Genomic DNA, 56,266 nt, shown 5'->3' on the forward strand with positions numbered 1-56,266 from the left:
TCGCGGGTCAGCACGTTCAGGCTCAACTGACGCTCGCGTAGCCAGGTGTGCAGAAAGGTGTTGATCCGTTCCTGCCAGTCATCGCGAAACAGTGAGTCCGGTTGCGGGATCAGCTTGGTCGGCGACAGGAACAAATCCAGCGCCGCTTTCGCGTTCTCGAACAGCGAGATATTCAGGTTGATGCACAGCACTGCCAGCGGACGACCCTCGCTGTCGCGCAACACGCTGCTGAGGCTGCGAATCTTCTGGCCGTCCCAGTTGAGCTTTTCGTACGGCCCGATGTTTCGTTCGCTGACGTCTTCGCTGAGCATGTCTTCCAGCGACGAGTCATCGCCGATTTCCCGTTTGGACAGGTTGTTGGCGATGTAATCGACCTTTTGCGTGCGCAGGTCGTGCAGCACCACCTCGGCATGAGGGAAGAACAACGTGGCGATGGCATCGGCAATCGCGCGGAAGTTGTCCATGGACGTAGCGTCCAGGGCCGAGTCTTTTTCAGGTGCGTTCATACAGTGGAACTCCAGGCAGCGTCAGCGCCCCGTTAAAAAGGGGCACTGGAAGTTTGCCGCAATCGTGTGGACACGTCACCTGACGGGCAGGATCAGCTCAAGCGGGCGGGGGAGAGCATCTCGGCGTCCAGGCCGAAACGGGTGAGCTGCTCGGGCAAGGCTTCACCGCGTACCAGTGCAGCGCTGGCCTGGCCCATGGCTGGCGACGTCTGGATGCCGTAGCCGCCTTGCGCCGCGACCCAGAACAGCCCCGGCACCTGCTGATCGAAGCCGGACAGCAAATCCCCGTCGCGCACGAAACTACGCAGGCCGGCCCAGGTGCGGGTCGGGCGGCGAATGGTCAGGGTGGTGGCTTCTTCGATCTGGTAAATGCCCATGGCGATGTCCAGTTCTTCGGGCTGCACGTCGTGCGGTTCCACCGGGTCGGCGTTGGCCGGTGAGCCGAGGAACATGCCGGCGTCAGGCTTCATGTAGAAGGATTCATCGAGGCTGACCAGCATTGGCCAGTCATGGATATCCAGGCCCTCGGGGCCGGCAAAGATAAAAGCTGCGCGGCGCTTGGGTTGCAAACCCATTGGTTTGGCACCGGCCAGCTCGCCAATCTTGTCGGCCCAGGCACCGGCGGCGTTGATGATGATCGGGGCGCTGAAGGTCTGAGTGTTGGTTTGAACCTGCCACTGCCCTTCGACATCCCGGGTCAGGCTCAACACTTCGCTGTCGGTATGCACTTCACCTTTATTGCGCCGGATACCGCGCAGATAGCCCTGATGCAGAGCGTCGGTATCGATGTCGCTGGCGGTCGGGTCGTAGATCGCGCCATGGACTTTTTCCCGACGCAGGATCGGCAGGCGCGCACAGGCTTCGTCGGCGCTGAGCCATTGCATTTGCGGCACCGTGGCTTTGGCGCTCAGGTATTGATTGCTCAGCTCGGCCGGATCGCCGGTGAAGTCGACGGTCATCTCGCCGCGCGGGGTCAGCAGCGGGTGTTCGCAGAAACCGGGCGGCGGTGCGTCGAAGAAGTCGCGGCTGGCCTGGGTCAATGCCCGAACCTGCGGTGTGCCATAGGCAGCGGTGAACAGCGCCGCCGAGCGTCCGGTGGAGTGATAGGCCGGATGGGATTCGCGTTCGAGCACAATCACCCGCCCGTGCTGCGACAGCCAGAAACCGGTGGAAGCGCCGGCAATCCCGCCGCCGATGATGATGAAATCTGCCTGGCTCATGAACGTCTCCTGTGGGGCGCAAATGCCGAAATTGTGGAATTCCCCTGTAGGAGCGAGGCTTGCCCGCGAAGGCGGTGTGTCAGTCTTGGTTTATGTCTACTGACACACCGCCTTCGCGGGCAAGCCTCGCTCCTACGAAGGGCGTGCTCTTAGCGCTGTAGTTGGTAAAGGGCATTGGCCAGTGCGATGTCTTCCAGGCCCAGGCCGATGGAGCGGAAGAACACCGTGCGGTCGTAGTCGGGGCGCTGCACTTTTTCGCTGAGCAAGTCGGGCAGGTCGCCGACAATCGAACGCTTGTCCCAGCCATGCTGCTCACCGGCGATCAGCATTTCGCCGGCCGAGCCCGGAGTGGTTTGACGATAGTCACAGAACACCTGCATGTCATTGAGGCTTTGCGGAGGCACCTCATGGGCGCGTGGGGCGTTGGTGCTGATGGAGGTGATCAGCGCCGGTTTGCTCAAAATTGACGGGTCTATCACCGGGCCGGCGGACGAGGTGCAGAGCATGATCACGTCGGCATCTTGAATCGCGGCTTCGCAACTGTCGACGAGGGTCAGCCGTGGATCGAGGCTTTTAAGCTGTGCCAGCGCTTCGGGATTCTTGCCGTTCAGGCTTGGCGAATAAAGGCTGATGCTTTGCCAGTCCCGCAGGCCCTTGACGTAGTGCAGGTGCGCCTGGGCCACTTTACCGCTGCCGATGATCGCCAGGCGCTGAGCATTCAATGGAGCAAGGGCATCGACCGCCACCGCCGTCGTCGCGGCGGTGCGTGCGGTGGTCAATTCACCGGCCTCGCAGAGCAGCAGCGGCTGACCGGTCTGCATCGACATCAGCAACGTCCAGGCGGTTACGAGCGGGCCTTGCTCGCGCACGATGTAAGGCGACGTCTTGACGCCATAGACCCCGTCTTCGGCCAGCACACCCAGGTAGTTGATGAAGTCCCCGGCACCCTGCGGGAATTCCACCAGCTGTTGTGCCGGCTGCACGGCTTGCCCGGCGGCCAGGTCGCGGAACAGCTTGCGCAGGATCTGCGGCACGTCAACGTGTGCCAGCAGTTCGCGGGCTTGAGGTTGGGTGATTACATAAGGCGTGCTGGGCATGGTCGGCTCCGGGCGCTGGAAGTAAACTAATTTGTCCATTATGGACTTTTAGTTATCTCTAGCAAGTCCTGTTGAAAAAGCCGGACGAAAAAAAAGCGCAGTCCGTTGCCGGCTGCGCCCCTTTCTGAAAGGCCCGAGTTACGGGCGCTTGCGCTCAACCGCCCGCAGCAGATGCGTCGGTGGCGTTTCACAACTGATCTTGCGACCCAGCAACGCCTCGATGGACGGTAGCTGGTAGGAGTCGTCTTCACCGGCAAAACTGATGGACACGCCATCCGCGCCGGCACGGCCGGTACGACCGATGCGGTGCACGTAGTCGTCCGGGACTTCCGGCAGGGTGAAGTTGATCACGTGGCTGATGCCGTCGATGTGAATGCCGCGACCGGCCACATCGGTGGCCACCAGCACGCGGATCTTGCCTTCGCGGAAACCTTCCAGGGTCTTGATGCGCTTGTGCTGTGGCACATCGCCAGACAGCTGCGCCGCGTTGACGCCATCGCGCACCAGGCGTTCTTCGATGCGCCGCACTTCGTCCTTGCGGTTGGCGAAGACCATTACCCGTTCCCAGCCGTTATCGTTGACCAGGTTGTAGAGCAATTTGTATTTGTCGGCACCGGCCACCGCGTAGATGTGTTGCTCGACGTTTTCGCTGGCCACGTTCTGCGCTTCGATCTCGACGATCGACGGGTCGGTGGTCCATTGCTTGGCGAGGTTCATCACGTCTTCGGTGAAGGTCGCGGAGAACAGCAGCGTCTGGCGCTCGTTCTTCGGCGGAGTCTGGCGAATGATCTGACGCACTTGTGGGATGAAACCCATGTCGAGCATCCGGTCGGCTTCGTCCAGTACCATGACTTCGACCATGTCCAGGTGCACGTCGCCACGCTGGTTGAAATCGAGCAAACGGCCCGGAGTGGCCACGAGGATGTCGCAGTGACGGGCTTCGAGGTGCTTGAGTTGCTTGTCGAAGTCCATGCCACCGACAAACGTCATGACGTTGAGGCCGGTGTACTTGGTGAGGTCGGCTGCGTCCTTGGCGATCTGCACCACCAGTTCCCGGGTCGGGGCGATGATCAGTGCTCGCGGTTCACCCATGTAGCGCTCTTTGGGCGGCGGGGTTTGCAGCAGCTGAGTGATGATCGAAATCAGGAAGGCAGCGGTTTTGCCGGTGCCGGTCTGGGCACGACCGATGGCGTCTTTGCCCGCGAGGGTGAAGCCGAGCACCTGCGCCTGGATCGGCGTGCAATACGGAAAGCCCAGGTCCTGAATGGCGTGCATCAGTTCGGGGGCGAGTTTGAAATCGTGGAAGCGGGTTTTGCCTTCCTGGGGTTCGACGACGAAGTCTTCGAGTTTCCAGGGAATAACCGGCGCTTTTGGCTTGGGTTCGCGACGCGGTTTTGCCGGTTTCGGGGCTTCGCTGCGCGGCTGCTCAGAGGCGATGGGCTCGGCTGCGGGGGCGGTCGGTGTGGTCACCGGCTCGTGCTTCGGTGCCGCTACGGTTGCGGTCCGGCCAGGCTGATTACCGTCGGTGCGGTGGCTGGGAGTATGAGAAGGAGCGCTGGAGACTGGCGCGAGCTGCTCAGTCTCGCTTTTACCGAACATTTTCTTGAGTGCTTTGAGCACGGTCATCTCATCAATTGGTTAAGGAATATACGCCGGCCAGTGTAATGCAAGAATCGGGCGCGGCGTAGTGGGATGGATCAATGGGTAGCTTTTAACGCAAACGCTCGGCGAGCCAGACGCCGATGTCACGAATTTCTTCAGGTAACACTTCGTGGCCCATTGGGTATTCCTGCCATGTCACGGTGACACCACGCTGCTTCAAATACTCATAGGCGGTTCGGCCCATGGAGTTTTGCACAACGTCATCGTACTGGCCGTGCAATGACAGCACCGGAATGCGCTGCTGGCTGGCGGAAAGCTCCAGTTCATCACTGAAGGTCGGCGCATAAGTCGAGAGGGCAAGTACGCCACCCAGCGGTCCCTGCCATTTCAGAAAGGCTGTGTGCAATACCACGGCGCCACCTTGGGAAAAACCGGCGAGAAAGATGCGCGAGGCGTCTATTCCGCTGGCCTTCTGCTCTTCGATCAAATCAAAGACCCGTTGCGCGGATGCCTCCAGCTGCTCGCGGCTGATCGCGCGCGCCGGGCTCATTGCCAATATGTCGTACCAGCTTGGCATCTCATAGCCGCCATTAATGGTGACGGCGCGAGTCGGTGCCTGGGGCAAAACGAAACGGGTGCTGAGCAGGTTTTCCTGTAGTGCCTCGGCTACCGGCAAAAAGTCGTAGCGGTCGGCACCCAGCCCGTGAAGCCAGATTACGCAGGCGTCTGCGGGCTTGACGGGTTGAAGAATCAGGGGCTCGGTCATGTCTGCTCCATTGTTGTGCGTGCGCTCTCATTAAGTGCGAGGTTCGAGTGCGCAATGGGTTGATCAGTTAAGAAGATGTCGCAAGGTTGAAAGTTTTGCTATTGATCTTGCGCTGAATCGCTTTAGCGAGCGGTCTGGTACGGGCTTTGCTATGGGGAAGCCTGTGCAACCAATCTCATGCCTTGCGGTAACACTATCAGTGTATGGCTGGTCATGGGATAGCAAAGAATCCGGTGATGGATGTTCGCCAGTGGCCGCTACGGGCTTCGCGAACGTGAAAGGGCTACAGCCCGTTCGGCCGATTGGTGAGAAGGGAGTTGTCCATGATGTGGATTTTCTCCTACTAGACTCATAGCGACGGTCCTTACGTCGGTTGACCCTAAAAAAAGCCAACATGGGTCAACAACGCCTCATAAGGGTGCGACAGGGCTCAAGCTCCGACACAACAAGAGCAAAACTGGAGGTTTGAATGAAGTTATTGAAATCCACCCTGGCCATCGTGACTGCAGCCGCAGTACTCGGTGTCAGTGGGTTCGCTCAGGCGGGTGCAACCCTGGATGCAGTGCAGAAGAAAGGTTTCGTACAGTGTGGTGTGAGTGACGGTCTGCCGGGCTTCTCGGTTCCGGACTCCACTGGCAAGATCGTCGGTATCGATGCTGACTTCTGCCGCGCTGTGGCTGCTGCCGTATTCGGCGACGCGACCAAGGTCAAATTCAGCCAGTTGAATGCCAAGGAGCGTTTCACTGCTCTGCAGTCCGGCGAAATCGACGTGCTGTCGCGCAACTCCACCATGACCAGCTCCCGTGATGCGGGCATGGGCCTGAAGTTTCCAGGCTTCATCACCTACTACGACGGCATCGGCTTCCTCGCTAACAGCAAGCTGGGCGTGAAAAGTGCCAAGGAACTGGACGGTGCAACCATCTGCATCCAGGCCGGTACCACCACTGAGCTGAACGTCTCCGACTACTTCCGCGCCAATGGCCTGAAATACACCCCGATCACATTCGACACCTCCGATGAAAGCGCCAAGTCGCTGGAATCCGGTCGTTGCGACGTGCTGACCTCCGACAAGTCCCAGCTGTTCGCCCAGCGCAGCAAGCTGGCCTCGCCGAAGGACTACGTGGTTCTGCCGGAAACCATTTCCAAGGAGCCCCTGGGCCCGGTCGTGCGTAACGGCGACGACGAGTGGCTGGCCATCGTGCGTTGGACTGGCTACGCCCTGCTCAATGCTGAAGAAGCAGGCGTGACTTCGAAGAACGTCGAAGCCGAAGCCAAATCCACCAAGAACCCTGACGTCGCTCGTATGCTGGGCGCTGACGGTGAATATGGTAAAGACCTGAAACTGCCGAAAGACTGGGTCGTGAAGATCGTCAAGCAAGTCGGCAACTACGGCGAGATGTTCGAGCGCAACCTCGGCAAGGATACTCCGCTGCAAATCGACCGCGGCCTGAATGCGCTGTGGAACGCTGGCGGCATTCAATACGCACCACCAGTGCGCTGATGGTTCTATCACCCGGTGGGCCAACCACCGGGTGATGTTCTGTTCCATTATTTCCGGGGCACTTCATGCAAAATTCAATCGGCGCACCTAAGCAGAGGCTCAGCCTCAGCGATCCACGAGTGCGTGCGTGGCTGTTTCAGATCATCACGGTTGTCGCCGTGGTCGGGATGGGTTGGTACCTGTTCGACAACACGCAAACCAACCTTCAGCACCGGGGCATTACCTCGGGTTTCGACTTTCTTGAGCGCAGTGCCGGTTTCGGCATCGCTCAGCACCTGATCGACTACACCGAATCGGACAGCTATGCCCGTGTGTTCGTCATCGGTTTGCTCAACACCCTGCTGGTCACCTTTATCGGTGTAATCCTGGCGACGATCCTCGGTTTCATCGTCGGTGTGGCACGGCTGTCGAAGAACTGGATCATTGCCAAGCTGGCGACGGTGTATGTAGAGGTCTTCCGTAACATTCCGCCGCTGCTGCAAATCCTGTTCTGGTACTTCGCCGTGTTCCTGACCATGCCGGGGCCACGCAACAGCCATAACTTCGGCGACACCTTCTTCGTCAGCAGCCGCGGCCTGAACATGCCTGCAGCGTTGACGGCGGATGGTTTCTGGCCGTTTGTGGCGAGCATCGTCGTGGCTATCGTCGCGATCGTGCTGATGAGCCGCTGGGCGACCAAACGCTTCGAAGCGACCGGTGTACCGTTTCACAAATTCTGGGCAGGCCTGGCGCTGTTCCTGGTGATCCCTGCGCTGTGTGCCTTGATCTTCGGCGCGCCACTGCACTGGGAAATGCCGGAGCTCAAGGGCTTCAACTTCGTCGGTGGCTGGGTGCTGATCCCGGAACTGCTGGCGCTGACCCTGGCCCTGACGGTGTACACCGCGGCGTTTATCGCCGAAATCGTGCGTTCGGGCATCAAGTCGGTCAGCCACGGCCAGACCGAAGCGGCCCACTCGTTGGGATTGCGCAATGGTCCGACCCTGCGCAAGGTGATCATCCCGCAAGCCCTGCGCGTGATCATTCCACCGCTGACCAGCCAATACCTGAACCTGGCGAAAAACTCCTCGCTGGCGGCCGGTATCGGTTATCCGGAGATGGTGTCGTTGTTTGCCGGTACGGTGCTGAACCAGACCGGGCAGGCGATCGAAGTCATTGCCATCACCATGAGCGTGTACCTGGCGATCAGTATCAGCATTTCCCTGCTGATGAACTGGTACAACAAGCGCATTGCGCTGATCGAGCGGTAAGGAAAAGCGCATGACGACTCATACTTTCAAACCCGACATGCCACCACCGAGCAGCAGCATCGGTATCGTGGCGTGGATGCGGGCGCACATGTTCTCCAGCTGGATCAACACCCTGCTGACGCTGTTCGCGTTCTATCTGATTTACCTGATAGTTCCGCCTGTTGTGAGCTGGGCGATTCTCGATGCCAACTGGGTCGGCACCACTCGCGCCGATTGCACCAAGGAGGGCGCCTGCTGGGTGTTCATCCAGCAGCGCTTCGGCCAGTTCATGTACGGTTACTACCCGACAGACCTGCGCTGGCGCGTAGACCTGACCGTGTGGCTGGCGGTGATTGGCGTGGCGCCGTTGTTCATCGCACGCGTTCCACACAAGGCAATCTACGGCCTGAGCTTTCTGGTGCTCTATCCGATCATTTCCTACGTCTTGTTGCACGGTGGATGGTTCGGTCTGACCGAAGTGGCGACCAGCCAATGGGGCGGCTTGATGCTGACTCTGGTGATCGCTACCGTCGGTATCGTCGGTGCATTGCCGCTGGGTATCGTTCTGGCCTTGGGCCGGCGTTCGAACATGCCGGCGATTCGCGTGGTCTGCGTGACCTTCATCGAATTCTGGCGCGGTGTGCCGTTGATCACGGTGCTGTTCATGTCGTCGGTGATGTTGCCGTTGTTCCTGCCCGAAGGCATGAACTTCGACAAACTGTTGCGCGCGCTCATCGGTGTGATCCTGTTCCAGTCGGCCTACATCGCTGAAGTGGTGCGTGGCGGTCTGCAAGCGATCCCCAAAGGTCAGTACGAAGCGGCTGCAGCGATGGGCCTCGGATACTGGCGCAGCATGGGCCTGGTGATTCTGCCGCAAGCCCTGAAGCTGGTGATCCCTGGCATCGTCAATACCTTCATTGCGCTGTTCAAGGATACGAGCCTGGTGATCATCATCGGTCTGTTCGATCTGCTCAACAGCGTCAAGCAAGCCGCCGCCGACCCGAAATGGCTGGGCATGGCCACTGAAGGCTATGTGTTCGCGGCCCTGGTGTTCTGGATTTTCTGTTTTGGTATGTCCCGCTACTCCATGCATTTGGAACGTAAGCTGGACACTGGCCACAAGCGTTAGGAGCGTAGTTTATGAGTGAAGCGATCAAACAGCCTGTGAGCCCTGAAGGCATTATTCAGATGCAGGGCGTGAACAAGTGGTACGGCCAGTTCCACGTGTTGAAAGACATCAACCTGAACGTCAAGCAGGGCGAGCGCATCGTCTTGTGTGGCCCATCGGGTTCCGGCAAATCCACCACCATCCGTTGCCTCAACCGACTGGAAGAACACCAGCAGGGTCGCATCGTGGTCGATGGCGTGGAGCTGACCAACGACCTCAAGCAGATCGAAGCGATCCGCCGTGAAGTCGGCATGGTGTTCCAGCACTTCAACCTGTTCCCGCACTTGACCATCCTGCAGAACTGCACCCTGGCGCCGATGTGGGTACGCAAGATGCCCAAGCGCAAGGCCGAGGAAATCGCCATGCATTACCTGGAGCGCGTACGCATTCCGGAGCAGGCGCATAAATACCCGGGGCAACTGTCTGGCGGTCAGCAACAGCGTGTGGCGATTGCCCGTGCCCTGTGCATGAAACCAAAAATCATGCTGTTCGACGAACCGACTTCGGCACTCGACCCAGAGATGGTGAAAGAAGTTCTGGACACCATGATCGGCTTGGCCGAAGACGGCATGACCATGCTTTGCGTAACCCACGAAATGGGCTTCGCCCGTACCGTGGCCAATCGCGTGATCTTCATGGACAAAGGTGAAATCGTCGAACAGGCTGCGCCGAACGACTTCTTCGACAACCCGCAGAATGAGCGCACGAAGCTGTTCTTGAGCCAGATTCTGCATTGATTGGCGCTTGGCAGTGAAATAAACCCGGACAGTGTTCCGGGTTTATTTTTGTCTGGATTTCGAAGTCAGGACGCCAGTGTTGTTTCCTGTTCCGGGAATCGTGCAGCGAGCAATCGCCTCAAGTCAGTGCCTTCGTTCATTGCTTGTATTTCAGCAAGTAAATGCGGATGACGATCCAACAGGCGCATTAGCGTGAACAAAGCTTGAGGTGGGGGAAGTTCGCCGCGCTCGTATCGTGAGAACGCATTGTGACCAGCGCCGGAAAGCAACTTCACTGCTTCCTTCTGCGTGAGATGCATTTTGCGGCGGATACGCTTCATCTCGGTGCCCATGATTTGAAAGCAGTCTTCGAGCAGTTTATCGCCAGCGTCGGAGTAGCGCTCGGCGCTGTCAGTATCATTATCGAAAATGATTTCACCGCAGACCTTGCACTCCCAGCCTGCAATATCGTGCACCCAGCGTGATACGTTCTTGTAGTCGACACTGAGGCTGCGACCTTCGAAATGTTGCATGGCGTGTTGAGTGCCACAACTCATGCATTGCCGCGTATTCATACGTTCCGCTCCTTGAAAGAGATCACCGGGGGCCCACCTTTGGGGCAGTAGGTCACTTTGATGTAGAGCTCCATTTCCTGAAATGTAGTGTGGTAAACGTCCTGCCAGCTTCGGTGATCGGTGTAGCACGTCATCGACTTATAGAGCATCCGGCGTTCCAGCGAGCAAATGACTAACTCCATATCTCGCAGGTTCAATCCCATGCGCTTGCCGGACCTCAATGCGACTTGAGTAAACGCTTTGGCTCCTTGCCTTCTGAGCTCATCCTTGACGACTGACAAGGCGTAGTGGGGTGTGTTCTTTTCCATAAGAAACCGTGAACCCTATCCCTGAAATTACCCTTAAAGGGTAATTTTGACCAATCGAAAATCCCGCTCCATTCCCTCTCTCTGACCGTAGGCGGTTGCCGTCCTACACGAAGCTGACTAACATGTCAGAAAATTCATCCTATGATTGGATGAAAGGGCGAATTCTATGTCAGACATTTCTCCGTTAATTAAACGATCCCTGGTCGATCAGGCCCTGGATCAGTTACGCCTGCGCATTAACCAAGGCATCTGGACGGTCGGCCAGCGCTTGCCTACCGAGCCGGAACTGGCGACTGAGCTGGGCATCAGCCGCAACACCGTGCGCGAAGCCATGCGTGTACTGGCGTTTTCCGGGTTGATTGAGATTCGTCAGGGCGACGGTAGCTATTTGCGGGCGGTGGTTGATCCTTTGGACACGATGAGGGCGTTGTCCCGTTGTTCGCAGGAGCAGGCCAGGGAAACCCGGCACATTCTGGAAGTCGAAGCCATTGGTCTGGCTGCATTACGTCGCACCGATGAAGACCTGGTGGCGTTGCGTGAAGCGCTGGGCGTCAGCGGCAGTCACTACCACGGCGATCTCGACACCTACATTGCTTGCGATCTGGTATTTCACCGTCGACTGGTGGATGCGGCGCACAACCCGACACTCAGCGAGCTGTATCGCTATTTCTCCAGCATCGTCGGCGCGCACTTGCGCCAGACCTTGAACATCTCACCTCGACGCCAAGCGGTGTTCGACCTTCATATCGAACTGCTCGATGCCGTCGAGCAACGCGACCCGGAACGGGCAAAAGCCTTGTCGAGGCAGTTGATCAATGAACCTTGAAACCGAGAACCCCATGTCCACCCAGCAGGCCAGTAACAGCAGCATCATTGAGCTCAAGCGTACGGCGGAGCTCGAAGAGCTGTTGATCGACGCCGAGGCTGATGACGAACAGGCTCAGCAAACTCACCCGGTCCTTCAGCGGCCATGGCTGCTGTTGCTCGGCCTGATTCTGGTGGCGCTGAACCTGCGTCCGGCATTGTCGAGCATGGCGCCGATGCTCAGCGAGATCTCGAAGACGCTGGGGCTCTCGGCTGCCCAGGCCGGGTTGCTGACAACCTTGCCGGTACTTTGCCTCGGTCTGTTCGCACCCTTGGCGCCAGTGCTGGCGCGGCGTTTTGGTGCCGAACGGGTGGTGTTGGGAATTCTTCTGATGCTGGCCGGCGGGATCATGTTGCGCAGTTCGTTCGGCGAGGTCGGCCTGTTCGCCGGTAGCGTGCTGGCCGGCGCCAGTATCGGGGTGATCGGCGTGCTGCTGCCCGGCATTGTTAAACGCGATTTCCCGAAACAGGCCGGCACCATGACCGGCGTCTACACCATGGCGCTGTGCCTGGGCGCGGCCATGGCGGCTGGGGCGACGGTGCCGTTGAGCGAGCATTTCGACAAGAGCTGGGCCTTGGGTCTCGGTTTCTGGGTGGTTCCAGCGTTGGTCGCGGCGATTTTCTGGTTGCCGCAAGTCGGTCAGAAACACGGCGCGCATCATGTTGCCTATCGGGTCCGAGGGCTGTTGCGTGATCCGCTGGCCTGGCAAGTGACCTTGTACATGGGCCTGCAATCGTCTTTGGCCTACATCGTGTTTGGCTGGCTGCCGTCGATTCTGATCGGCCGCGGTCTGACGCCAACCCAGGCCGGTCTGGTGTTGTCGGGTTCGGTGATTGTCCAGTTGATCAGCTCGCTGGCAGCACCCTGGCTGGCGACGCGTGGCAAGGATCAGCGGCCGGCGATCGTGATCGTCATGGCAATGACCCTCGGCGGTTTGTTCGGTTGCCTCTATGCACCGATCGATGGCCTGTGGGGCTGGGCGATCCTGCTGGGGTTGGGGCAGGGCGCTACGTTCAGCCTGGCGTTGACCCTGATCGTGCTGCGTTCGCGGGACGCCCATGTCGCGGCCAACCTGTCGAGCATGGCCCAGGGCTTCGGCTACACCCTGGCGTCCATGGGGCCGTTCGCGGTCGGTGTAGTGCATGACTGGACCGGCGGCTGGACTGCCCTGGGCTGGATCTTCGGCGTCATCGGCCTCGGTGCGATCATCGCCGGCCTGGGTGCCGGGCGTTCGCTGTACGTTCAGGTTCAAAGCGAGAAGGTTTGACGCTTGCGCACTGTCGGTATTCGGGCCACGAATGCCGATAGTGTTCCGCGCATTTGTTGACTATCGTGCAGGCAATCTTTCGATGCCACTTTGCAACCCGGAGAGCCTGTCCATGAGTGATGCCCACAACGCCTTGATCACCCGGTTCTATCAAGCCTTCCAGCGGCTGGATGCCGAGGCCATGAGCGCCTGCTACACCGAGGACGTAGTGTTCAGTGATCCGGCGTTTGGTGAACTGCATGGGCGCGACGCCGGCGACATGTGGCGCATGCTCACCACCCGGGCCAAGGACTTCTCCCTGACCTTCGATAATGTGCGCAGCGATGAGCGCACGGGCGGTGCCCATTGGGTGGCGACCTACCTGTTCAGCCAGACCGGCAATACCGTGGTCAACGACATCCAGGCGCGTTTCGTGTTTCGTGACGGCAAGATCTGCGAGCATCACGATAGCTTTGATCTGTGGCGCTGGTCGCGTCAGGCGCTGGGTTTCAAAGGGCTGTTGTTGGGCTGGACGCCAGCGGTGAAAAACGCCGTTCGTGCCCAGGCCTTGAAGGGGCTGAAGGCATTCCAGGCCAGTCGCTGATAAGATCGCCGCTTGTTTCCTACAAGCCTTGATCGTCACGTGAACACCTCGAGCGAATCTTCCGTCATTGCCGCCGAACCGCCGCTGCCCGTCAGCAAACCCTGGTTCGTCTACCTCGTTCGCGCGGCCAATGGTTCGCTCTACTGCGGGATCAGTGACGATCCCGTGCGCCGTTTCGCCACCCACCAAAGTGGCAAAGGTGCGCGCTTCTTCCTGTCCAGCCCGGCCGTGGCGCTGGTGTACACCGAAGTCTGTCGCGACAAAAGCGAAGCACTGCGCCAGGAACGATTGATTAAAAAACTCAAGAAAAGCGCCAAGGAATGTCTGGTGGCGAGCGCGGCTGCGGGCTTATCAATCTGACTGATAAGCGCCCATCAGGCAGATGGGTAGGCTGCTTGTGGATTGCGCGCTAAGCTGCGGGTTCCTTATCCGAGCGGCGGAGCCGAGCATGTCCGAGTTGATTCTTCATCACTACCCGACGTCCCCTTTCGCCGAAAAGGCCCGCTTGCTGCTGGGCTTCAAGGGGCTGTCCTGGCGCTCGGTGAACATCTCGCCAGTGATGCCGAAACCCGATCTGACGGCGCTGACCGGCGGCTATCGCAAGACGCCGGTATTGCAGATTGGTGCTGATGTCTATTGCGACACGGCGCTGATGGCGCGTCGTCTGGAGCAGGAAAAAGCCTTGCCGGCGTTCTTCCCGGAAGGCCAGGAAATGATCACCGCGACCTTCGCGGCATGGGTTGATTCAGTGGTGTTCCAGCATGCGGTCAGCCTGGTGTTCCAGCCGGCGTCGGTGGCGGTGCGCTTTGGCAAGTTGTCGCCGGAAGCGATCAAGGGGTTCCTGGCCGATCGCGCCGGCTTGTTCAGTGGTGGCAGCGCCACACGGTTATCGGCAGAGCAGGCTCGGCATCAGTGGCCAACGATCATGGCGCGCCTGGAGCAGCAGCTTCAGCGCGAACAGGGCGACTTCCTGTTCGGCGAGCCGTCGATTGCCGACTTTGCCCTGGCCCATTCGCTGTGGTTCCTCAAAGCGACACACGTGACATCCCCGTTGGTGGATGCTTATCCGGCTGTGTCGGCCTGGTTTGGCCGGGTGATGGGCTTTGGTCATGGCGCGTTCAGCGAGATGACTTCTGAGGAAGCGCTTGAAGTCGCGCGCAACGCCACACCGGCTGCGTTGCCGGATGAGCAGTTCGATGAGCCGAACGGGTTCGAGGTTGGCCAGCAGGTGGTGATTGCAGCGACCGATTACGGTGTTGATCCGGTGGCGGGAGAGTTGCTGTTTGCGGGTAGCGAAGAGCTGATTTTGCGTCGCGAAGATGAGCGGGCCGGCGTGGTGCATGTGCACTTTCCTCGGTTCGGGTTCCGAATCGAAAAACGCTGAACCCCGTAGGAGCGAGGCTTGCCCGCGAAGAACGATAACGCGGTACAACAGATACACCGCGTTATCGTTCTTCGCGGGCAAGCCTCGCTCCTACAGGTTTGTATTTACTTCAATGCAGCAAGAACCTTGTCCGGGTCATACCCGCGTATCAACGTGCCGTTCACATCGATCAGCGGAATCCCGCGTCCTCCCAGCGCCTCGTAGGCCTTGCGCGCCTGGGCATCTTTCTCGATATCGAATTCCTTGTACGGAATGCCTTTCTGGTCGAGAAAGCGTCGGGTCAGCTTGCAGTAGCCGCACCAATCGGTGGCGTAGAGCACGACGTTGGCCTTGGCCTGGGTCTGCTCGGACACCACCTGCGAGGGGTGAAACACCCGCTCGATCTTGCCCCAGTTCTGGTAAACCACGACCACCAGCAAGATCAGCAGGCACTTCTTCAATACACCGCCGAGCATCAGTTGCGTCGCTTGAGCTGATCGGTCAATTGGGTCGGCAGGCCTTTAATGATCAGCGTACCGGCTTCTTCGTCGTATTCGATCTTCGAGCCCAGCAGATGCGCTTCAAAGCTGATGGACAAGCCCTCGGCACGACCGGTGAAGCGGCGGAACTGGTTCAGGGTGCGTTTATCTGCCGGAATCTCGGGTGACAGGCCGTAGTCCTTGTTGCGGATGTGATCGTAGAAAGCTTTCGGGCGTTCTTCGTCGATCAGCCCGGACAGTTCTTCCAGGCCCATGGGCTCGCCCATTTTTGCCTGGCTGCTGGCGTAATCCACCAGGGTCTTGGTCTTCTCGCGTGCGGACTCTTCCGGCAGGTCTTCGCTTTCGACGAAGTCACTGAAAGCCTTGAGCAGGGTGCGGGTTTCGCCGGGGCCGTCGACGCCTTCCTGGCAGCCGATGAAGTCGCGGAAGTACTCCGAAACCTTTTTGCCATTCTTGCCTTTGATGAACGAGATGTATTGCTTGGATTGCTTGTTGTTCTGCCACTCGGAGACGTTGATCCGCGCCGCCAGGTGCAACTGGCCAAGGTCCAGGTGTCGCGAAGGGGTCACGTCCAGCTGATCGGTCACTGCCACGCCTTCACTGTGGTGCAGCAGGGCGATGGCGAGGTAATCGGTCATGCCCTGCTGGTAATGCGCAAACAGCACGTGGCCGCCCACAGAGAGGTTCGACTCTTCCATCAGCTTTTGCAGATGTTCCACTGCCACTCGGCTGAAGGCTGTGAAGTCCTTACCGCCGTCGAGGTATTCCTTCAGCCAGCCGCTGAACGGATGCGCCCCGGACTCGGCATGGAAGAAACCCCAGGCCTTGCCTTGTTTGGCGTTGTAGCTCTCGTTGAGGTCGGCAAGCATGTACTCGATGGCGCTGGACTCGGCCAGTTCGGAATCGCGGGCATGAAGAACTGCGGGTGTGCCGTCGGGTTTTTTGTCGATCAGGTGGACGATGCAATGACGGATCGGCATGGGCTTCTCGGCTGATTGAAGAGAGGAGGGCGTGCTCCCCCGAAAAAGCGCCCAGTGTACCGCAACCACTGGTTTTGGCGCGGTACGAAGGTCAATTCGAAGCTGCCCGACGGCCCTTATGCAGCTTTTTCACGATTTAGAGCAATAAAGCTGACCAAATGGGTAGCTAGAGGCGGATATTTCCCCGTCTCTGTGCTAGTTTTGCCCGGTCTTACGCGAAGTCACTGCGTTAAGCGTGCATTCAGCATTTGTCAGGTCGAACCAAACCCTGATTTCGGTATCTATAACCCCGACTCGTCGAGGTTATGCCGAGGGTGCCAGATCCAGAAGATCGGGCTCGATGGCTGACACTGCACTCTGCAATCCATATGAATTTGATAGGGAAGGAACACTACAATGGCTCTTACTAAAGACCAACTGATCGCCGACATCGCTGAAGCTATCGACGCGCCAAAAACCACCGCGCGTAACGCTCTGGACCAACTGGGCCAAATCGTTGCTGATCAGCTGGAAAACGGCGGCGAAATCACCCTGCCAGGTATCGGCAAGCTGAAAGTGACTGAGCGTCCTGCCCGTACCGGCCGCAACCCTTCGACTGGCGCTGCCATCGAAATCGCTGCCAAGAAAGTTATCAAGCTGGTTGTGGCCAAAGGCCTGACCGACGCTGTTAACAAGTAAGACTTGTTAGAAAAAACCGTGCTCCGGAGCAATCCGGGCACGGTTTTTTTGTGCGTGCGATTTACCACAAACACCGCTAAACCAATGTGGGAGCGGGCTTGCTCGCGAAGTCGGTGTGTCAGTCACCATTGAAGTCGACTGACACACCGCCTTCGCGAGCAAGTCGAATCGTCGCACCGCCGCTCCCACAGTTGATCTACGTCGGTCAGTTAATCAGCTTTTACGCGCCCAGCGTTCACGCCAGACCTGCTGCTCGCTTTTAGTCTGGAACGTCCAGGCGACAAAGCGGCTTTGCTTCTGCCCCTGAGACATTTCCACGACCTGGCTTTCCAATACACCGGCCTTTTTCAGTGCCGTCTGGATCGCAGGCAGGTTTGAGGCTTTCGAGACCAGAGTGCTGAACCAAAGCACTTTGTGTTGAAAATGCGCACTCTCGGCGATCAGTTGCGTCACAAAGCGTGCTTCGCCACCTTCACACCACAGTTCGGCCGATTGACCGCCAAAGTTCAGCACTGGCAGTTTGCGTTTCGGGTCGGCGCGGCCCAGTGCGCGCCATTTACGCTCGCTGCCCTTGGTTGCCTCGTCCATCGAGGCGTGGAACGGCGGGTTGCACATGGTCAGGTCGAAGCGTTCGCCGGGTTCGAGCAGGCCCAGCAGAATGTGCTTGGGATTGCTTTGCTGGCGCAGCTGGATGGCTTTGTTCAGCCCGTTGGATTGCACGATGGCTTTGGCGGCGGCCACGGCCGTCGGGTCGATTTCCGAGCCGAGGAAGTGCCAGCGATAGTCGCTGTAGCCGATCAGCGGATAGACGCAGTTGGCGCCCATGCCGATATCGAGCACCTTGACCGGCGCACCGCGAGGTATTTCACCGTCGTTGACGCTGGCCAGCAGGTCAGCCAGGAAGTGCACGTAGTCAGCACGGCCCGGCACCGGTGGGCACAGGTAATCGGCCGGGATGTCCCAATGGGCGATGCCGTAGAACGACTTGAGCAGCGCCCGGTTGAACACCCGAACCGCGTCCGGGCTGGCGAAGTCGATGCTTTCCTTGCCATACGGATTGATGATCACGAACTTCGCCAGCTCCGGCGTGGTTTTGATCAGCGCCGGGAAGTCGTAACGACCCTGATGGCGATTGCGCGGGTGCAGGCTGGCCTTCTCGCGGGGTTCCACGGCTTTGGCCGGGGTAGCGGAGTCAGGCTTCTTGCGCGCAGGTCTTGGTGTGCGGGGGGCGTTCATGGGCGTTGTCGATTCGGGTATGGCTAAAAGTGGCGGGTATTGTCCCACAGACAATGGCCGCGCGGTGGATCCCGTAGGAGCGAGGCTTGCCCGCGAAGAAGGATAGCGCGGTGTATCTGTTGAACCGCGTCATCGTTCTTCGCGGGCAAGCCTCGCTCCTACAGAAAGGGTTTTTTGGTGTTTTTGGGGGGAAAGGGGCGGGCATGAAAAAGGGAGGCCGTTGCGGGCCTCCCGTTTTCATTGCGACTTGCCGTTACAGGCTGGCAATCCGCGCATGCTGCTCGGCCAACTTGCTTAAAGCCTGTTCAGCTTCAGCCAGTTTGGCGCGTTCCTTCTCGATGACTTCGGCCGGGGCCTTGTCAACGAAACCGGCGTTGGACAGTTTGCCACCGACGCGCTGAACTTCGCCCTGCAGACGCAGGATTTCCTTGTCCAGGCGTGCCAGTTCGGCATCTTTGTCGATCAGGCCAGCCATCGGCACCAGCACTTCCATCTCGCCAACCAGAGCGGTGGCGGACAGCGGTGCTTCTTCGCCGGCTTTCAGAACGGTGATCGATTCCAGACGGGCCAGCTTCTTCAGCAGCGCTTCGTTCTCGGTGAGGCGGCGCTGATCTTCGGCGCTGACGTTTTTCAGGAACAGGTTCAGCGGCTTGCCCGGACCGATGTTCATTTCGCCACGGATGTTACGCGTGCCGAGCATCAGGCCCTTGAGCCATTCGATGTCGTCTTCGGCGCCCTGATCGATGCGTGCTTCGTTGGCCACTGGCCAAGGTTGCAGCATGATCGTCTTGCCTTCGATACCGGCCAGCGGCGCGACGCGCTGCCAGATTTCTTCGGTGATGAACGGCATGAACGGATGCGCCAGACGCAGCGCGACTTCCAGCACTCGCACCAGCGTGCGGCGGGTGCCGCGTTGACGTTCGACCGGTGCATTTTCGTCCCACAGCACAGGCTTGGAGAGTTCCAGGTACCAGTCGCAATACTGGTTCCAGATGAACTCGTACAAGGCTTGTGCGGCCAGATCGAAACGGAACTGATCGAGCTGACGAGTGACTTCGGCTTCAGTGCGTTGCAACTGCGAAATGATCCAGCGATCCGCCAGCGACAGCTCGTAGGCTTCGCCGTTCTGGCCGCAGTCTTCGCCCTTGTCCAGAACGTAGCGCGCAGCGTTCCAGATCTTGTTGCAGAAGTTGCGATAGCCTTCGACGCGGCCCATGTCGAACTTGATGTCGCGACCAGTCGATGCCAGCGAGCAGAACGTGAAGCGCAGGGCGTCGGTGCCGTAGCTGGCGATGCCGTCGGCGAACTCGTCGCGGGTCTGCTTCTCGATCTTCTTCGCCAGTTTCGGCTGCATCATGCCGGAGGTGCGTTTCTGCACCAGTTCTTCCAGCTCGATACCGTCGATGATGTCCAGCGGGTCAAGGACGTTGCCCTTGGACTTGGACATCTTCTGGCCCTGGCCATCACGTACCAGACCGTGGACATAAACAGTCTTGAACGGAACCTGCGGCGTGCCGTCTTCGTTTTTCACCAAGTGCATGGTGAGCATGATCATCCGGGCAACCCAGAAGAAAATGATGTCGAAACCGGTCACCAGCACGTCGGTGGAGTGGAATTTCTTCAGGAATTCGGTTTGCTCCGGCCAGCCGAGCGTGGAGAAAGTCCACAGGCCCGAACTGAACCAGGTATCCAGAACGTCGTTGTCCTGTTGCAGCGCAACGTCCGGGCCGAGGTTGTTCTTGGCGCGTACTTCGGCTTCGTCGCGACCGACATAGACCTTGCCCGACTCGTCGTACCAGGCCGGAATCCGATGGCCCCACCACAGCTGACGGCTGATGCACCAATCCTGGATGTCGCGCATCCACGAGAAGTACATGTTTTCGTATTGTTTTGGCACGAACTGAATGCGGCCGTCTTCAACCGCAGCGATGGCCGGCTCGGCCAATGGCTTGGTGGAGACGTACCACTGGTCGGTCAGCCACGGCTCGATGATGGTGCCGGAGCGGTCGCCTTTCGGCACTTTCAGGGCGTGATCGTCGACGCTGACCAGCAGGCCGGCGGCTTCGAAGGCGGCCACGATTTCCTTGCGGGCCTGGAAGCGGTTGAGGCCGACGTATTCGGCGGGCAGCGTGCCGTCGATTTGCTCGTTGACGCTGCCGTCGAGGTTGAACACCTGGGCCGCGGGCAGCACGTCAGCATTCTTGTCGAAGATGTTCAGCAGCGGCAGGTTGTGGCGCTTGCCGACTTCATAGTCGTTGAAATCGTGGGCCGGGGTGATTTTCACGCAACCGGTGCCGAATTCAGGGTCGCAGTAATCGTCGGCGATGATCGGGATGCGGCGGCCAACCAGCGGCAGCTCGACAAATTTGCCGATCAGGGCTTTGTAGCGTTCATCGTTCGGGTTAACCGCCACGGCGGCGTCGCCGAGCATGGTTTCCGGACGCGTGGTCGCGACGATCAGGTAATCATTACCTTCAGCGGTTTTGGCGCCGTCGGCCAGCGGGTACTTCAGGTTCCACAGGAAACCTTTCTCGTCGTGGTTTTCCACTTCGAGGTCGGAAATCGCCGTGTGCAGCTTGGTGTCCCAGTTGACCAGACGCTTGCCGCGGTAGATCAGGCCGTCTTCGTGCAGGCGCACGAACGCTTCTTTAACCGCTTCCGAGAGGCCGTCATCCATGGTGAAGCGCTCACGGCTCCAGTCCACGGACGAGCCGAGGCGGCGGATCTGACGGCTGATGTTGCCGCCGGACTGATCCTTCCACTCCCAGACTTTCTCGAGGAATTTTTCGCGGCCCAGATCATGGCGATTCTGGCCTTGGGCTTCGAGTTGACGCTCCACCAGCATTTGCGTGGCGATACCGGCGTGGTCGGTACCCGGCTGCCACAGGGTGTTGCGACCCTGCATGCGGCGGAAACGGATCAGGGCGTCCATGATCGCGTTGTTGAAGCCGTGACCCATGTGCAGGCTGCCGGTGACGTTCGGCGGCGGGATCATGATGGTGTAGGACTCGCCCGCGCCTTGCGGGGCGAAGTAATTCTCAGACTCCCAGGTGTTGTACCAGGAAGTTTCAATGGCGTGCGGCTGGTAGGTCTTATCCATGCGCGGCGGGACCCTATTGGCATTTAATCAGGAAAAGCCGGCAAGTATAGCGGGGCGTGGGGCGTAGGGCGAGTTGATCGCGGGATGAGCTGACCATCAGCCATTGCACAAAAACAATGTGGGAGCGGGCTTGCTCGCGAAGACGGCCTGTCATCCAACACTAATGTTGAATGTTACTGCCTCTTCGCGAGCAAGCCCGCTCCCACATTAGAATGGTGGTGTTTATTCGTACTGACTCAACAACCGCTCCATCCGCGCATCCAGCCGACGTTTGATTTCGGTTTCGATGTGCGGGGCGAAGTCGTCGATCACGTCTTGCATGATCAGCAGCGCGGCGGCGCGCAGTTCGCTGTCCAGGTGCAGCAGGGCGTCGGGGCCCTTGCTCGCGGCAGGCGACGGTTGCGCGGCTGGGGCGGGTGGCGGTGTCGTTTCGACGGGTTGCGGCGCATTGCCGACAGTGTCGAACAGCATGGGGATCTGTTCCTGATCACCTTCAATGACCGTGTCGGTCAGCAAGGGCGGTTGCAGGTTGTCATCGCCGAGCAGTTGGCGGATCGACTCGAGGTCATCCAGCAGATGCGCGGAATTTTGCTGCGGTTTTGGAGTGTCCATCGGAATGCTCAGAGTCGCTGTAAACGGTGATCTTGCAGAGGATAGCCCTGTTCGCGGTAGAAACGGAAACTCTCCCGCGCAGCCGAACGAATCGTCGGATCTTCCACCACCACTTCCGCCACGCGGGCGAACTGTTTGGCAAATACCGGGACTTTCAGGTCGAGATTGACCAGCAGATCCTGATGCTGACCGCAGTCATCGCCAAGGCCCAGGACAATCAAACCCTCCGGCTCGCTTTCGGCGGGACCGTGAGGCACGAAGCTTTCGCCCTTGAAGGCCCACAAACGCGCATCGAGGTCATCACGCTGGGCGGCATCGCTGCAGTGCAGGTAAATGCGGTGGCCCATGCGCCAGGCTTTTTCGGTGAGCTTGCAGGCGAAATCGAGCCGTGCCGAAGGATCGGCGCTGGGCAGGATATAGAAGTCGACTTTGGTCATTGCGGTTCCTGAGCCCCGGGCGGCGCCACTGGTCAGTGGCACCGCTCGGGGTCATCGGTTTCAGGCTTTGGCGCGGTCCAGCAGGTATTGGGTCAGCAGGGGAACCGGACGGCCAGTGGCGCCCTTGTCCTTGCCGCCGCTGGTCCAGGCCGTGCCGGCGATGTCCAGGTGCGCCCAGTTCAGGTTCTTGGTGAAGCGCGACAGGAAGCAGGCAGCGGTGATGGTGCCGGCTTTCGGGCCGCCAATGTTGGCGATGTCGGCGAACGGGCTGTCCAGCTGCTCTTGATATTCATCGAACAGCGGCAGTTGCCAGGCGCGGTCGTCGGCGGATTGGCCGGCGCTCAGCAGTTGACCGATCAGCTCGTCGTTGTTGCCCAGCAGGCCCGAGGTGTGGGAACCCAGTGCGACGACACACGCGCCGGTCAGGGTGGCGATGTCGATCACCGCTTGCGGCTTGAAGCGTTCGGAATAGGTCAGGGCATCGCACAGCACCAGACGGCCTTCGGCGTCGGTGTTGAGGATTTCCACGGTCTGGCCGCTCATGGTGGTGACGATGTCGCCCGGACGCGAAGCGTTGCCGCTCGGCATGTTCTCGGCGCAAGCCAGGATGCACACCAGGTTGATCGGCAGTTTCAGCTCAAGCACGGCACGCAAGGTACCGAACACGCTGGCGGCGCCGCCCATGTCGTACTTCATTTCATCCATGCCCGCGCCCGGCTTGAGGCTGATGCCGCCGGTGTCGAAGGTGATGCCTTTACCGACCAGTGCGTACGGCTTCTCGGATTTCTTGCCGCCGTTGTATTGCATGACGATCAGGCGCGGCGGCTGGGCGCTGCCCTGGCCGACGGCGTAGAACGAGCCCATGCCCAGGTCCTTGATCTTCTTCTCATCGAGGACTTCGACTTTCAGGCTCTTGAATTCTTTGCCCAGGTTCTTGGCTTGCTCGCCCAGGAACGTCGGGTGGCAGATGTTTGGCGGCAGGTTGCCCAGGTTGCGGGTGAAGGCCATGCCATTGGCGATCGCGGTGGCATGGGCCACGGCGCGTTCGACTTCAGCCTGTGCGGCCTTGATGGTCACCAGGGTGACTTTCTTCAGGGCGAGCGGGTCGGCTTTCTGGCTCTTGAACTGGTCGAAGGTGTACCCGCCATCTACCAGAGTCTCGGCCAGCAGGCGGTTCTTGCCATAGCTGTCGCGGCCTTTGACCACGACTTCGTCCAGGGCCAGCACTGCATCGCTGCCGCCCAGGCCTTTAAGGGTGTTGAGGATGCCGGCGATGATTTTGCGGAACGGGCGATCGCCCAGCTCTTCATCTTTGCCTACGCCCACCAGCAACACGCGCTCGGCCTTGAGGTTAGGCAGGCTGTGCAGCAACAGGCTCTGGCCGACTTTGCCGGCCAGGTCGCCGCGCTTGAGCACGGCACTGAGGGTGCCACCGCTCAGCTCGTCGAGTTGTTTGGCAACGGCGCCGAGTTTGCGGCCTTCGCCGACGGCGACCACCAGCGTGGCGGTCTTCAACGTTTCCGGGCTAACGCTTTTTACAACCAGTTCCATGTCTGGGTCCCTGAATTAATGGTCAAAGTGCGCGACGCGCAGAAGCTTGCTTATAAGTAGAAGGACGCCGGTGCAGTGCCCAGCGACAAAGGCCGCAGTTTGAACCTCGCTACCGGCGCCTGACAACCCTCGGTCGTGCGAACTTCGGTGGTTCAGGTGTCTGCTTGAGCCGTGCGCAGTGACAGGCGCACCCAATCACAGGATAATGCGCCATCTTTTTCGGCGGCTCTGCCCTGCGGGCCGACCGATACGTTTGTTTGTTTGGCCGCTTAGCCTGACAACCCTGGAGTGTCTGGTTTGATTGTCTTCCGTTATCTATCCCGCGAAGTCCTGTTGACCTTGAGCGCCGTCAGCGCCGTGCTGCTGGTCATCATCATGAGCGGACGCTTCATCAAATACCTCGCCCAGGCGGCTTCTGGCCTTCTGGATCCGGGTTCGCTGTTCCTGATCATGGGTTTCCGTCTGCCAGGTTTCCTGCAGTTGATCCTGCCTTTGGGGCTGTTTCTCGGGATTTTGCTGGCCTACGGTCGTCTGTACCTCGACAGCGAAATGACCGTGCTGTCGGCCACCGGCATGAGCCAGCAGCGACTGTTTCGCATCACCCTGTTTCCGGCCACGCTGGTTGCGCTGGTGGTGGCATGGCTGAGCCTGAGCCTGGCGCCACAGGGTGCCAACCAGTTCCAGTTGCTGCTGAACAAACAGGACGCACTGACTGAATTCGATACCCTTGAGCCAGGCCGTTTCCAGGCTTTACGCGACGGTACCCGGGTGACCTATACCGAACAATTGTCGGATGACCGCATCAATCTGGGCGGCGTGTTCATTTCGCAAAAGAATGTAAATTCCGACAAAAAGGACCGCGGGATTTCCGTATTGGTGGCCGAGAAGGGCCGTCAGGAAATTCGCCCCGACGGCAATCGGTATCTGATTCTCGACAATGGCTACCGCTACGACGGTAATCCGGGTCAGGCCGACTACCGCGCCATCAAATACGACGAGTACGGCGTATTGCTGCCCAAGCCGGACGTCAGCGACGAAGTCACCGATCGCGACGCGATGACCACCCGCTCCCTGCTGGGCAATGATGACATCCGCTCGCGCACCGAACTGCAATGGCGTCTGTCCCTGCCGCTGCTGGTCTTCATCGTGACCCTGATGGCGGTGCCGTTGTCGCGGGTCAACCCGCGCCAGGGCCGTTTCCTCAAGCTGCTGCCGGCGATTCTTCTTTATATGGCTTACCTGACCATCCTGATTGCCGCTCGCGGCGCCCTCGAAAAGGGCAAGATCCCGGCGGCGCTGGGCTTGTGGTGGGTGCATGCAATCTTCCTGGCCATTGGCCTGGGCTTGCTGTACTGGGAGCCGCTGCGCTTGAAGATGGCGAGTCGCCGCAGTGCGCTGGAGGTGGCCCGTGGATAAGCTCGATCGCTACATCGGTAGCAGCGTGTTCGTCGCGATCCTGGCAGTACTGGGGATCATCCTCGGCCTGGCCACGCTGTTTGCCTTCATCGATGAGATGAGTGAGGTCAGTGATACCTACACCCTGATGGATGTCCTGAGCTATGTGCTGCTGACCGCGCCGCGCCGTCTGTACGACATGCTACCGATGGCGGCGCTGATCGGTTGCCTGATCGGCCTCGGCAGCCTGGCCAGCCACAGCGAACTGACCATCATGCGCGCTGCGGGCGTGTCGCTCGGGCGGATCGTCTGGGCTGTCATGAAGCCGATGCTGCTTTTGATGGTGGTGGGGCTGGTGATCGGTGAATACGTCGCGCCGGCAACAGAAGTCACCGCTCAGGCCAACCGCTCGCTGGCCCAGGGCAGTGGCGATGCGCAAAGCGCCAAGCACGGTCTGTGGCACCGTCAGGGTGACGAGTTCATTCACGTCAACTCCGTGCAACCCAATGGTCTGCTGTACGGTGTGACCCGTTATCGCTTCGATGATCAGCGCCACATCCTGTCTTCGAGCTTCGCCAAACGCGCGGAATTCGACACGGATCACTGGCAACTGAGCGACGTCACGACCACGTTGTTCCATGAAAAGAACACCGAAGTGGTGACGACTCCGGTGGAGCGTTGGGAGGTCGCGCTGAGCCCGCAACTGCTGAGCACTGTGGTGATGGCGCCGGAATCACTGTCGATCACTGGTCTGTGGAGTTACATCCACTACCTGGCTGACCAGGGCCTGAGCAACGGTCGGTACTGGCTGGCATTTTGGGTCAAGGTGTTGCAGCCGTTGGTGACCGCTGCATTGGTGCTGATGGCGATTTCCTTCATCTTCGGCCCGTTGCGTTCGGTGACCCTCGGTCAGCGGGTCTTTACTGGTGTGTTGGTGGGCTTCACCTTCCGCATCGTCCAGGATTTGCTCGGCCCTTCGAGCCTGGTATTCGGTTTCTCGCCGCTGTTTGCGGTGCTGGTGCCGGCCGGAGTCTGTGCCCTGGCCGGGGTCTGGTTGTTGCGCCGGGCCGGTTGATCGCGGGTTATTCCCGAAAGGCTTGTCACTCAAAACGCCCCTGTCGCAAGACCGGGGCGTTTTTGTACGCGCCGTCTGACCTGCGAACGTGACGCTTGCGTCGTGGATCAGGTACAATTCCCGGCTATTTTTCGGCGGGCTATGCCTGCAGCCTTTTTGAGTGTTGATCCGTGAGTGATTTGAGTCATATCCGCAATTTCTCCATCATCGCCCACATTGACCATGGCAAGTCGACGCTGGCCGATCGCTTCATCCAGATGTGCGGCGGCCTTGCCGAGCGCGAAATGGAAGCCCAGGTGCTGGACTCCATGGACCTGGAGCGTGAACGCGGGATCACCATCAAGGCCCACAGCGTCACCCTTTATTACACCGCCCGCGATGGCATCAAGTACCAGCTGAACTTCATTGACACCCCCGGCCACGTTGACTTCACCTACGAAGTCAGCCGGTCGCTGGCGGCCTGTGAAGGTGCATTGCTGGTGGTCGATGCCGGTCAGGGCGTTGAAGCGCAGTCGGTTGCCAACTGCTACACGGCGATCGAGCAGGGCCTGGAAGTCATGCCGGTCCTGAACAAGATTGACCTGCCACAGGCCGATCCGGACCGCGTCAAAGAAGAAATCGAAAAAATCATCGGCATCGATGCCACTGACGCGGTCGAGTGCTCTGCCAAGACCGGTCTGGGCGTCGATGAAGTGCTCGAACGCCTGGTAACCACGATTCCTGCGCCGACCGGCAACTACGAAGATCCGCTGCAAGCGTTGATCATCGACTCCTGGTTCGACAACTACCTGGGCGTTGTTTCCCTGGTACGTGTGCGTCACGGTCGTGTGAAGAAGGGCGACAAGATCCTCGTCAAGTCCACCGGCAAGATCCACCTGGTGGACAGCGTCGGTGTCTTCAACCCGAAACACACCGCCACCGTTGACCTGAAGGCCGGCGAAGTAGGCTTCATCATTGCCGGCATCAAGGACATTCACGGTGCACCGGTCGGTGACACCCTGACCTTGAGCTCCACGCCAGACGTTGACGTGCTGCCAGGCTTCAAACGCATTCAGCCGCAGGTATATGCCGGTCTGTTCCCGGTCAGCTCAGACGACTTCGAAGATTTCCGTGAAGCCCTGCAAAAGCTCACGCTCAACGACTCGTCCCTGCAGTACACCCCGGAAAGCTCCGACGCGCTGGGCTTCGGCTTCCGTTGCGGGTTCCTCGGCATGCTGCACATGGAAATCATCCAGGAGCGCCTGGAGCGCGAGTACGACCTGGACCTGATCACCACCGCGCCGACAGTAATTTTCGAGCTGTTGCTGAAAACCGGTGAAACGATTTACGTCGATAACCCGTCGAAGCTCCCGGACCTGTCGTCGATCGAAGACATGCGTGAGCCGATCGTGCGTGCCAACATTCTTGTGCCGCAAGAACACCTGGGCAACGTCATTACCCTGTGCATCGAAAAACGCGGTGTGCAGGTCGACATGCTGTTCCTCGGCACTCAGGTACAAGTGACTTACGACCTGCCGATGAACGAAGTGGTGCTGGACTTCTTCGATCGCCTGAAATCCACCAGCCGCGGCTATGCTTCGCTGGATTACCATTTCGATCGTTACCAATCGGCTAGTCTGGTGAAACTGGATGTGCTGATCAACGGCGACAAGGTCGACGCCCTGGCGTTGATCGTGCACCGTGACAATGCGCACTACAAAGGTCGCCAGTTGACCGAGAAGATGAAAGAACTGATTCCGCGGCAGATGTTCGACGTGGCAATCCAGGCCGCCATTGGCGGGCAGATTGTGGCGCGGACAACCGTCAAGGCGCTCAGAAAGAACGTATTGGCCAAATGCTACGGTGGTGACGTCAGCCGTAAGAAAAAGCTGCTGGAAAAGCAAAAGGCCGGTAAGAAACGCATGAAGCAGGTCGGTAACGTGGAAATTCCACAGGAAGCCTTCCTTGCCGTGCTCAGGTTGGATAGTTAGGTCCTATGTCACTAAATTTCCCGCTGTTGCTGGTCATCGCCGTGTTCGTCTGCGGCCTGTTGGCGTTGCTCGATCTGCTGTTCCTGGCGCCACGGCGCCGGGCTGCCATTAACTCTTATCAGGGTAGCGTCAGCCAGGCTGACATGGTGGTGGTCGAGAAACTGAACAAAGAGCCGCTGCTGGTCGAATACGGCAAGTCGTTCTTCCCGGTGTTGTTCATCGTACTGGTGCTGCGTTCGTTCCTGGTGGAACCGTTCCAGATTCCTTCCGGCTCGATGAAACCGACCCTGGACGTCGGCGACTTCATTCTGGTGAACAAGTTTTCTTACGGGATCCGCCTGCCGGTGATCGACAAGAAAGTCATCGAAGTCGGTGATCCGCAGCGCGGTGATGTGATGGTGTTCCGCTACCCGAGCGACCCGAACGTCAATTACATCAAGCGTGTGGTAGGCCTGCCGGGTGACCAGATTCGCTATACCGCAGACAAGCGTCTGTTCGTCAACGGTGAATCGATCGCCGAACAACTGGTCGGCTCCGAGCCGGGCACGTTGGGCAGCGCCGAGCTCTACAAGGAAAAGCTCGGCATCGCCGAGCACCTTATCCGCAAGGAAATGAGCCGCTACCGCGCAGCGCCGGATCGTTCGTGGACCGTGCCTGCCGGGCACTACTTCATGATGGGCGACAACCGCGACAACTCGAACGACAGTCGCTACTGGGATGATCCGAGTATTCCCAAGAATCTGCTGGGCATGGTTCCCGACAAGAATATCGTCGGCAAGGCCTTCGCAGTCTGGATGAGCTGGCCGGAACCCAAACTCAGTCACCTGCCGAATTTCTCGCGGGTTGGCCTGATCAAGTAATCACACACGGCGCTGTTGAACACAGCGCCGAATGCATTTCTGGAGTCGGCATAATCGGCACCGGACGCATGAAAACAATGATATTCAGGACGTTATTTTTGAACACAGCGTTAATTGTCCCAAGCCTGCGCCGCACCACGGCGATGGCGGTGGAATCCAGCCACGAACTCAGCGTGGGTAAACCGTGAGCGTCTCCTTAAGCCGTCTAGAGCGTCAGCTCGGCTACACCTTCAAAGACCAGGAACTGATGGTCCTGGCCCTGACTCACCGCAGCTTTGCCGGGCGCAACAATGAACGCCTGGAGTTCCTCGGTGATGCCATCCTCAACTTCGTCGCTGGCGAGGCGCTGTTCGATCGCTTCCCGCTGGCCCGCGAAGGCCAGTTGTCGCGTTTGCGCGCCCGCTTGGTGAAAGGTGAAACCCTGGCCGTACTGGCCCGTGGTTTCGATCTGGGCGAATACCTGCGCCTGGGTTCCGGCGAATTGAAAAGCGGTGGTTTCCGTCGCGAATCGATTCTGGCCGATGCCCTCGAAGCGCTGATTGGTGCGATCTACCTGGACGCCGGCATGGACATGGCGCGCGAGCGCGTGCTGGCCTGGCTGGCCGGAGAGTTCGAAGGCCTGACGCTGGTCGATACCAACAAAGATCCGAAAACCCGCCTGCAGGAATTCCTGCAGTCCCGTGGTTGCGAGCTGCCGCGTTACGAAGTGGTGGATATCCAGGGTGAGCCGCATTGCCGGACGTTCTTCGTCGAATGTGAAATCATCTTACTGAATGAAAAAAGCCGAGGTCAGGGTGTGAGTCGTCGTATTGCCGAACAGGTAGCGGCCGCCGCAGCACTGATTGCCCTGGGTGTGGAGAATGGCAATGACTGATTCAACCGCAACTCGCTGTGGCTATGTTGCCATCGTCGGCCGTCCCAACGTGGGCAAGTCCACGCTGCTGAACCACATTCTGGGTCAGAAGCTGGCGATTACCTCGCGCAAGCCGCAGACCACCCGTCACAACATGCTCGGCATCAAGACCGAAGGCGCCGTTCAGGCGATCTACGTCGACACCCCGGGCATGCACAAGGGCGGCGAAAAGGCTCTGAACCGCTACATGAACAAGACCGCTTCGGCGGCGTTGAAAGACGTCGACGTGGTGATCTTCGTGGTTGACCGCACCAAGTGGACCGACGAAGACCAGATGGTCCTCGAGCGCGTTCAATACGTGACCGGCCCGCTGATCGTGGCGCTGAACAAGACCGACCGTATCGAAGACAAATCCGAGCTGATGCCGCACCTGAGCTGGTTGCAGGAACAGCTGCCGAACGCGCAGATCATGCCGATCTCGGCCCAGCACGGGCACAACCTGGACGCGCTGGAACGAGTGATCGCCGAGCACCTGCCGGAAAACGATCACTTCTTCCCGGAAGATCAGATCACTGACCGCAGCAGCCGCTTCCTTGCCGCCGAACTGGTGCGCGAGAAAATCATGCGCCAGTTGGGCGCCGAGCTGCCGTACCAGATCACCGTGGAAATCGAAGAGTTCAAGCAGCAGGGCAAAACCCTGCACATCCATGCGTTGATCCTCGTCGAACGTGACGGCCAGAAAAAAATCATCATTGGCGACAAGGGCGAGCGCATCAAGCGCATCGGCACCGAGGCGCGCAAGGACATGGAGTTGCTGTTCGACTCCAAGATCATGCTTAACCTGTGGGTCAAGGTTAAGGGTGGCTGGTCCGATGACGAACGTGCGTTGCGTTCGCTGGGTTACGGCGACCTGTAAACCGTTTGGCAGCACATAGATCTACTGTGGGAGCGGGCTTGCTCGCGAAGAGGATGTAACATTCAGCATTGATGTTGACTGTTACACCGCTTTCGCGAGCAAGCCCGCTCCCACATTGGTTTTGGGTTGTTTTTAAAACTGCGCTCCGTCATTGAGAACCCTGACTTCCATGTCTCAAGCCCCCATCGGCCAACCCGCGTACGTCCTCCACTCCCGTGCCTACCGCGAAAGCAGTGCGCTGGTGGATTTCCTTACGCCGCAAGGTCGGCTACGGGCGGTGTTGCGCAGCGCGCGGGGCAAGGCTGGAACCCTGGCGCGGCCGTTTGTGCCGCTGGAAGTCGAATTCCGTGGGCGGGGTGAATTGAAAAACGTCGGTCGCATGGAAAGCGCCGGTGTTTCCACCTGGCTCAACGGCGAGGCGCTGTTCAGCGGTCTCTACCTCAACGAGTTGCTGATCCGTCTGCTGCCCGCCGAAGACCCCCATCCCGCAGTCTTCGATCACTACGCCGCGACCTTGCTCGCCCTGGCCGAAGGCCGTCCATTGGAGCCATTGCTGCGCTCCTTCGAATGGCGTTTGCTCGATGACCTCGGTTACGGTTTCGCCTTGAACACTGATATCCATGGCGACCCCATCGCGCCGGATGGCCTCTACCGCTTACAAGTGGATGCAGGCCTGGAACGGGTCTATCTGCTGCAACCGGGTCTGTTCAACGGCACTGAATTGCTGGCCATGGCCGATGCCGACTGGTCCGCGCCCGGAGCGCTGTCCGCTGCCAAGCGCTTGATGCGTCAGGCGCTGGCCGTTCATTTGGGCGGTCGTCCGCTAGTCAGTCGCGAGTTGTTTCGCAAGCCATAGTTTCGCAAGCCTTGCGTCAACAGACCCAGGCTCCCCGTGTATGCTGTGCACCGAACTTTCCCCTATTTCAGGAGCGCTTCCGTGACCACCAGCAATCGCATTCTTCTTGGCGTGAACATCGACCACGTTGCCACCCTGCGTCAGGCCCGGGGTACTCGCTACCCGGATCCGGTCAAGGCAGCGCTGGACGCGGAAGAGGCGGGCGCTGACGGCATCACCGTGCACTTGCGCGAAGACCGTCGGCATATTCAGGAGCGCGACGTGTTGCTGCTCAAGGATGTGCTGCAAACCCGCATGAATTTCGAAATGGGCGTCACCGAAGAAATGATGGCGTTCGCCGAACGCATCCGCCCGGCGCACATTTGCCTGGTCCCGGAAACCCGTCAGGAGCTGACCACTGAAGGCGGTCTGGACGTGGCAGGGCAGGAGGCGCGGATCAAGGCTGCGGTGGATCGTCTGGCGAAGATCGGCTGTGAAGTATCGCTGTTCATCGACGCTGACGAGCGGCAGATCGAAGCATCACGCCGTGTTGGTGCGCCAGCCATCGAATTGCACACCGGGCGTTATGCGGACGCCGAGACGCCAACCGAAGTCGCTGAAGAGCTCAAGCGCGTGGCCGATGGCGTGGCATTTGGTCTGGCCCAGGGGTTGATCGTCAACGCCGGCCACGGTCTGCACTATCACAACGTCGAGGCTGTTGCGGCGATCAAGGGCATCAATGAACTGAACATCGGCCATGCGTTGGTGGCCCACGCGTTGTTTGTCGGGTTCAAGTCGGCTGTTTCCGAGATGAAGGCGCTGATTCTGGCTGCTGCACTGAAGGGTTGAGATCGGCGGCGCTGCCTTCGCGGGCAAGCCTCGCTCCTACAGTTTCGTGTCGATCGCAATTGTGTGTTTGACACAAACCTGTAGGAGCGAGGCTTGCCCGCGAAGGCGTCTTTGGAGACGACAACGATTTAAAGCGGCGGGGTTTCCTGGCTCGGCTTGGTCTTGTCGACCCCCGGCACATGCAGGTTGCCTTCGGCGACCTGATTGCCTTCCAGCTGCGGCTGCGTGACCCACGTCAGGATGTCGTAGTAACGACGGATGTTCGCCACGAAGTGCACCGGCTCGCCACCCCGGGCGTAGCCGTAACGGGTTTTGCTGAACCACTTCTTCTCGGACAGACGCGGCAGGATTTTCTTCACGTCCAGCCACTTGTCCGGGTTCAACCCTTCCTTGGCCGCCAGTTTGCGCGCGTCATCCAGGTGACCGCTGCCAACGTTGTAGGCTGCGAGCGCGAACCACGTACGATCCGGCTCCTGGATCGACTCATCCAGTTGCTCTTTCATATAGGCCAGGTACTTTGCCCCACCCATGATGCTCTGCTTGGGATCGAGTCGATTGGACACGCCCATGGCTTGCGCCGTGTTCTGGGTCAGCATCATCAATCCGCGCACGCCGGTCTTGGACGTGACCGCCGCTTGCCACAGCGATTCCTGATAACCGATCGCCGCCAGCAGGCGCCAGTCGACTTTCTCTTTCTTGGCGTACGTCTTGAAATGCTGTTCGTATTTGGGCAGCCGCTGCTGCAGATGCTGGGCGAAGGTATAGGCGCCCATGTAACCGAGTACATCGACGTGCCCGTAATAGCGATCCTTGAGGCGTTGCAGGGTGCCGTTTTTCTTCACTTTGTCGAGGTAATCGTTGATCTCGTTGAGCAGGCTGTTGTCTTCGCCGGCGGCCACGGCCCAGCTCTGATTGCTGGCGTCACCGAGATCGAAGGCGACCCGCACGTTGGGGAAGTACACCTGGTTCATCGCGACTTCGTTGGAATCGACCAGGGTCAGATCGATCTGGGCTTCGTCGACCATGCGCAGCAAGTCGACGACTTCAACCGCGTCGGACTCTTCGTATTCAATGCCGGGATATTTCTTTTTCAGCGCTGCCAATTGCTCGGCGTGGGTGCTGCCCTTGAGCACCATGATCTTCTTGCCGACCAGGTCGCCTGCGTCGGTCGGCCGTGACTGGCCGTTGCGGTAGATGATCTGTGGGGTGACTTCGAGGTAGGAGTGGGAAAATCGCACCTGTTTTTTTCGTTCTTCGCTGCTGACCAGGCCGGCAGCAGCCAGCACCGGGCCATTGGGCTTGCCCACCTGATTGAACAGGTCGTCGAGGTTGTCGGCGGTTTCGATCTTGAGCTCGACCCCCAGATCGTCGGCGAAGCGCTTCACCAGCTCGTATTCGAAGCCGGTTTCACCGTTGCGATCCTGAAAGTAGGTGGCGGGACTGTTACGGGTAACCACCCGCAGCACGCCATCCTCCTTTACGCGCTCCAGCGTGTTGGGTTTATCAACACAGCCACCGAGCACCAGGAAGAGTCCGGTTGCGATCAGCCATTTGGCGTACCGCGGACGCAAAGCCGTTGGGGAAAACATCTGCGCAGTATACGCAAAGGACCACGAGCGCCATATCTCGACAGCGAAGGGCTTGTCTGCTAGAGAGTCTAAAACCCGCTTGGAGCCCGCAGGAATGGGCCCGGACAGCATTTTGTGACAGAAAAAATAACCCTCGGCGCGCACCTGTTCAGGGCCCGAATACCCGGCCCGACGTTCGGGCGCAGCCGTGCGTACCGTTTCGGGTGATGTCGCGGGCGGTTTAGGCTAGAATGCACGGCCTCAAAGCACACCCCTTCCCGAGGCTGTCCCGAAGATGTTGATCCTGCGCGGCGCTCCTGCCCTTTCTGCCTTTCGCCACAGCAAACTCCTTGAGCAACTGAGCCAGAAGGTTCCGGCTGTCAGCGGCTTGTATGCTGAATTCGCTCACTTCGCCGAAGTTACCGGCGTCCTGACCGGCGACGAACAGCAGGTGCTCGCGCGCCTTCTGAAGTACGGCCCAAGCGTTCCAGTACAAGAGCCAACCGGTCGCCTGTTTCTGGTGTTGCCACGTTTCGGCACCATCTCGCCATGGTCCAGTAAAGCCAGCGACATCGCTCGCAACTGCGGCCTGACGAAAATCCAGCGCCTGGAGCGCGGCATCGCGTTCTACGTCGCCGGCCAGTTCAGCGACGCTGAAGCGCAGCTGATTGCTGACGGTCTGCACGACCGCATGACCCAGATCGTGCTGGACAACCTTGAACAAGCCGCCGGCCTGTTCAGCCACGCCGAACCCAAGCCCCTGACCGCGATCGACGTGTTGGGTGGCGGCCGCGCCGCGCTGGAAAAAGCCAACACCGAGCTGGGCCTGGCCCTGGCCGAAGACGAGATCGACTATCTGGTCGCAGCCTTCGTCGGCTTGAAGCGCAACCCGCATGACATCGAATTGATGATGTTTGCCCAGGCGAACTCCGAGCACTGCCGCCACAAGATCTTCAACGCCAGTTGGGACATCGACGGTCAGAGCCAGGAAAAAAGCCTGTTCGGCATGATCAAGAACACCTATCAGATGCACAGCGACGGTGTTCTGTCGGCTTATAAGGACAACGCCTCGGTAATCGTCGGCTCCGTCGCCGGCCGTTTCTTCCCGGACCCTGAAACCCGTCAGTACGGCGCGGTGCAGGAACCGGTGCACATCCTGATGAAAGTCGAAACTCACAACCACCCGACCGCGATTGCCCCGTTCCCGGGCGCGTCCACCGGTAGCGGCGGTGAGATTCGCGACGAAGGTGCAACCGGTCGCGGCGCCAAGCCAAAGGCTGGCCTTACCGGTTTCACCGTGTCCAACCTGCAAATCCCGGGCTTCGAACAGCCGTGGGAAGTGCCATACGGCAAACCTGAGCGCATCGTGACCGCGCTGGACATCATGATCGAAGGTCCACTGGGGGGCGCCGCGTTCAACAACGAATTCGGTCGTCCGGCCCTGACCGGCTATTTCCGTACCTTCGAACAATCGATCACCACCCCGCGTGGCGACGAAGTTCGCGGTTACCACAAGCCGATCATGCTGGCTGGCGGCATGGGTAATATCCGTGCCGAACACGTACAGAAAGGCGAGATCACCGTTGGCTCCAAGCTGATCGTGCTCGGCGGCCCGGCAATGCTCATCGGCCTGGGCGGCGGTGCTGCCTCTTCCATGGCCACCGGCACCAGTTCGGCCGATCTGGACTTCGCATCCGTACAGCGCGAAAACCCGGAAATGGAACGTCGCTGCCAGGAAGTCATCGACCGTTGCTGGCAGTTGGGTGATAAAAACCCGATCAGCTTCATCCACGACGTCGGCGCGGGCGGTCTGTCCAACGCCTTCCCGGAACTGGTCAACGACGGCAACCGTGGCGGTCGCTTCGAACTGCGCAACATTCCAAACGACGAGCCGGGCATGGCCCCGCACGAAATCTGGAGTAACGAATCCCAGGAACGCTACGTTCTGGCGGTTGGGCCTGCGGACTTCGAACGCTTCCAGGCGATCTGCGAACGTGAGCGTTGCCCGTTTGCCGTGGTCGGCGAAGCCACTGCCGAACCGCAACTGACCGTGACCGACAGCCACTTCGGCAACAGCCCGGTGGACATGCCGCTCGAAGTGCTGCTGGGCAAAGCCCCGCGCATGCACCGTTCGGCCGTTCGCGAAAACGAGCTGGGCGACGATTTCGATCCGTCGACCCTCGAGATCGCTGACTGCGTCGAGCGCGTTCTGCATCACCCGGCCGTGGCCAGCAAAAGCTTCCTGATCACCATCGGCGACCGCACCATCACCGGCCTTGTGGCCCGTGATCAGATGGTCGGCCCGTGGCAGGTTCCGGTGGCCGACGTTGCCGTCACCGCTACCAGCTTCGACGTCTACACCGGTGAAGCCATGGCCATGGGCGAGCGTACTCCGCTGGCTCTGCTGGACGCTCCGGCGTCGGGTCGCATGGCCATCGGCGAAACCCTGACCAACATCGCGGCTTCGCGCATCGCCAAAATCTCCGACATCAAACTGTCGGCGAACTGGATGTCCGCTGCCGGTCACCCGGGTGAAGACGCGCGTCTGTACGACACCGTGAAAGCGGTCGGCATGGAACTGTGCCCGGACCTGGGCATTACCATTCCGGTGGGCAAGGACTCGATGTCCATGGCCACCCGCTGGAACGACGAAGGCGTCGACAAGACGGTGACTTCGCCGATGTCGCTGATCGTGACCGGCTTCGCCCCAGTGGCTGACATCCGTCAGACCATGACCCCGCAATTGCGCATGGACAAGGGCACCACCGACCTGATCCTGATCGACCTCGGTCGCGGTCAGAACCGCATGGGCGCTTCGATCCTCGCTCAGGTTCACGGCAAACTCGGCAAGCAGGCCCCGGACGTCGATGACGCCGAAGACCTGAAAGCCTTCTTCGCCGTGATCCAGGGCCTCAACGCCGACGGTCATTTGCTGGCTTACCACGACCGTTCCGACGGTGGTCTGCTGACCAGCGTGGTGGAAATGGCCTTCGCCGGTCATTGCGGCCTGAGCTTGAACCTCGACGGTCTGGCAGAAACCTCCGCCGACATCGCCGCGATCCTGTTCAACGAAGAACTGGGTGCTGTTATCCAGGTTCGCCAAGACGCCACTCCGGACATCCTCGCGCAGTTCAGCGCAGCTGGCCTGGGTGACTGCGTGTCGGTGATCGGTCAGCCGATGAACAATGGCGAGATCAGCATCACCTTCAACGGCGACACCGTGTTCGAAGGTCAGCGTCGTCTGCTGCAACGTCAGTGGGCCGAGACCAGCTACCAGATCCAGCGTCTGCGTGATAACGCCGACTGCGCCGAACAAGAGTTCGACGTGCTGCTGGAAGAAGACAACCCGGGCCTGAGCGTCAAGCTCAGCTACGACGTCAACCAGGACGTCGCCGCGCCTTACATCAAGAAAGGCATCCGCCCACAGGTTGCCGTGCTGCGTGAGCAGGGCGTCAACGGTCAGGTGGAAATGGCGGCTGCGTTCGACCGCGCCGGTTTCAACGCGATCGACGTGCACATGAGCGACATTCTGGCCGGCCGTGTCGACCTGAACGAGTTCAAGGGGCTGGTGGCTTGTGGCGGTTTCTCTTACGGCGACGTATTGGGCGCCGGCGAAGGCTGGGCCAAGTCCGCGCTGTTCAACAGCCGCGCTCGCGATGCCTTCCAGGGCTTCTTCGAACGTAACGACAGCTTCACCCTCGGCGTTTGCAACGGTTGCCAGATGATGTCCAACCTGCACGAGCTGATCCCGGGCAGCGAGTTCTGGCCGCACTTCGTGCGTAACCGTTCCGAGCAGTTCGAAGCTCGCGTTGCCATGGTTCAGGTCCAGGAGTCGAACTCGATCTTCCTGCAAGGCATGGCCGGTTCGCGCATGCCAATCGCTATCGCTCACGGTGAAGGCCATGCCGAATTCGCCAGCGAAGAAGCGTTGCTGGAAGCCGATCTGTCGGGTTGCGTGGCGATGCGTTTCGTCGACAACCACGGCAAGGTCACCGAAAACTACCCGGCCAACCCGAACGGCTCGCCGCGCGGGATCACCGGTTTGACCAGCCGTGACGGTCGCGTGACCATCATGATGCCGCACCCGGAGCGGGTATTCCGCGCCGTGCAGAACTCGTGGCGTTCGGAAGACTGGAACGAAGACGCACCCTGGATGCGTATGTTCCGTAACGCTCGCGTTTGGGTTAACTAAGAGCGGGGAGCTGATTGCCGTGTACAAGCTCGGTTTTTTTGTTCCGGCCAGTCATGTCGAGGTGGTCAAGAGTGCTGTGTTCGCTGCCGGTGGCGGGCGGATCGGGGCTTATGATCACTGCGCGTGGCAGGTGTTCGGGTTGGGTCAGTTTCGTCCTCTGGATGGCAGTCAGCCGTTTATTGGTGAAGCGGGGCAGGTCGAGCAGGTTGAGGAATGGAAGGTTGAGCTTGTGGTCAGCGATGAGTTGATTCGGGCGGTGGTGGTGGCTCTGAAAGAGAGCCATCCCTATGAGACGCCGGCTTACGAGGTGTGGCGGTTGGAAGATTTCTGATCTTCCTGGCCGCTGAAAATGAGAAACCCGCTGAAAGTGATTTCAGCGGGTTTTTTGTTGGCTGCGATTTGGGGCGTGGCGGCCTTCGGGCCGACCAGGTTCTTGTTGATTGAGTACATATCCGTTGCTGCGGTAACGGCGGCTTAGGGTTTCGCCCTTACGGCGAGGCACTTTTGGCAAACGCCCCAAAAGTACCCAAAAGGTCTCGCCCCAAGCGTCCGGCCCCTCGCTGAAGCTCGGCGTTCCTTCGCTCCGGTATCCATCTGGGGGCATCGCCCTACGGTCTGCTTCGCTACGACCTACATGCGATGGGTTCGACTGCGTCGAACGGCGCTACGCGCCAATCCCCAGATAAACACCGGAACGAGGCCTCCCGAAGGGGCGGGCAGATCAAGATCAAAAGCCAGATCAAAAGCTGCAGGCGAGCTAACGCTCGGCCTGTTGAGTGGTGAAAGGCGGGTGTACGCCGCTCCACTGTGGGAGCGGGCTTGCTCGCGAAGGCGGCCTGACAGCCGACCAATCTCTCGCAGACATACATCGCCCCACTTGTAGGAGCGAGGCTTGCCCGCGAAGACGGCCTGACAGCCGACCAATCTCCCTCAGATGTACTCCGACCCACTGTGGGAGCGAGCCTGCTCGCGATGGCGGCCTTACAGACAACGATGTTTATTGATTGCTAAAAATATCAGAACCTTCCCATAAGTTTTTCAGGTTGTCCGTCGGAAGTGGACTCTCTAACCTTTGGCTGTCGCTGCCAATTCAGTGACCGGGACTGCAAGCCCGCCGATAGTTTGTTAGACACCTTTAAGCGCACCTATAATCGTGGCGCTTAAATCAATGGTCATCGATTTATGGTGGCTGTGTGCGGGAGACCTTCGGGTCTGCCGAGGGCCTAACAACTCGGTCTTGCAGACCCGCGCACAGCTGCCACCCATCATCTGCAAGTGATGCTGGTAGCTCCAACTTTTTGTTAGGAGTTTCACAATGATCAAAGACAGCCCAAATCCTCCAGAAACAGACGTAGAAACAGACGTAGAAACAGATTTAGAAACAAACATGGAAAACGAATCCGTTTCCCCCTACGCCTGCCTCAATTCCAAAAAACTCCACGACGCCGCAATCCGTGCACTCGATCACTATCTCGCGCCACCTTCCCAAAAGAAGGTCAAAGCCGGCCAGCGTCCAAGTACGATCTTCGTGGTCGCGCCGAACGTAGATTCCGAAACTCTGCTGGCCCATGCCTGTGAAACCCTGGCTTCGGCGAATGTCATGGCCAGTGAGTTGGCGTACGACCTCACTGGGCCAGCGTGCAATCTGGCCTTGGGGATTCAGCAGATGATTTCGTTGGCGGAGTTGTCGGTGAATCGTGTGTTGGATCATCTGGACCCGCAGGGGTAGGACAATGAAAAAAGCCCGCTGGACCTGTGACGGTCAGCGGGCTTTGAGATTTTCATTGGTTGTGCGGGCCTCTTCGCGGGCAACCCGCTCCCGGATTTTGATCTGCACCCAAAAAGTTGGATACCAATCCTAATGTTGGGGTCAGATCACCACAGGCAACCCCCTCGCCACAAAAGCTCCTCGCCAGCCTTGAAGGTAGCCCTTAGGGGCGAATCTCAATCATCGTGCCGTCCGGCACCAAACCCCAAACCTCGCGCATGTCCATATTGCGCATGGCGATGCAACCATCGGTCCAGTCCAGCGTATGGAACAGGTCTTCGGGATTGTCTTCGGTGTCCGGGGTGCCGTGGATCATGATCATGCCGCCAGGCTCGACGCCTTCGCGCCGGGCACGGGCGGCGTCGCTGATGTTGGGGTAGGAGATGTGCATCGCCAGGTTGAAACGGTCGCTGATCTTGCGCCAGTCCACCCAATAAAAGCCTTCGGGGGTGCGTTTGTCGCCCTCCATCAGCTTCGGCCCCTTGGGGCGTTTCCCTAAGGAAATGCGATAGGTCTTGATCGGCTTGCCATCATTGATCAATTGCAATTGATGGGCCGATTTGAGAACCAGGACTTTTTCGATGACTTTGCCGTCCAGCGTTTCCGTGGAGGAAGCCTGGCTGACAGCGGCGAACGATAAGCAAAAAACAGCAAGCAACCAGCGCATTGAAACGATATCCCTAAGAGGTGTCGCGACTATTTATTTTATAGGTGCTTTTATGTGTGGCAGCTTTAAATGATGGCAGGCTGGACGAGCGGCGGGATCGATTCGGACCGCACGGGGTAGACCTCGGTCCGCCGGTCAGCGAAGAAGCATTCTAAGGTACGGCCCACCGTGCGGAAAGCCAGTTCGCCCCAAGGGATGTCGGCTTCTTCGAACAGTTGCACTTCCAGACTCTCGGGCCCCGCGGAAAAATCCAGGTCCACCAGCTCGGCGCGAAAGAACACATGCACCTGGCTGATGTGTGGCACGTCGATCAGTGTATAGATACTCAGGTTGCGCACCCGGGCACAGGCTTCCTCGGCGGTCTCGCGAATGGCGGCCTGCTCGATGGTCTCACCGTTTTCCATGAACCCGGCGGGCAGGGTCCAGTAACCGAGCCGTGGCTCGATGGCGCGACGGCACAGCAACACCTTCGAACCCCAGACCGGCACGCAACCGGCGACGATATTGGGGTTTTGGTAATGGATGGTATGACAGCTGTCGCAGACAAAACGCAGGCGCGAATCGCCTTCGGGAATGCGCTGGGTTACCGGGTTGCCGCACTGGCTGCAAAATTTCATGCTTGGGTTCCTGAATGCTGCGCCTATCTTGGCGTGCAGCGGTGTCGGTCGGCAAGTTGTCGTTTCGCGACATGAGGCTGTTCGGGGCTTGGGCGGCCGATGCGATTGGTGCATGATGCAGGGTAAGGCACAGATCGAGAAGACTCATGCTGGACGAGCTACTGCACCGGGTAAGCAATCACACGCCGCGTACGCTGGAAACCGACCGACGTTTCCCCGAAGCCGCGGTATTGGTGCCCATCACGCGCAGTGACGAACCGGAACTGGTGCTAACCCTTCGCGCCAGCGGGCTTTCGACCCATGGCGGCGAAGTTGCCTTTCCCGGCGGTCGACGCGACCCCGAAGACCCTGACCTGATTTTTACCGCCCTGCGCGAAGCCGAAGAAGAAATCGGCCTGCCGCCGGGGCTGGTTGAAGTGATCGGCCCGCTGAGCCCATTGATCTCCCTGCACGGCATCAAGGTCACGCCCTATGTTGGCGTGATTCCGGATTTCGTCGAATACCAGGCCAACGATGCCGAGATCGCCGCGGTGTTCAGCGTGCCGCTGGAGTTCTTCCGCAAAGACCCACGAGAGCACACTCACCGCATCGACTATCAGGGCCACAGTTGGTACGTGCCGAGCTACCGTTATGGCGAGTACAAGATCTGGGGGCTGACGGCGATCATGATCGTCGAGTTGATCAACCTGCTCTATGACGCGAAAATCAGCCTGCATCAACCACCCAAGAGTTTTATCAACACCTGAAGCCATCGTTCGCATGGCATGAGTCTGCGGCTGCCTGAGCCTTTGAGGACAATAAGATGAAATACCGCCTGGGCGACGCCCGCGTCGACACCCATCCGCAGAGTTGGGTCGCACCCAATGCCGTGCTGGTGGGCAAGGTCAAACTGGAAGAGGGCGCCAACGTCTGGTTCAACGCCGTGTTGCGTGGCGACAACGAACTGATCCTGATCGGCAAGAACAGCAATGTGCAGGACGGCACCGTAATGCACACCGACATGGGCTACCCGCTGACCATTGGCACCGGCGTGACCATCGGCCACAACGCGATGCTCCACGGCTGCACGGTGGGCGATTACAGTCTGATCGGCATCAACGCGGTGATCCTCAATGGCGCGAAAATCGGCAAGAACTGCATCATTGGCGCCAACTCGCTGATCGGTGAAGGCAAGGAAATTCCGGACGGATCGCTGGTCATGGGCTCACCGGGCAAGGTCGTGCGCGAGTTGACCGAGCCGCAAAAGAAGATGCTCGAAGCCAGCGCTGCCCACTATGTGCATAACTCGCAGCGTTACGCCCGCGATCTGGTCGAGCAGGAAGAATGAGCACCACTGAACGACCTGTTCCATCGCCGTGCGTGAACATTTGTGCGCTGGATGAGGATGACATTTGCACCGGGTGTCAGCGCACGGTGGAAGAAATCACCCGCTGGAGCCGGATGGACAACGCAGAGCGACGCAAGGTGCTGGGGTTGTGTCATGAGCGGGCGAAGTCGAGTGGGTTGATCTGGATGCTGCCATCCAAATCCGATTCCTGAGTTGTCAGCACTTTTGTGGCGAGGGAGCTTGCTCCCGCTGGGCAGCGAAGCAGCCCCCAGCTGACAAAGGTATTCCATCTGACACACTGCATACGCTGATTTGAGGGCCGCTTCGCGCCCCAACGGGAGCAAGCTCCCTCGCCACAGGTGATCTGTGCGCTGGAGATGAAGTACCCTGTGCACCAAAATCGACAGGTACTCCCACCCCATGCTCTTCCTGATCGCCTACATCAGCAGCGTCGTGCTGATCAATTACGCCTTTTCCAGCGCCCCGCACCTGGACATCATCTGGTCGGCCTGGGGTGGGCTGGTATTCGTGTTGCGCGACATGGTGCAAACCCGCTTTGGCCATGGCGCGATTGCGGCGATGTTGGTGGCGCTGGTGCTGTCCTACGTCACGTCCGATCCCTACATTGCGTTGGCCAGCGCCACGGCGTTCGCGGTGTCCGAGTGCATCGACTGGCTGGTGTTCAGCATCACCAAGCGTCCATTGCATGATCGCCTGTGGATAAGTTCGGCGCTGAGCATCCCGCTGGACACCTTCATCTTCTTCGGCATGATCGATGCGTTCACTCCGGCCGTGATCCTCACCGCCATGGGGTCGAAGTTCGCAGGTGTGACAGTCGTGTGGCTGATCATGGCCTGGCGCTTGCGTAATCAGGCCGTCGTCAGCTGAAGCCAAACCCTCAGGTTCATGTAAAATGCCGCGCTTTCTCCCCATGGGAAGCGTGCCAGGCACCGCATCCCTCGATGATCCGCTTCTTGAGGACCTGAGATGACCCGTATCGGAACTCCATTGTCGCCAACCGCGACCCGCGTATTGCTGTGTGGCTGTGGTGAGTTGGGCAAGGAAGTGGTGATCGAGCTGCAACGCCTGGGCGTTGAAGTGATTGCCGTGGATCGCTACGCCAATGCGCCGGCCATGCAAGTCGCCCATCGCAGCCATGTGATCAACATGCTCGACGGCGCAGCCCTGCGTGCAGTGATCGAAGCCGAGAAGCCGGACTTCATCGTTCCGGAAATCGAAGCCATCGCCACCGGGACTCTGGTAGAGCTGGAGTCCGAAGGCTTCACCGTGATCCCGACCGCTCGCGCCGCGCAGCTGACCATGAACCGCGAAGGTATCCGTCGCCTGGCCGCCGAAGAACTGGGCCTGCCGACGTCGCCGTACTACTTCGCCGACACCTTCGAGGACTACAGCAAGGCTGTCGACGATCTGGGTTTCCCCTGCGTGGTCAAACCGGTCATGAGTTCCTCGGGCAAAGGCCAGAGCCTGCTGCGCAGCGTCGATGACGTGCAGAAAGCCTGGGATTACGCTCAAGAAGGTGGCCGCGCCGGTAAAGGTCGCGTGATCATCGAAGGCTTCATCGATTTCGACTACGAAATCACCCTGCTGACCGTGCGTCATGTTGGCGGCACTACGTTCTGTGCGCCGGTTGGCCACCGTCAGGAGAAGGGCGACTATCAGGAATCCTGGCAGCCACAAGCCATGAGCCTGGTTGCTCTGGCTGAATCCGAGCGCGTTGCCAAAGCGGTGACCGAAGCCTTGGGTGGCCGTGGTCTGTTTGGCGTCGAGTTGTTCATCAAAGGTGATCAGGTCTGGTTTAGCGAAGTCTCGCCGCGCCCGCACGACACCGGTCTGGTGACCCTGATTTCCCAGGACCTGTCGCAGTTCGCGCTGCACGCACGGGCGATCCTGGGCCTGCCGATTCCATTGATTCGTCAGTTCGGGCCTTCGGCTTCGGCGGTGATTCTGGTGGAAGGGCAGTCGACTCAGACAGCATTCGCCAATTTGGGCGCTGCGCTGAGCGAGCCGGATACTGCGTTGCGTCTGTTCGGCAAGCCTGAGGTCAATGGCCAGCGTCGGATGGGGGTGGCGTTGGCGCGTGATGAGTCGATCGAGGCTGCACGGGCTAAAGCGACCCGTGCTTCTCAGGCTGTTGTTGTAGAGCTGTAAACCGAGTCGCGCCATTCGCGGGCAAGCCTCGCTCCTACAGGTCATTTGTTGAACGCACTACTGTCGTTTGACGTGATCCCTGTAGGAGCGAGGCTTGCCCGCGAAGCTTTTGGCTTCAGGCAACCCGATTCAAATCGTTATGCCGCGTCTCCTTCAGGCACAGCACCGCGATCAAGCTCAGCACCGCCGCCCCCGATACATACCCGCCGACATAACTCAAACCGCCCATCGCCACCAGTTTCTGCGCAAAGAACGGTGCCGCCGAGGCTCCGACAATGCCGCCCAGATTGTAGGCCGCCGACGCGCCGGTATAGCGCACGTGGGTCGGGAACAGCTCCGGCAGCAGCGCGCCCATCGGCGCAAACGTCACGCCCATCAGAAACAGTTCAATGCACAGGAACAGCGCCACGCCCCAGGTCGAGCCTTGGGTCAGCAGCGGTTCCATCAGGAATCCGGACAGAATCGCCAGCACGCCGCCGATGATCAGCACCGGTTTGCGCCCGAAACGATCACTGGCCCAGGCCGACAGCGGTGTCGCGGCCGCCATGAACAGCACCGCGAAACACAGCAGAGCGAGGAAGGTTTCGCGGGTGTAGCCGAGCGTCGACACACCGTAGCTCAGCGAAAACACTGTCGAGATATAGAACAGCGCGTAGCACACCACCATCGAGCCGGCGCCCAGCAGCATCGGCGCCCAGTATTGGCTGAACAGCTCGACCAGCGGGATCTTCACCCGTTCCTGACGAGCCATGGCATTGGCGAATACCGGGGTTTCGTGGAGCTTGAGGCGTACATACAGGCCCACCATCACCAGCGCGGCACTGAGCAGGAACGGAATCCGCCATCCCCACGAACGGAACTGCTCGTCGTTCAGGCTCATGGCCAGGGTCAGGAACAGGCCGTTGGCCGCAAGAAATCCGATCGATGGGCCGAGTTGCGGGAACATGCCGTACCACGCGCGCTTGCCTTTGGGCGCGTTCTCCGTGGCCAGCAATGCGGCGCCGCCCCATTCACCGCCCAGCCCCAGGCCTTGGCCGAAGCGCAGCACGCAAAGCAGGATCGGCGCCCAGGCGCCAATGCTGTCGTAACCCGGTAGCACGCCAATCAGCGTGGTACACACGCCCATCAGCAGCAGGGAGGCGACCAGTGTCGATTTACGCCCGATGCGGTCACCGAAGTGGCCGAACAGCGCCGAACCCAGTGGCCGCGCAAGGAAGGCGATACCGAAGGTAAGGAACGCCGACAGCATCTGGGCGGTGCCGGAGGTTTGCGGAAAGAACACCGGCCCGATCACCAGCGCTGCTGCAGTGGCATAGACGTAGAAGTCGTAGAACTCGATGGCCGTGCCGATGAAACTCGCGGTGGCGACTCGGGTGGCGGAGTTGGTCGGTTGGGCAGGCGTGGTGTCGCTGAACGTTGTGCTGGTCGTCATGCGGTAATCCCTGACAGTCATGGGCCCCAGTGGAGCGAATTATTATGGTCGAATACCCAGGGATGTGGGTTCAGATACGGTCGCTGTTCAAGGTAGGAACAGTCGTCGCAGTGGTGCGGATATTGTCGATGATCTGGCCGGAACCTGCTGCGCGCGGGGTAAGCACGTGGTTCGGCGGGGGCTTGGGTAAGCGACTTGATTATAGGAAGGCGGCTAACGATCTAACAAGGGCATGGATATTGAAAAAGATCGCAGCCTCGCTTCGCTCGACAGCTCCTACAAAGGAACGCATTCCAAACTGTAGGAGCTGTCGAGCGAAGCGAGGCCGCGATCTTTTGCTGAGCTAACGGACGAGGGCAGGTACTGAGCTGGTATGCCAGATCAACACCCGCGTAACGCGATTGTCTTCCGTCTCCAGTATCTCCAGCCGATAACGCCCGATTTTCAGGCAAACCGCACTGTCGGGGATCGTTTCCAGCGCCTCGGTCACTAACCCGTTGAGGGTTTTCGGACCATCACTGGGCAGATGCCAGCCAAGGCTCTTGTTCAATTCACGAATCGACGCCGCACCCTCGATGACCAAACGCCCATCGGCCTGCGGATGGATGTGCGGATTATCCAAGCTGTGCTGGCTTTCGAACTCACCGACGATTTCTTCGAGAATGTCTTCCAGGGTCACGATGCCCAGCACTTCGCCGTACTCGTCGACCACCATGCCCAAACGCCGCTGCTGCTTGTGAAAGTTCAGCAATTGCAGTTGCAGCGGGGTGCTTTCCGGTACGAAGTACGGTTCGTGACTGGCTGCCAGCAGCGCTTCCCGGGTCAGGCTTGAATCCGGCAGTAAATGACGGATTTGCCGGGTGTTGAGCACGGCTTCGACCTGGTTGATGTCGCTGTGGAATACCGGCAGGCGGGTGCGTCTGTTATGGCGCAATTGTTCGATGATTTCTTCGAGGGAATCGTCCAGATTGATTCCGTCGACGTCACTGCGCGGCACCAGAATATCGTTGACCGTGATGTTATCCAGCGCATGGATACCTGACAGCGAATGCGGGCGACTGGCGGCGTGTTCGTGATCGTCATGCCGATCTGCTGGCGCCTCGTCTTCGCTTTGTTGTACCACATTGATTTTGCGGGCGAATGGTCGCATCAGCAGTTGGCTGATGGCATTGAGCAGCCAGGCAGCCGGGTAGACGATCTTCAAGGGTATGCCGAGCAGTGTGTTGCCCAGGCTCAGGACAGCATCTGGATAGCGCACGGCAAGGGTGCGCGGCAGGTAGTCGGCGAACACCAGCAGCACCGCGCTGGCACCGAGGCAGGCAATCCATACACCGTTTTGCGCCCAGGTGAAAATCGCCAGCAAAGTGCTGATGACCACTACCAGCGCGCGGCACAGGGTATTGCAGAGGATCAGGCTGTTGAGCGGGAAACTCAGCTTCGCAACGGGTTTGTCGCCCGAACGCGAGGCCGTGCGCTGGGCCAGCAGCTGCTGTTGTGCAATTTCGATGGCGGTAAACAGCCCCGACCATAAAATCAGCAGGGCCAGCACCGCGAGCATCGGCCCTATGGGCAAGTCGTCCATTAATGCCGCCCGTCAGATATGCAGAATGTATTCGCGGACCAGCTTGCTGCCGAAGTACGCCAGCATCAGCAGGCAAAAACCGGCAAGGGTCCAGCGGATGGCTTTGTGTCCGCGCCAGCCGAGGCGGTTACGCCCCCAAAGCAGAACGCTGAACACGATCCAGGCCAGGCACGCCAGCAAGGTTTTATGCACCAGGTGCTGGGCGAACAGGTTCTCGACGAACAGCCAGCCGGAGATCAGCGACAACGAAAGCAGGCTCCAGCCGGCCCAAAGGAAACCAAACAGCAGGCTTTCCATGGTTTGCAGCGGCGGGAAGTTCTTGATCAGCCCGGATGGATGCTTGTGTTTGAGCTGATGGTCCTGAACCAGCAGCAGCAAAGACTGGAACACGGCAATGGTGAACATGCCGTAAGCGAGGATCGACAAGAGGATGTGGGCGAGGATGCCTGGTGCTTCGTCAATGATCTGCACCGTACCGGCGGGGGCGAACTGTGCCAGCACCACGGTGGCGGCGCCCAGCGGGAACAGCAATAGCAGCAGGTTTTCCACCGGAATCCGCGAGCAGGCCAGCAGGGTCAGGGCGATGACCGCTGCGGCAATCAGGCTGGCGGCGCTGAAAAAGTCCAGGGCCAGGCCGATCGGTGTCAGCAGATAGGTGATCAGGCTGACGCTGTGAGCCAGCACGGCCAGCACACCGAGCGTGACCAGCAGGCGCTTGTTCGCCTTGGCGCCGGTGGCCAGACGAGTGCCTTGATAGAGGGTCGCAGCGGCATATAAGCAGGCGGCGGCGAGGGTGGTAAGCAAACTGGGTGACAAGGGGAGCATAAATCCTGTTAGGCAAGCCCGAAAGGCGCTGAGTTTGGCATAGAACCCCCATAGCACGAAAGACCATGCAACCTGACGGCGAGGTGTCCGCCAGACGCAGTCTTCGCTATAATCCGCGACCTGCCCACGCCGCAGGCTCGCCGAGCACATGTTTATTCCGGTCTGGGCCGCCATTATCCCGGTCTACACAGGGCCTGAAAGGATCGCGCAATGTTTGAAAACTTAACCGACCGTCTCTCGCAGACGCTGCGCCATGTCACCGGCAAAGCCAAACTGACCGAAGACAACATCAAAGACACCCTGCGCGAAGTGCGCATGGCGTTGCTCGAAGCTGACGTCGCCTTGCCGGTGGTCAAAGACTTCGTCAACTCGGTCAAGGAGCGCGCTGTCGGCACCGAGGTGTCGCGCAGCCTGACGCCGGGCCAGGCCTTCGTGAAAATCGTCCAGGCCGAACTCGAAAGCCTGATGGGCGCGGCCAACGAAGACTTGAACCTGAGCGCCGTTCCTCCTGCTGTCGTGTTGATGGCCGGTTTGCAGGGTGCGGGTAAAACCACCACCGCCGGCAAGCTCGCGCGCTTCCTTAAAGAGCGCAAGAAGAAGTCGGTCATGGTCGTGTCCGCGGACGTTTACCGTCCGGCGGCGATCAAGCAGCTTGAAATGCTCGCGGGTGAAGTTGGCGTTACCTTCTTCCCGTCCGACCTGAGCCAGAAGCCGGTCGACATCGCGCAAGCCGCTATTAAAGAAGCAAAACTGAAATTCATCGACGTGGTCATCGTCGATACCGCCGGTCGTTTGCACATCGACGAAGAAATGATGGGCGAGATCAAGGCGCTGCATGCCGCGATCAACCCGGTTGAAACCCTGTTCGTGGTCGATGCCATGACTGGCCAGGACGCCGCCAACACGGCCAAGGCCTTCGGCGATGCGCTGCCGCTGACCGGTGTGATCCTGACCAAGGTCGACGGCGATGCCCGTGGCGGTGCCGCGTTGTCGGTACGTGCCATCACCGGCAAGCCGATCAAGTTCATCGGTATGGGCGAGAAGAGCGAAGCGCTCGAGCCGTTCCACCCTGAGCGTATTGCTTCGCGCATCCTCGGCATGGGTGACGTGCTCAGCCTGATCGAGCAGGCCGAACAGACTCTCGACAAAGACAAGGCCGATAAACTGGCCAAGAAGCTGAAGAAGGGCAAGGGCTTCGACCTCGAAGACTTCCGCGATCAGCTGCAACAGATGAAAAACATGGGCGGCCTCAGCGGCCTCATGGACAAACTGCCGAACATAGGTGGTGTGAATCTGGCGCAAATGGGCAACGCCCAGGGCGCGGCAGAGAAACAGTTCAAGCAGATGGAAGCCATCATCAACTCCATGACCCCGGCCGAACGCCGCGACCCTGAGCTGATCAGCGGTTCGCGCAAGCGCCGGATCGCCATGGGTTCCGGCACTCAGGTGCAGGACATCGGTCGCTTGATCAAGCAGCACAAGCAGATGCAGAAGATGATGAAGAAATTCTCCGCGAAAGGCGGAATGGCCAAAATGATGCGCGGCATGGGCGGTATGTTGCCCGGCGGCGGCATGCCGAAAATGTAAAAGATTCGCGCCGGCAGTCATGTCGGCGCTGCCCACATGGAAGTGGGATCTCCAGCAAACCCGCACTTGGCGGGAGCTGACTGGCCGTTTTCAACGACGGCTCTATAGCAAATCTGGATGGCGACCGATAGGCCGCCGGAAAAAGACATTTGCAAAAGTCCGGATATTCCTTAGAATATGCGGCCTTTCGGGCACCTATGCCCGCTGTGCCTTTAGATTTGCAGCACCGACTACAGGAACGATGTTCACATGCTAACAATCCGTCTTGCCCTTGGCGGCTCCAAAAAGCGCCCGTTTTACCACTTGACCGTAACCGACAGCCGTAACCCGCGCGACGGTTCGCACAAGGAACAGGTTGGTTTCTTCAACCCTGTTGCTCGTGGTCAAGAAGTTCGTCTGTCCGTGAACCAAGAGCGCGTAGCCTACTGGCTGAGCGTTGGTGCACAACCTTCTGAGCGCGTTGCTCAGTTGTTGAAGGAATCTGCTAAGGCTGCGGCCTGAGCAATATGAGCGCGACGCCAGCTGTTGCCGATGATTTGATCGTTATTGGCAAAATTTATTCTGTTCATGGCGTTCGCGGCGAAGTGAAGGTGTATTCCTTTACTGATCCGACTGAAAACCTGTTGCAGTACAAAACCTGGACGCTCAAGCGCGAAGGCAATGTGAAGCAGGTCGAGCTGGTCAGCGGACGTGGGAACGACAAGTTCCTGGTCGCAAAGCTCAAGGGTCTTGATGATCGTGAAGAAGCGCGTCTTCTGGCTGGTTATGAGATCTGTGTGCCGCGCAACCTGTTCCCTGAATTGACCGACGGCGAGTACTACTGGTACCAGCTGGAAGGTCTGAAGGTTATCGATCAACTCGGGCAGCTGCTCGGGAAAATCGATCATCTTCTGGAAACCGGCGCCAATGATGTAATGGTGGTCAAGCCTTGCGCTGGTAGCCTGGATGATCGCGAACGCCTGTTGCCCTATACGGAGCAATGCGTGTTGGCTGTCGACCTTGCCGCAGGCGAGATGAAGGTGGAATGGGATGCGGACTTCTAAACGTGGCTAACCTGCGCGTAGAAGTGATCAGTTTGTTTCCCGAGATGTTCTCCGCCATCAGCGAGTACGGCATCACCAGTCGGGCGGTGAAACAGGGGCTGTTGCAGCTCACCTGTTGGAATCCGCGAGACTACACGACGGATCGACATCACACGGTGGATGATCGCCCATTTGGCGGTGGTCCGGGCATGGTGATGAAGATCAAGCCCCTGGAAGATGCTCTGGTTCAGGCCAAGGCAGCAGCCGGGGAGGCGGCGAAGGTGATTTACCTGTCCCCCCAAGGCCGTCAACTGACTCAGTCGGCGGTGCGCGAGTTGGCGAATCTGGATGCATTGATCCTGATTGCCGGCCGCTATGAAGGCATTGACGAGCGTTTTATTGATGCTCATGTCGATGAAGAGTGGTCGATTGGCGACTATGTACTGTCTGGCGGTGAGCTGCCGGCGATGGTCCTGATCGATGCGGTTACACGACTGCTGCCTGGAGCTTTAGGGCATGCGGACTCCGCCGAGGAAGATTCCTTTACGGATGGTTTGCTGGATTGCCCGCACTACACCCGACCGGAGGTGTATGCGGATCAGCGTGTTCCCGACGTATTGCTAAGTGGCAATCACGCGCACATCCGGCGTTGGCGTTTACAGCAGTCCCTTGGTAGGACCTTTGAACGACGCGCCGATCTTCTGGAAAGCCGCTCGCTTTCTGGAGAAGAGAAGAAGCTGCTCGAGGAATACATCCGCGAGCGGGACGATAGTTAACAACGTATCGATGGTAGATCCGACGATTTACCTTAGGAGCACAGCATGACTAACAAAATCATCCTTGCACTCGAAGCAGAGCAGATGACCAAAGAGATCCCTACCTTTGCCCCGGGCGACACCATTGTCGTTCAGGTGAAAGTGAAGGAAGGCGATCGTTCGCGTCTGCAAGCGTTCGAAGGCGTAGTTATCGCCAAGCGTAACCGCGGCGTAAACAGTGCTTTCACCGTTCGTAAAATCTCCAACGGTGTTGGCGTAGAGCGTACTTTCCAGACCTACAGCCCGCAAATCGACAGCATGGCCGTTAAGCGTCGCGGTGACGTACGTAAAGCCAAGCTGTACTACCTGCGTGACCTGTCCGGTAAAGCAGCTCGCATCAAGGAAAAACTGGCTTAAGTCCAGCTTCCGATGCGCAAGAGTCAGCCTGTTCAGGCTGGCTCTTCAAGAAAATGCCTCGTATCGAAAGATACGGGGCATTTTTCGTTATGGTGCGGAACCTGTAGGAGCGAGGCGTGCCCGCGAAGAGGGTGTGTCGATCGACATTGATGTTGTCTGGTGCGTCGTCTTCGTGAGCAAGCTCGCTCCCACACGGATCGCGGCGTTAAGGGGGGAAGACTTTTTCCGCACAAAAGAAAACGCCCCGAACAAGTCGGGGCGTTTTCTTGAAGTGCTGCGGCTTTTTGAGCGTGGGCGCTTAGCGCTTCAGCGAAGCTGGCAGGTGCGGCTGGATCGCCGTCAGTACTGCCTTGAAGCACTTGGTGTTGCCGGCGACGATGTGGCCTTTCTCAAGGAAGTCGTGACCGCCGGTGAAGTCGCTCACCAAGCCGCCGGCTTCCTGGATCAGCAGGGCGCCTGCAGCCATGTCCCACTCGGACAGGCCTGACTCCCAGAACGCATCGAAACGGCCGGCGGCCACATAGGCCAGGTCCAGACTCGCTGCGCCAGCACGGCGGATGCCGGCGGTCTGGCCAACCAGGGCGCGGAACATGCCTAGGTAGTTGTCGAGGTTGTCCATCTGGTCGTCACGGAACGGGAAGCCGGTACCCAGCAGGGCGCCGTCCAGGCTGGTGCGACCGCTGACGCGTAGGCGACGACCGTTCAGTTGGGCGCCGCGACCACGGCTGGCGGTGAATTCTTCCTGGCGAACCGGGTCCAGAACAACAGCGTGCTCCAGGCGGCCGCGGTATTTGCAGGCAATGCTGACAGCGAAGTGAGGAATGCCGCGCAGGAAGTTGGTGGTGCCATCCAGTGGATCAATGATCCACAGGTACTCTTCGCCTTCGATGCCGCTACCGGCGTGCATGCCGGTTTCTTCACCCATGATCGAGTGATTCGGGTAGGCCTTGCGCAGCGCATCGATGATTTTCTGTTCGGCGGCGCGATCCACCTCGGATACGTAATCCTTGGCGTCTTTTTCGTCGACCTTGATGGTATCCAGGCGCTCGATGGAGCGGAAAATCAATTCACTGGCGCTGCGGGCGGCGCGCAGCGCGATATTCAGCATGGGCTGCATGGATGTGTCACCTAAGGTTGTTAAAGAAAGCCGGGCATTCTATCAGAAAGTTTCTACAGGTGAAGGTCGGTGTTCGCTTTCATAGCTTAACGGTAGGTTGAGCTGTAAGATTCTGCTCCCTATTAAAGTGTTCGAGAGCGTCTCCCTTGCTGCAAAACATTCGTGTCGTCCTGGTCAATACCAGTCACCCCGGCAATATTGGTGGGGCTGCGCGTGCCATGAAGAACATGGGCCTGTCGCGGCTGGTGCTGGTCGAACCGCGGTTGTTCCCGCATCACGAGGCCGATGCGCGTGCGTCTGGTGCCGGGGATATCCTTGAAAACGCGCAAGTCGTCGCCACTCTGGAAGATGCCTTGGTCGGCTGCAATCTGGTGCTCGGTACGAGTGCTCGTGACCGTCGCATTCCCTGGCCATTGCTCGATCCTCGCGAATGCGGTGTGAAGGTGGTCGAAGAGGCGGCGCAAGGTGCCGAGATCGCATTGGTGTTTGGCCGTGAAGACTCCGGCCTGACCAATGAAGAGCTGCAGCGATGTCATTATCACGTTCACATCCCATCAGACCCTGAATTCAGTTCGCTGAACCTCGGGGCGGCGGTGCAAGTGTTGAGCTATGAAGTGCGCATGTCCTGGCTGGCGGCCCAAGGTCAGCCGAGCAAGGTTGAGAAGGAGGAAGTGGCATCCACCAAAAGTGGTGAGCTGGCGACCATGGATGAGCTGGAGCGCTTTTATGAGCACCTGGAGCAAACCCTGGTGGCCATCGAGTTCCTCGACCCGGAAAAACCACGGCACTTGATGGCGCGCCTGCGCCGGTTGTACGGACGCAGCTCGGTCAGCCGGGCGGAAATGAATATATTGCGTGGCATCCTCACGGAAACCCAGAAAGCGGCCCGTGGCGAGCTTCTAAAGCGGAAGGATTAATGATGTTCGAGCGTTTGCGTGAAGATATCCAAAGTGTTTTCCATCGTGACCCGGCGGCGCGTAATGCTTTTGAGGTTCTGACGTGCTACCCGGGCATGCACGCCATCTGGATCCATCGCCTGTCGTCAGCGTTGTGGGGCATGGGCTGGAAATGGCTGGCGCGTCTGGTGTCGAACTTCGGTCGCTGGTTGACCGGAATCGAGATTCATCCGGGTGCCAAGGTCGGTCGTCGCTTCTTTATCGACCATGGCATGGGCATCGTTATCGGTGAGACCGCTGAGATCGGCAACGACGTCACCCTGTATCAAGGCGTGACCCTTGGCGGCACCAGCTGGAACAAAGGCAAGCGTCACCCGACCCTGGAAGACGGTGTAGTGGTCGGGGCGGGCGCCAAGGTGCTCGGCCCGTTTACGGTGGGTGCCGGGGCCAAGGTGGGTTCCAATGCCGTGGTCACCAAGGCGGTTCCGCCCGGGGCAACAGTGGTGGGGATTCCGGGGCGGATCATCGTCAAGTCCGATGAAGAGCAGGACGCCAAGCGCAAGGCCATGGCCGAGAAGATCGGTTTCGACGCCTACGGTGTCGGCGAAGACATGCCGGACCCGGTGGCTCGAGCTATTAACCAGTTGCTCGATCATCTGCAGGCTGTAGATGGTCGACTTGAAGGGATGTGTGGGGCGCTGAAGGACCTGGGTAGCAATTACTGTGCGAAAGATCTGCCTGAGCTGCGCGAAGAGGACTTCGCCTGTGTGAAGGACAAGGATCAGAGCCGGGCCGGCTAAACCGTGTCAGTTTCTTCGCGGGCAAGCCTCGCTCCTACATGAGTCGCGCTGCCTCTGTAGGAGCGAGGCTTGCCCGCGAAGAACGATAACGCGCAATTGCTGGCTGTACGCCGCCAGCCTTTGCTATGATGCGCGCGCTCTTTTGCGGGTAAACCTGAGTAAAGCACTAGGTCTTATAGTTGACTTAAATACTCGGGAATTGCATACTCGCCCCATTCCGAATTCCGTGGTAATTGTCCATGCGACTGACTACAAAAGGCCGATACGCCGTGACCGCCATGCTTGACCTGGCGTTGCATGCGCAGCACGGGCCGGTGTCCCTGGCCGATATCTCCGAGCGCCAAGGTATCTCCCTGTCCTACCTCGAGCAGCTTTTTGCCAAATTGCGCCGCAGCAATCTGGTGTCCAGTGTTCGCGGTCCAGGCGGTGGTTACCAGCTGTCCCGAGACATGCAGGGCATCCAGGTCGCCCAGGTGATCGATGCGGTCAACGAATCGGTCGATGCAACCAAATGCCAGGGCCAAGGTGATTGCCATCAAGGCGACACCTGTCTGACCCACCACTTGTGGTGCGATCTGAGTCTGCAGATTCACGAATTTCTGAGCGGTATCAGCTTGGCTGACCTTGTAACTCGCCGTGAGGTGCAAGAAGTAGCCCAGCGTCAGGACCAGCGTCGTTGCAACAGCAAGGCGCCACGCCTGGACAAGATTGAAGCGTCCGCCGTCGAATGACAGCCAAAGAGCTAGCGGCACGCCAGCCAGCCTGATTTAGGAGATAGTCCATGAAATTGCCGATTTACCTTGATTACTCTGCGACGACCCCGGTTGATCCACGTGTCGCGCAAAAGATGAGTGAATGCCTGCTGGTCGACGGAAACTTCGGTAACCCGGCGTCCCGTTCCCACGTGTTCGGCTG

Annotated in this window: 56 protein-coding genes (2 of these 56 running past the window's edge); 35 read left to right on the forward strand and 21 right to left on the reverse strand. The window is 59.3% G+C overall.

Annotated features, from left to right (window positions below; translation table 11 throughout):
* From KW837_RS25130 to KW837_RS25150, 5 genes are all read right to left on the reverse strand, one after another.
* Window positions 1-506 carry the 5' portion of a transcriptional regulator gene (locus tag KW837_RS25130; RefSeq protein WP_063341476.1) on the reverse strand. 136 nt of this gene lie to the left of the window's left edge, so the window shows 506 of its 642 coding nt (coding positions 1-506); it begins with the start codon at window positions 504-506; its stop codon lies off the left edge, out of view.
* Window positions 507-598: 92 nt separating this feature from the next.
* A complete protein-coding gene (locus KW837_RS25135) occupies window positions 599-1,726 on the reverse strand; it encodes an FAD-binding oxidoreductase (RefSeq protein WP_218398933.1) in 1,128 nt (375 codons plus the stop codon).
* A gap of 149 nt (window positions 1,727-1,875) precedes the next feature.
* On the reverse strand, window positions 1,876-2,823 hold the full coding sequence (locus KW837_RS25140) for an ornithine cyclodeaminase family protein (RefSeq protein WP_218399025.1): 948 nt from the start codon (window positions 2,821-2,823) through the stop codon (window positions 1,876-1,878).
* A gap of 138 nt (window positions 2,824-2,961) precedes the next feature.
* Window positions 2,962-4,449, reverse strand: coding sequence for an ATP-dependent RNA helicase RhlB (gene rhlB, locus KW837_RS25145; RefSeq protein WP_123494444.1), 1,488 nt, complete (start codon window positions 4,447-4,449; stop codon window positions 2,962-2,964).
* An 85-nt stretch (window positions 4,450-4,534) separates the two neighbouring features.
* Entirely contained in the window at window positions 4,535-5,191 is a 657-nt protein-coding gene (locus tag KW837_RS25150; RefSeq protein WP_218398934.1) for an alpha/beta hydrolase, read from the reverse strand.
* Between the two features lie 469 nt (window positions 5,192-5,660).
* Here KW837_RS25150 and KW837_RS25155 point away from each other — a divergent pair, with 469 nt between their 5' ends.
* The 4 genes from KW837_RS25155 to KW837_RS25170 all read left to right on the forward strand — a co-directional run bounded on the left by KW837_RS25155 (window position 5,661) and on the right by KW837_RS25170 (window position 9,823).
* On the forward strand, window positions 5,661-6,692 hold the full coding sequence (locus KW837_RS25155) for an amino acid ABC transporter substrate-binding protein (RefSeq protein WP_123494442.1): 1,032 nt from the start codon (window positions 5,661-5,663) through the stop codon (window positions 6,690-6,692).
* Window positions 6,693-6,757: 65 nt separating this feature from the next.
* Window positions 6,758-7,939, forward strand: a complete 1,182-nt coding sequence (locus KW837_RS25160) for an amino acid ABC transporter permease (protein WP_123494441.1) — start codon at window positions 6,758-6,760, stop codon at window positions 7,937-7,939.
* A gap of 10 nt (window positions 7,940-7,949) precedes the next feature.
* On the forward strand, window positions 7,950-9,047 hold the full coding sequence (locus KW837_RS25165) for an amino acid ABC transporter permease (protein ID WP_007905491.1): 1,098 nt from the start codon (window positions 7,950-7,952) through the stop codon (window positions 9,045-9,047).
* Between the two features lie 11 nt (window positions 9,048-9,058).
* Window positions 9,059-9,823 carry an amino acid ABC transporter ATP-binding protein gene (locus KW837_RS25170; protein WP_008053474.1) on the forward strand — a complete coding sequence of 255 codons (765 nt, stop codon included), beginning with the start codon at window positions 9,059-9,061 and terminating at the stop codon, window positions 9,821-9,823.
* 65 nt (window positions 9,824-9,888) lie between these two features.
* Here KW837_RS25170 and KW837_RS25175 read toward each other — a convergent pair whose 3' ends face one another.
* Both KW837_RS25175 and KW837_RS25180 read right to left on the reverse strand, forming a co-directional pair.
* A complete protein-coding gene (locus tag KW837_RS25175) occupies window positions 9,889-10,377 on the reverse strand; it encodes a type II toxin-antitoxin system MqsA family antitoxin (RefSeq protein WP_218398935.1) in 489 nt (162 codons plus the stop codon).
* Window positions 10,374-10,685, reverse strand: a complete 312-nt coding sequence (locus KW837_RS25180; RefSeq protein ID WP_218398936.1) for a type II toxin-antitoxin system MqsR family toxin — start codon at window positions 10,683-10,685, stop codon at window positions 10,374-10,376. The genes KW837_RS25175 and KW837_RS25180 overlap by 4 nt, the downstream gene beginning before the upstream one ends.
* A 166-nt stretch (window positions 10,686-10,851) precedes the next feature.
* Between KW837_RS25180 and KW837_RS25185 the strand changes: the two genes are divergently transcribed.
* From KW837_RS25185 to KW837_RS25205, 5 genes are all read left to right on the forward strand, one after another.
* A complete protein-coding gene (locus KW837_RS25185; RefSeq protein ID WP_218398937.1) occupies window positions 10,852-11,511 on the forward strand; it encodes a FadR/GntR family transcriptional regulator in 660 nt (219 codons plus the stop codon).
* Window positions 11,501-12,817 carry a CynX/NimT family MFS transporter gene (locus KW837_RS25190; RefSeq protein WP_218398938.1) on the forward strand — a complete coding sequence of 439 codons (1,317 nt, stop codon included), beginning with the start codon at window positions 11,501-11,503 and terminating at the stop codon, window positions 12,815-12,817. The genes KW837_RS25185 and KW837_RS25190 overlap by 11 nt, the downstream gene beginning before the upstream one ends.
* A gap of 112 nt (window positions 12,818-12,929) precedes the next feature.
* Complete coding sequence (locus KW837_RS25195; RefSeq protein ID WP_218398939.1) at window positions 12,930-13,400, forward strand: nuclear transport factor 2 family protein; 471 nt, start codon at window positions 12,930-12,932, stop codon at window positions 13,398-13,400.
* Window positions 13,401-13,439: 39 nt separating this feature from the next.
* The gene (locus KW837_RS25200) at window positions 13,440-13,760 is read left to right on the forward strand and encodes a GIY-YIG nuclease family protein (protein ID WP_007905504.1); all 321 of its coding nucleotides are present in this window, start codon (window positions 13,440-13,442) and stop codon (window positions 13,758-13,760) included.
* 88 nt (window positions 13,761-13,848) lie between these two features.
* Window positions 13,849-14,784 carry a glutathione S-transferase family protein gene (locus KW837_RS25205; protein ID WP_218398940.1) on the forward strand — a complete coding sequence of 312 codons (936 nt, stop codon included), beginning with the start codon at window positions 13,849-13,851 and terminating at the stop codon, window positions 14,782-14,784.
* Window positions 14,785-14,888: 104 nt separating this feature from the next.
* Here KW837_RS25205 and KW837_RS25210 read toward each other — a convergent pair whose 3' ends face one another.
* Together KW837_RS25210 and yejK are read right to left on the reverse strand one after the other, a co-directional pair.
* The gene (locus KW837_RS25210) at window positions 14,889-15,239 is read right to left on the reverse strand and encodes a glutaredoxin family protein (protein WP_123494432.1); all 351 of its coding nucleotides are present in this window, start codon (window positions 15,237-15,239) and stop codon (window positions 14,889-14,891) included.
* Window positions 15,239-16,243, reverse strand: coding sequence for a nucleoid-associated protein YejK (yejK, locus tag KW837_RS25215; protein ID WP_007905511.1), 1,005 nt, complete (start codon window positions 16,241-16,243; stop codon window positions 15,239-15,241). Before yejK ends, KW837_RS25210 begins: the two co-directional genes overlap by 1 nt.
* 396 nt (window positions 16,244-16,639) lie before the next feature.
* Here yejK and KW837_RS25220 point away from each other — a divergent pair, with 396 nt between their 5' ends.
* A complete protein-coding gene (locus tag KW837_RS25220; RefSeq protein ID WP_007905514.1) occupies window positions 16,640-16,921 on the forward strand; it encodes an HU family DNA-binding protein in 282 nt (93 codons plus the stop codon).
* A gap of 213 nt (window positions 16,922-17,134) precedes the next feature.
* Here the strand turns inward: KW837_RS25220 and rlmF are convergent, their stop codons facing one another.
* The 5 genes from rlmF to KW837_RS25245 all read right to left on the reverse strand — a co-directional run bounded on the left by rlmF (window position 17,135) and on the right by KW837_RS25245 (window position 23,857).
* A complete protein-coding gene (gene rlmF, locus KW837_RS25225) occupies window positions 17,135-18,157 on the reverse strand; it encodes a 23S rRNA (adenine(1618)-N(6))-methyltransferase RlmF (protein WP_007905515.1) in 1,023 nt (340 codons plus the stop codon).
* Window positions 18,158-18,410: 253 nt separating this feature from the next.
* Window positions 18,411-21,257, reverse strand: a complete 2,847-nt coding sequence (locus KW837_RS25230) for a valine--tRNA ligase (RefSeq protein ID WP_218398941.1) — start codon at window positions 21,255-21,257, stop codon at window positions 18,411-18,413.
* Window positions 21,258-21,479: 222 nt separating this feature from the next.
* The gene (locus tag KW837_RS25235; protein ID WP_008072054.1) at window positions 21,480-21,869 is read right to left on the reverse strand and encodes a hypothetical protein; all 390 of its coding nucleotides are present in this window, start codon (window positions 21,867-21,869) and stop codon (window positions 21,480-21,482) included.
* 8 nt (window positions 21,870-21,877) lie between these two features.
* Window positions 21,878-22,306 carry a DNA polymerase III subunit chi gene (locus KW837_RS25240; RefSeq protein ID WP_008072051.1) on the reverse strand — a complete coding sequence of 143 codons (429 nt, stop codon included), beginning with the start codon at window positions 22,304-22,306 and terminating at the stop codon, window positions 21,878-21,880.
* A 60-nt stretch (window positions 22,307-22,366) separates the two neighbouring features.
* Complete coding sequence (locus KW837_RS25245; RefSeq protein WP_218398942.1) at window positions 22,367-23,857, reverse strand: leucyl aminopeptidase; 1,491 nt, start codon at window positions 23,855-23,857, stop codon at window positions 22,367-22,369.
* Window positions 23,858-24,154: 297 nt separating this feature from the next.
* Here KW837_RS25245 and lptF point away from each other — a divergent pair, with 297 nt between their 5' ends.
* The 8 genes from lptF to pdxJ all read left to right on the forward strand — a co-directional run bounded on the left by lptF (window position 24,155) and on the right by pdxJ (window position 32,610).
* Window positions 24,155-25,273, forward strand: a complete 1,119-nt coding sequence (gene lptF, locus KW837_RS25250) for an LPS export ABC transporter permease LptF (RefSeq protein ID WP_192345528.1) — start codon at window positions 24,155-24,157, stop codon at window positions 25,271-25,273.
* Window positions 25,266-26,327, forward strand: coding sequence for an LPS export ABC transporter permease LptG (gene lptG / locus KW837_RS25255; protein ID WP_008073128.1), 1,062 nt, complete (start codon window positions 25,266-25,268; stop codon window positions 26,325-26,327). Before lptF ends, lptG begins: the two co-directional genes overlap by 8 nt.
* A 170-nt stretch (window positions 26,328-26,497) precedes the next feature.
* On the forward strand, window positions 26,498-28,297 hold the full coding sequence (gene lepA, locus KW837_RS25260; protein ID WP_123494427.1) for a translation elongation factor 4: 1,800 nt from the start codon (window positions 26,498-26,500) through the stop codon (window positions 28,295-28,297).
* A gap of 5 nt (window positions 28,298-28,302) precedes the next feature.
* Window positions 28,303-29,157 carry a signal peptidase I gene (gene lepB / locus KW837_RS25265; protein WP_008073129.1) on the forward strand — a complete coding sequence of 285 codons (855 nt, stop codon included), beginning with the start codon at window positions 28,303-28,305 and terminating at the stop codon, window positions 29,155-29,157.
* Window positions 29,158-29,341: 184 nt separating this feature from the next.
* Window positions 29,342-30,031, forward strand: coding sequence for a ribonuclease III (gene rnc / locus KW837_RS25270; RefSeq protein ID WP_007905528.1), 690 nt, complete (start codon window positions 29,342-29,344; stop codon window positions 30,029-30,031).
* Window positions 30,024-30,926, forward strand: coding sequence for a GTPase Era (gene era, locus KW837_RS25275; RefSeq protein ID WP_008073130.1), 903 nt, complete (start codon window positions 30,024-30,026; stop codon window positions 30,924-30,926). Before rnc ends, era begins: the two co-directional genes overlap by 8 nt.
* Window positions 30,927-31,095: 169 nt before the next feature.
* Complete coding sequence (gene recO, locus KW837_RS25280; RefSeq protein WP_008073131.1) at window positions 31,096-31,782, forward strand: DNA repair protein RecO; 687 nt, start codon at window positions 31,096-31,098, stop codon at window positions 31,780-31,782.
* An 81-nt stretch (window positions 31,783-31,863) separates the two neighbouring features.
* The gene (pdxJ, locus tag KW837_RS25285) at window positions 31,864-32,610 is read left to right on the forward strand and encodes a pyridoxine 5'-phosphate synthase (protein ID WP_008004962.1); all 747 of its coding nucleotides are present in this window, start codon (window positions 31,864-31,866) and stop codon (window positions 32,608-32,610) included.
* A 128-nt stretch (window positions 32,611-32,738) separates the two neighbouring features.
* On the opposite strand, the gene mltF is transcribed toward pdxJ, so the two are convergent.
* A complete protein-coding gene (gene mltF / locus KW837_RS25290; RefSeq protein WP_192345531.1) occupies window positions 32,739-34,199 on the reverse strand; it encodes a membrane-bound lytic murein transglycosylase MltF in 1,461 nt (486 codons plus the stop codon).
* 274 nt (window positions 34,200-34,473) lie between these two features.
* On the opposite strand from mltF, the gene purL reads away from it, so the two are divergent.
* The 3 genes from purL (at window position 34,474) to KW837_RS25305 (ending at window position 40,099) form a co-directional block, all read left to right on the forward strand.
* A complete protein-coding gene (gene purL / locus KW837_RS25295) occupies window positions 34,474-38,370 on the forward strand; it encodes a phosphoribosylformylglycinamidine synthase (RefSeq protein ID WP_218398943.1) in 3,897 nt (1,298 codons plus the stop codon).
* Window positions 38,371-38,389: 19 nt separating this feature from the next.
* Complete coding sequence (locus KW837_RS25300; RefSeq protein ID WP_007905538.1) at window positions 38,390-38,701, forward strand: YqfO family protein; 312 nt, start codon at window positions 38,390-38,392, stop codon at window positions 38,699-38,701.
* Window positions 38,702-39,685: 984 nt separating this feature from the next.
* Window positions 39,686-40,099 (forward strand): DUF6124 family protein, encoded by a 414-nt coding sequence (locus KW837_RS25305; RefSeq protein ID WP_218398944.1) that lies wholly within the window; start codon window positions 39,686-39,688, stop codon window positions 40,097-40,099.
* Window positions 40,100-40,301: 202 nt separating this feature from the next.
* Here KW837_RS25305 and KW837_RS25310 read toward each other — a convergent pair whose 3' ends face one another.
* Entirely contained in the window at window positions 40,302-40,805 is a 504-nt protein-coding gene (locus KW837_RS25310; RefSeq protein WP_192345534.1) for a murein L,D-transpeptidase family protein, read from the reverse strand.
* 65 nt (window positions 40,806-40,870) lie between these two features.
* Window positions 40,871-41,422, reverse strand: coding sequence for an NUDIX hydrolase (locus tag KW837_RS25315; RefSeq protein WP_218398945.1), 552 nt, complete (start codon window positions 41,420-41,422; stop codon window positions 40,871-40,873).
* Window positions 41,423-41,568: 146 nt separating this feature from the next.
* Here KW837_RS25315 and KW837_RS25320 point away from each other — a divergent pair, with 146 nt between their 5' ends.
* The 5 genes from KW837_RS25320 to purT all read left to right on the forward strand — a co-directional run bounded on the left by KW837_RS25320 (window position 41,569) and on the right by purT (window position 44,918).
* Window positions 41,569-42,168, forward strand: a complete 600-nt coding sequence (locus KW837_RS25320) for a CoA pyrophosphatase (protein ID WP_007897550.1) — start codon at window positions 41,569-41,571, stop codon at window positions 42,166-42,168.
* A 56-nt stretch (window positions 42,169-42,224) separates the two neighbouring features.
* On the forward strand, window positions 42,225-42,749 hold the full coding sequence (locus KW837_RS25325) for a gamma carbonic anhydrase family protein (RefSeq protein ID WP_003221962.1): 525 nt from the start codon (window positions 42,225-42,227) through the stop codon (window positions 42,747-42,749).
* Window positions 42,746-42,961, forward strand: a complete 216-nt coding sequence (locus KW837_RS25330; RefSeq protein ID WP_007897551.1) for a DUF1289 domain-containing protein — start codon at window positions 42,746-42,748, stop codon at window positions 42,959-42,961. The genes KW837_RS25325 and KW837_RS25330 overlap by 4 nt, the downstream gene beginning before the upstream one ends.
* A 208-nt stretch (window positions 42,962-43,169) precedes the next feature.
* Window positions 43,170-43,637, forward strand: coding sequence for a VUT family protein (locus tag KW837_RS25335; RefSeq protein WP_218398946.1), 468 nt, complete (start codon window positions 43,170-43,172; stop codon window positions 43,635-43,637).
* 99 nt (window positions 43,638-43,736) lie between these two features.
* Window positions 43,737-44,918: a formate-dependent phosphoribosylglycinamide formyltransferase gene (gene purT / locus KW837_RS25340; protein ID WP_218398947.1), complete on the forward strand. Its 1,182-nt coding sequence runs from the start codon at window positions 43,737-43,739 to the stop codon at window positions 44,916-44,918.
* A 115-nt stretch (window positions 44,919-45,033) separates the two neighbouring features.
* Here the strand turns inward: purT and KW837_RS25345 are convergent, their stop codons facing one another.
* The 3 genes from KW837_RS25345 to KW837_RS25355 form a co-directional block, all read right to left on the reverse strand.
* On the reverse strand, window positions 45,034-46,350 hold the full coding sequence (locus tag KW837_RS25345; RefSeq protein WP_218398948.1) for an MFS transporter: 1,317 nt from the start codon (window positions 46,348-46,350) through the stop codon (window positions 45,034-45,036).
* A gap of 343 nt (window positions 46,351-46,693) precedes the next feature.
* The gene (locus KW837_RS25350) at window positions 46,694-47,932 is read right to left on the reverse strand and encodes an HlyC/CorC family transporter (RefSeq protein WP_218398949.1); all 1,239 of its coding nucleotides are present in this window, start codon (window positions 47,930-47,932) and stop codon (window positions 46,694-46,696) included.
* 12 nt (window positions 47,933-47,944) lie between these two features.
* Complete coding sequence (locus KW837_RS25355) at window positions 47,945-48,757, reverse strand: inner membrane protein YpjD (RefSeq protein WP_032830310.1); 813 nt, start codon at window positions 48,755-48,757, stop codon at window positions 47,945-47,947.
* Between the two features lie 210 nt (window positions 48,758-48,967).
* Here KW837_RS25355 and ffh point away from each other — a divergent pair, with 210 nt between their 5' ends.
* The 5 genes from ffh to rplS all read left to right on the forward strand — a co-directional run bounded on the left by ffh (window position 48,968) and on the right by rplS (window position 52,538).
* Entirely contained in the window at window positions 48,968-50,344 is a 1,377-nt protein-coding gene (ffh, locus tag KW837_RS25360; protein ID WP_218398950.1) for a signal recognition particle protein, read from the forward strand.
* 249 nt (window positions 50,345-50,593) lie between these two features.
* Window positions 50,594-50,845, forward strand: a complete 252-nt coding sequence (rpsP, locus tag KW837_RS25365) for a 30S ribosomal protein S16 (RefSeq protein ID WP_003198088.1) — start codon at window positions 50,594-50,596, stop codon at window positions 50,843-50,845.
* 5 nt (window positions 50,846-50,850) lie between these two features.
* The gene (gene rimM, locus KW837_RS25370) at window positions 50,851-51,387 is read left to right on the forward strand and encodes a ribosome maturation factor RimM (protein WP_007897576.1); all 537 of its coding nucleotides are present in this window, start codon (window positions 50,851-50,853) and stop codon (window positions 51,385-51,387) included.
* A complete protein-coding gene (gene trmD / locus KW837_RS25375) occupies window positions 51,369-52,142 on the forward strand; it encodes a tRNA (guanosine(37)-N1)-methyltransferase TrmD (protein ID WP_173667518.1) in 774 nt (257 codons plus the stop codon). Before rimM ends, trmD begins: the two co-directional genes overlap by 19 nt.
* Before the next feature lie 45 nt (window positions 52,143-52,187).
* Window positions 52,188-52,538, forward strand: coding sequence for a 50S ribosomal protein L19 (rplS, locus tag KW837_RS25380; protein ID WP_003175895.1), 351 nt, complete (start codon window positions 52,188-52,190; stop codon window positions 52,536-52,538).
* Window positions 52,539-52,836: 298 nt separating this feature from the next.
* On the opposite strand, the gene suhB is transcribed toward rplS, so the two are convergent.
* Complete coding sequence (gene suhB / locus KW837_RS25385; protein ID WP_038981724.1) at window positions 52,837-53,655, reverse strand: inositol-phosphate phosphatase; 819 nt, start codon at window positions 53,653-53,655, stop codon at window positions 52,837-52,839.
* A gap of 146 nt (window positions 53,656-53,801) precedes the next feature.
* Between suhB and trmJ the strand changes: the two genes are divergently transcribed.
* The 4 genes from trmJ to KW837_RS25405 all read left to right on the forward strand — a co-directional run.
* Complete coding sequence (trmJ, locus tag KW837_RS25390; RefSeq protein WP_218398951.1) at window positions 53,802-54,572, forward strand: tRNA (cytosine(32)/uridine(32)-2'-O)-methyltransferase TrmJ; 771 nt, start codon at window positions 53,802-53,804, stop codon at window positions 54,570-54,572.
* A 2-nt stretch (window positions 54,573-54,574) separates the two neighbouring features.
* Entirely contained in the window at window positions 54,575-55,351 is a 777-nt protein-coding gene (gene cysE, locus KW837_RS25395; RefSeq protein ID WP_218398952.1) for a serine O-acetyltransferase, read from the forward strand.
* A 239-nt stretch (window positions 55,352-55,590) separates the two neighbouring features.
* Entirely contained in the window at window positions 55,591-56,082 is a 492-nt protein-coding gene (gene iscR, locus KW837_RS25400; protein WP_007903581.1) for a Fe-S cluster assembly transcriptional regulator IscR, read from the forward strand.
* 50 nt (window positions 56,083-56,132) lie between these two features.
* Window positions 56,133-56,266, forward strand: partial view of an IscS subfamily cysteine desulfurase gene (locus KW837_RS25405; protein ID WP_192345539.1) — the beginning only. 1,081 nt of this gene lie beyond the right edge of the window; 134 of the gene's 1,215 nt are visible here — the first part of the coding sequence; it begins with the start codon at window positions 56,133-56,135; the stop codon falls past the right edge of the window.

Source organism: Pseudomonas sp. PDM24 (assembly GCF_019218905.1).
GTDB lineage: Bacteria > Pseudomonadota > Gammaproteobacteria > Pseudomonadales > Pseudomonadaceae > Aquipseudomonas.

Bases quoted from the DNA above. Each gene is read 5' to 3' on its own strand.
- rpsP (WP_003198088.1), top strand. From the start codon at position 50,594: ATGCTAACAATCCGTCTTGCCCTTGGCGGCTCCAAAAAGCGCCCGTTT.
- iscR (WP_007903581.1), top strand. From the start codon at position 55,591: ATGCGACTGACTACAAAAGGCCGATACGCCGTGACCGCCATGCTTGAC.
- KW837_RS25355 (WP_032830310.1), bottom strand. From the start codon at position 48,757: ATGCTCCCCTTGTCACCCAGTTTGCTTACCACCCTCGCCGCCGCCTGC.
- KW837_RS25170 (WP_008053474.1), top strand. From the start codon at position 9,059: ATGAGTGAAGCGATCAAACAGCCTGTGAGCCCTGAAGGCATTATTCAG.
- era (WP_008073130.1), top strand. From the start codon at position 30,024: ATGACTGATTCAACCGCAACTCGCTGTGGCTATGTTGCCATCGTCGGC.
- KW837_RS25160 (WP_123494441.1), top strand. From the start codon at position 6,758: ATGCAAAATTCAATCGGCGCACCTAAGCAGAGGCTCAGCCTCAGCGAT.
- ffh (WP_218398950.1), top strand. From the start codon at position 48,968: ATGTTTGAAAACTTAACCGACCGTCTCTCGCAGACGCTGCGCCATGTC.
- rlmF (WP_007905515.1), bottom strand. From the start codon at position 18,157: ATGAACGCCCCCCGCACACCAAGACCTGCGCGCAAGAAGCCTGACTCC.
- KW837_RS25210 (WP_123494432.1), bottom strand. From the start codon at position 15,239: ATGCTCGGCGGTGTATTGAAGAAGTGCCTGCTGATCTTGCTGGTGGTC.
- rimM (WP_007897576.1), top strand. From the start codon at position 50,851: ATGAGCGCGACGCCAGCTGTTGCCGATGATTTGATCGTTATTGGCAAA.
- KW837_RS25165 (WP_007905491.1), top strand. From the start codon at position 7,950: ATGACGACTCATACTTTCAAACCCGACATGCCACCACCGAGCAGCAGC.
- KW837_RS25305 (WP_218398944.1), top strand. From the start codon at position 39,686: ATGATCAAAGACAGCCCAAATCCTCCAGAAACAGACGTAGAAACAGAC.
- KW837_RS25190 (WP_218398938.1), top strand. From the start codon at position 11,501: ATGAACCTTGAAACCGAGAACCCCATGTCCACCCAGCAGGCCAGTAAC.
- KW837_RS25140 (WP_218399025.1), bottom strand. From the start codon at position 2,823: ATGCCCAGCACGCCTTATGTAATCACCCAACCTCAAGCCCGCGAACTG.
- KW837_RS25330 (WP_007897551.1), top strand. From the start codon at position 42,746: ATGAGCACCACTGAACGACCTGTTCCATCGCCGTGCGTGAACATTTGT.
- KW837_RS25195 (WP_218398939.1), top strand. From the start codon at position 12,930: ATGAGTGATGCCCACAACGCCTTGATCACCCGGTTCTATCAAGCCTTC.
- KW837_RS25310 (WP_192345534.1), bottom strand. From the start codon at position 40,805: ATGCGCTGGTTGCTTGCTGTTTTTTGCTTATCGTTCGCCGCTGTCAGC.
- KW837_RS25185 (WP_218398937.1), top strand. From the start codon at position 10,852: ATGTCAGACATTTCTCCGTTAATTAAACGATCCCTGGTCGATCAGGCC.
- cysE (WP_218398952.1), top strand. From the start codon at position 54,575: ATGTTCGAGCGTTTGCGTGAAGATATCCAAAGTGTTTTCCATCGTGAC.
- yejK (WP_007905511.1), bottom strand. From the start codon at position 16,243: ATGCCGATCCGTCATTGCATCGTCCACCTGATCGACAAAAAACCCGAC.
- KW837_RS25245 (WP_218398942.1), bottom strand. From the start codon at position 23,857: ATGGAACTGGTTGTAAAAAGCGTTAGCCCGGAAACGTTGAAGACCGCC.
- purL (WP_218398943.1), top strand. From the start codon at position 34,474: ATGTTGATCCTGCGCGGCGCTCCTGCCCTTTCTGCCTTTCGCCACAGC.
- purT (WP_218398947.1), top strand. From the start codon at position 43,737: ATGACCCGTATCGGAACTCCATTGTCGCCAACCGCGACCCGCGTATTG.
- KW837_RS25220 (WP_007905514.1), top strand. From the start codon at position 16,640: ATGGCTCTTACTAAAGACCAACTGATCGCCGACATCGCTGAAGCTATC.
- KW837_RS25335 (WP_218398946.1), top strand. From the start codon at position 43,170: ATGCTCTTCCTGATCGCCTACATCAGCAGCGTCGTGCTGATCAATTAC.
- KW837_RS25345 (WP_218398948.1), bottom strand. From the start codon at position 46,350: ATGACGACCAGCACAACGTTCAGCGACACCACGCCTGCCCAACCGACC.
- KW837_RS25350 (WP_218398949.1), bottom strand. From the start codon at position 47,932: ATGGACGACTTGCCCATAGGGCCGATGCTCGCGGTGCTGGCCCTGCTG.
- suhB (WP_038981724.1), bottom strand. From the start codon at position 53,655: ATGCAGCCCATGCTGAATATCGCGCTGCGCGCCGCCCGCAGCGCCAGT.
- lepB (WP_008073129.1), top strand. From the start codon at position 28,303: ATGTCACTAAATTTCCCGCTGTTGCTGGTCATCGCCGTGTTCGTCTGC.
- mltF (WP_192345531.1), bottom strand. From the start codon at position 34,199: ATGTTTTCCCCAACGGCTTTGCGTCCGCGGTACGCCAAATGGCTGATC.
- KW837_RS25325 (WP_003221962.1), top strand. From the start codon at position 42,225: ATGAAATACCGCCTGGGCGACGCCCGCGTCGACACCCATCCGCAGAGT.
- KW837_RS25135 (WP_218398933.1), bottom strand. From the start codon at position 1,726: ATGAGCCAGGCAGATTTCATCATCATCGGCGGCGGGATTGCCGGCGCT.
- KW837_RS25180 (WP_218398936.1), bottom strand. From the start codon at position 10,685: ATGGAAAAGAACACACCCCACTACGCCTTGTCAGTCGTCAAGGATGAG.
- trmD (WP_173667518.1), top strand. From the start codon at position 51,369: ATGGGATGCGGACTTCTAAACGTGGCTAACCTGCGCGTAGAAGTGATC.
- rhlB (WP_123494444.1), bottom strand. From the start codon at position 4,449: ATGACCGTGCTCAAAGCACTCAAGAAAATGTTCGGTAAAAGCGAGACT.
- rplS (WP_003175895.1), top strand. From the start codon at position 52,188: ATGACTAACAAAATCATCCTTGCACTCGAAGCAGAGCAGATGACCAAA.
- KW837_RS25230 (WP_218398941.1), bottom strand. From the start codon at position 21,257: ATGGATAAGACCTACCAGCCGCACGCCATTGAAACTTCCTGGTACAAC.
- KW837_RS25150 (WP_218398934.1), bottom strand. From the start codon at position 5,191: ATGACCGAGCCCCTGATTCTTCAACCCGTCAAGCCCGCAGACGCCTGC.
- KW837_RS25315 (WP_218398945.1), bottom strand. From the start codon at position 41,422: ATGAAATTTTGCAGCCAGTGCGGCAACCCGGTAACCCAGCGCATTCCC.
- KW837_RS25205 (WP_218398940.1), top strand. From the start codon at position 13,849: ATGTCCGAGTTGATTCTTCATCACTACCCGACGTCCCCTTTCGCCGAA.
- KW837_RS25235 (WP_008072054.1), bottom strand. From the start codon at position 21,869: ATGGACACTCCAAAACCGCAGCAAAATTCCGCGCATCTGCTGGATGAC.
- KW837_RS25155 (WP_123494442.1), top strand. From the start codon at position 5,661: ATGAAGTTATTGAAATCCACCCTGGCCATCGTGACTGCAGCCGCAGTA.
- KW837_RS25320 (WP_007897550.1), top strand. From the start codon at position 41,569: ATGCTGGACGAGCTACTGCACCGGGTAAGCAATCACACGCCGCGTACG.
- KW837_RS25175 (WP_218398935.1), bottom strand. From the start codon at position 10,377: ATGAATACGCGGCAATGCATGAGTTGTGGCACTCAACACGCCATGCAA.
- KW837_RS25240 (WP_008072051.1), bottom strand. From the start codon at position 22,306: ATGACCAAAGTCGACTTCTATATCCTGCCCAGCGCCGATCCTTCGGCA.
- recO (WP_008073131.1), top strand. From the start codon at position 31,096: ATGTCTCAAGCCCCCATCGGCCAACCCGCGTACGTCCTCCACTCCCGT.